This window comes from Pectobacterium sp. HCp5_1, from assembly GCF_032905925.1.
In the GTDB taxonomy this organism is placed as follows: Bacteria; Pseudomonadota; Gammaproteobacteria; order Enterobacterales; family Enterobacteriaceae; genus Pectobacterium; species Pectobacterium brasiliense_A.
Window position 1 is genome coordinate 11,853 of the sequence record NZ_JAUMIO010000009.1, and the last position, 57,671, is coordinate 69,523.

The 57,671-nt window shown below is 53.6% G+C and carries 52 protein-coding genes (1 of these 52 only partly in view); 27 read left to right on the plus strand and 25 right to left on the minus strand.

Annotation, left to right across the window (positions count from 1 at the left end):
* The 6 genes from Q3A88_RS08820 to Q3A88_RS08845 all read right to left on the minus strand — a co-directional run bounded on the left by Q3A88_RS08820 (position 1) and on the right by Q3A88_RS08845 (position 7,514).
* Positions 1–708 carry a DUF2931 family protein gene (locus tag Q3A88_RS08820; protein WP_317177749.1) on the minus strand — a complete coding sequence of 236 codons (708 nt, stop codon included), beginning with the start codon at positions 706–708 and terminating at the stop codon, positions 1–3.
* Complete coding sequence (locus tag Q3A88_RS08825; RefSeq protein WP_317177750.1) at positions 705–2,699, minus strand: DUF2235 domain-containing protein; 1,995 nt, start codon at positions 2,697–2,699, stop codon at positions 705–707. The genes Q3A88_RS08820 and Q3A88_RS08825 overlap by 4 nt, the downstream gene beginning before the upstream one ends.
* Positions 2,699–3,496, minus strand: a complete 798-nt coding sequence (locus Q3A88_RS08830; protein WP_317177751.1) for a DUF4123 domain-containing protein — start codon at positions 3,494–3,496, stop codon at positions 2,699–2,701. Before Q3A88_RS08830 ends, Q3A88_RS08825 begins: the two co-directional genes overlap by 1 nt.
* Positions 3,493–5,520, minus strand: coding sequence for a type VI secretion system tip protein VgrG (locus tag Q3A88_RS08835; protein WP_317177752.1), 2,028 nt, complete (start codon positions 5,518–5,520; stop codon positions 3,493–3,495). The genes Q3A88_RS08830 and Q3A88_RS08835 overlap by 4 nt, the downstream gene beginning before the upstream one ends.
* A 562-nt stretch (positions 5,521–6,082) precedes the next feature.
* Positions 6,083–6,649 carry a DcrB family lipoprotein gene (locus Q3A88_RS08840; protein ID WP_110163922.1) on the minus strand — a complete coding sequence of 189 codons (567 nt, stop codon included), beginning with the start codon at positions 6,647–6,649 and terminating at the stop codon, positions 6,083–6,085.
* Positions 6,650–6,836: 187 nt separating this feature from the next.
* Positions 6,837–7,514: a 7-cyano-7-deazaguanine/7-aminomethyl-7-deazaguanine transporter gene (locus tag Q3A88_RS08845; protein ID WP_317177753.1), complete on the minus strand. Its 678-nt coding sequence runs from the start codon at positions 7,512–7,514 to the stop codon at positions 6,837–6,839.
* Positions 7,515–7,730: 216 nt separating this feature from the next.
* Between Q3A88_RS08845 and tusA the strand changes: the two genes are divergently transcribed.
* Positions 7,731–7,973, plus strand: a complete 243-nt coding sequence (tusA, locus tag Q3A88_RS08850) for a sulfurtransferase TusA (protein ID WP_012772835.1) — start codon at positions 7,731–7,733, stop codon at positions 7,971–7,973.
* Positions 7,974–8,032: 59 nt separating this feature from the next.
* Here tusA and Q3A88_RS08855 read toward each other — a convergent pair whose 3' ends face one another.
* Together Q3A88_RS08855 and Q3A88_RS08860 are read right to left on the minus strand one after the other, a co-directional pair.
* Positions 8,033–10,396 (minus strand): zinc/cadmium/mercury/lead-transporting ATPase, encoded by a 2,364-nt coding sequence (locus Q3A88_RS08855; RefSeq protein ID WP_317177754.1) that lies wholly within the window; start codon positions 10,394–10,396, stop codon positions 8,033–8,035.
* A gap of 94 nt (positions 10,397–10,490) precedes the next feature.
* Entirely contained in the window at positions 10,491–11,120 is a 630-nt protein-coding gene (locus Q3A88_RS08860; protein WP_010306582.1) for a lysoplasmalogenase, read from the minus strand.
* A gap of 191 nt (positions 11,121–11,311) precedes the next feature.
* Here Q3A88_RS08860 and Q3A88_RS08865 point away from each other — a divergent pair, with 191 nt between their 5' ends.
* Positions 11,312–11,632: a DUF1820 family protein gene (locus Q3A88_RS08865; protein WP_010681394.1), complete on the plus strand. Its 321-nt coding sequence runs from the start codon at positions 11,312–11,314 to the stop codon at positions 11,630–11,632.
* Positions 11,633–11,720: 88 nt separating this feature from the next.
* Here Q3A88_RS08865 and Q3A88_RS08870 read toward each other — a convergent pair whose 3' ends face one another.
* Both Q3A88_RS08870 and rsmD read right to left on the minus strand, forming a co-directional pair.
* Positions 11,721–11,996, minus strand: coding sequence for a DUF1145 family protein (locus tag Q3A88_RS08870; protein ID WP_164671853.1), 276 nt, complete (start codon positions 11,994–11,996; stop codon positions 11,721–11,723).
* Between the two features lie 29 nt (positions 11,997–12,025).
* Positions 12,026–12,601, minus strand: coding sequence for a 16S rRNA (guanine(966)-N(2))-methyltransferase (gene rsmD, locus Q3A88_RS08875; protein ID WP_110163920.1), 576 nt, complete (start codon positions 12,599–12,601; stop codon positions 12,026–12,028).
* Between the two features lie 349 nt (positions 12,602–12,950).
* Between rsmD and ftsY the strand changes: the two genes are divergently transcribed.
* From ftsY to rpoH, 4 genes are all read left to right on the plus strand, one after another.
* The gene (gene ftsY, locus Q3A88_RS08880; RefSeq protein WP_317177755.1) at positions 12,951–14,426 is read left to right on the plus strand and encodes a signal recognition particle-docking protein FtsY; all 1,476 of its coding nucleotides are present in this window, start codon (positions 12,951–12,953) and stop codon (positions 14,424–14,426) included.
* 5 nt (positions 14,427–14,431) lie between these two features.
* Complete coding sequence (ftsE, locus tag Q3A88_RS08885) at positions 14,432–15,103, plus strand: cell division ATP-binding protein FtsE (protein ID WP_317177756.1); 672 nt, start codon at positions 14,432–14,434, stop codon at positions 15,101–15,103.
* Positions 15,093–16,061 carry a permease-like cell division protein FtsX gene (ftsX, locus tag Q3A88_RS08890; RefSeq protein WP_317177757.1) on the plus strand — a complete coding sequence of 323 codons (969 nt, stop codon included), beginning with the start codon at positions 15,093–15,095 and terminating at the stop codon, positions 16,059–16,061. Before ftsE ends, ftsX begins: the two co-directional genes overlap by 11 nt.
* 355 nt (positions 16,062–16,416) lie before the next feature.
* On the plus strand, positions 16,417–17,274 hold the full coding sequence (gene rpoH, locus Q3A88_RS08895; protein ID WP_010681389.1) for an RNA polymerase sigma factor RpoH: 858 nt from the start codon (positions 16,417–16,419) through the stop codon (positions 17,272–17,274).
* Positions 17,275–17,338: 64 nt separating this feature from the next.
* Here the strand turns inward: rpoH and panM are convergent, their stop codons facing one another.
* On the minus strand, positions 17,339–17,788 hold the full coding sequence (panM, locus tag Q3A88_RS08900; RefSeq protein ID WP_110163917.1) for an aspartate 1-decarboxylase autocleavage activator PanM: 450 nt from the start codon (positions 17,786–17,788) through the stop codon (positions 17,339–17,341).
* A gap of 404 nt (positions 17,789–18,192) precedes the next feature.
* On the opposite strand from panM, the gene Q3A88_RS08905 reads away from it, so the two are divergent.
* The 6 genes from Q3A88_RS08905 to Q3A88_RS08930 all read left to right on the plus strand — a co-directional run bounded on the left by Q3A88_RS08905 (position 18,193) and on the right by Q3A88_RS08930 (position 24,354).
* Positions 18,193–19,305: a branched-chain amino acid ABC transporter substrate-binding protein gene (locus Q3A88_RS08905; RefSeq protein ID WP_014917048.1), complete on the plus strand. Its 1,113-nt coding sequence runs from the start codon at positions 18,193–18,195 to the stop codon at positions 19,303–19,305.
* A 157-nt stretch (positions 19,306–19,462) separates the two neighbouring features.
* Positions 19,463–20,389: a high-affinity branched-chain amino acid ABC transporter permease LivH gene (gene livH / locus Q3A88_RS08910; protein ID WP_317177758.1), complete on the plus strand. Its 927-nt coding sequence runs from the start codon at positions 19,463–19,465 to the stop codon at positions 20,387–20,389.
* Positions 20,386–21,660 carry a high-affinity branched-chain amino acid ABC transporter permease LivM gene (locus Q3A88_RS08915; RefSeq protein ID WP_039281581.1) on the plus strand — a complete coding sequence of 425 codons (1,275 nt, stop codon included), beginning with the start codon at positions 20,386–20,388 and terminating at the stop codon, positions 21,658–21,660. The genes livH and Q3A88_RS08915 overlap by 4 nt, the downstream gene beginning before the upstream one ends.
* Entirely contained in the window at positions 21,657–22,427 is a 771-nt protein-coding gene (gene livG, locus Q3A88_RS08920; protein WP_014917046.1) for a high-affinity branched-chain amino acid ABC transporter ATP-binding protein LivG, read from the plus strand. Before Q3A88_RS08915 ends, livG begins: the two co-directional genes overlap by 4 nt.
* Positions 22,428–22,432: 5 nt before the next feature.
* Positions 22,433–23,134, plus strand: coding sequence for a high-affinity branched-chain amino acid ABC transporter ATP-binding protein LivF (gene livF, locus Q3A88_RS08925; protein WP_010306529.1), 702 nt, complete (start codon positions 22,433–22,435; stop codon positions 23,132–23,134).
* Between the two features lie 29 nt (positions 23,135–23,163).
* Entirely contained in the window at positions 23,164–24,354 is a 1,191-nt protein-coding gene (locus Q3A88_RS08930) for a PLP-dependent aminotransferase family protein (RefSeq protein WP_039516769.1), read from the plus strand.
* A gap of 90 nt (positions 24,355–24,444) precedes the next feature.
* Here the strand turns inward: Q3A88_RS08930 and Q3A88_RS08935 are convergent, their stop codons facing one another.
* The 9 genes from Q3A88_RS08935 to ltnD all read right to left on the minus strand — a co-directional run bounded on the left by Q3A88_RS08935 (position 24,445) and on the right by ltnD (position 38,245).
* The gene (locus Q3A88_RS08935) at positions 24,445–26,091 is read right to left on the minus strand and encodes a methyl-accepting chemotaxis protein (protein ID WP_317177759.1); all 1,647 of its coding nucleotides are present in this window, start codon (positions 26,089–26,091) and stop codon (positions 24,445–24,447) included.
* A 592-nt stretch (positions 26,092–26,683) separates the two neighbouring features.
* Positions 26,684–28,354 (minus strand): methyl-accepting chemotaxis protein, encoded by a 1,671-nt coding sequence (locus Q3A88_RS08940; RefSeq protein WP_317177760.1) that lies wholly within the window; start codon positions 28,352–28,354, stop codon positions 26,684–26,686.
* A 758-nt stretch (positions 28,355–29,112) separates the two neighbouring features.
* Positions 29,113–30,783, minus strand: coding sequence for a methyl-accepting chemotaxis protein (locus tag Q3A88_RS08945; RefSeq protein WP_317177761.1), 1,671 nt, complete (start codon positions 30,781–30,783; stop codon positions 29,113–29,115).
* Positions 30,784–31,061: 278 nt separating this feature from the next.
* Positions 31,062–32,741, minus strand: a complete 1,680-nt coding sequence (locus Q3A88_RS08950; protein ID WP_317177762.1) for a methyl-accepting chemotaxis protein — start codon at positions 32,739–32,741, stop codon at positions 31,062–31,064.
* A 312-nt stretch (positions 32,742–33,053) separates the two neighbouring features.
* Positions 33,054–34,412: a GntP family transporter gene (locus tag Q3A88_RS08955; RefSeq protein WP_317177763.1), complete on the minus strand. Its 1,359-nt coding sequence runs from the start codon at positions 34,410–34,412 to the stop codon at positions 33,054–33,056.
* Between the two features lie 187 nt (positions 34,413–34,599).
* Positions 34,600–35,388, minus strand: coding sequence for a 2-oxo-tetronate isomerase (gene otnI / locus Q3A88_RS08960; protein WP_317177764.1), 789 nt, complete (start codon positions 35,386–35,388; stop codon positions 34,600–34,602).
* An 18-nt stretch (positions 35,389–35,406) separates the two neighbouring features.
* Positions 35,407–36,063: a 3-oxo-tetronate 4-phosphate decarboxylase gene (gene otnC / locus Q3A88_RS08965; protein WP_317177765.1), complete on the minus strand. Its 657-nt coding sequence runs from the start codon at positions 36,061–36,063 to the stop codon at positions 35,407–35,409.
* Complete coding sequence (gene otnK / locus Q3A88_RS08970) at positions 36,060–37,334, minus strand: 3-oxo-tetronate kinase (RefSeq protein ID WP_317177766.1); 1,275 nt, start codon at positions 37,332–37,334, stop codon at positions 36,060–36,062. The genes otnC and otnK overlap by 4 nt, the downstream gene beginning before the upstream one ends.
* Positions 37,331–38,245 (minus strand): L-threonate dehydrogenase, encoded by a 915-nt coding sequence (gene ltnD / locus Q3A88_RS08975; protein WP_014917036.1) that lies wholly within the window; start codon positions 38,243–38,245, stop codon positions 37,331–37,333. The genes otnK and ltnD overlap by 4 nt, the downstream gene beginning before the upstream one ends.
* Positions 38,246–38,583: 338 nt before the next feature.
* Here ltnD and ygbI point away from each other — a divergent pair, with 338 nt between their 5' ends.
* The 10 genes from ygbI (at position 38,584) to Q3A88_RS09025 (ending at position 46,946) form a co-directional block, all read left to right on the plus strand.
* Positions 38,584–39,342 carry a DNA-binding transcriptional repressor YgbI gene (ygbI, locus tag Q3A88_RS08980; protein ID WP_110163907.1) on the plus strand — a complete coding sequence of 253 codons (759 nt, stop codon included), beginning with the start codon at positions 38,584–38,586 and terminating at the stop codon, positions 39,340–39,342.
* Between the two features lie 30 nt (positions 39,343–39,372).
* The gene (locus tag Q3A88_RS08985; RefSeq protein WP_110163906.1) at positions 39,373–39,789 is read left to right on the plus strand and encodes a hypothetical protein; all 417 of its coding nucleotides are present in this window, start codon (positions 39,373–39,375) and stop codon (positions 39,787–39,789) included.
* Between the two features lie 109 nt (positions 39,790–39,898).
* The gene (locus Q3A88_RS08990) at positions 39,899–40,177 is read left to right on the plus strand and encodes a DUF1778 domain-containing protein (RefSeq protein ID WP_146207460.1); all 279 of its coding nucleotides are present in this window, start codon (positions 39,899–39,901) and stop codon (positions 40,175–40,177) included.
* Positions 40,168–40,650 (plus strand): GNAT family N-acetyltransferase, encoded by a 483-nt coding sequence (locus tag Q3A88_RS08995; RefSeq protein ID WP_010281603.1) that lies wholly within the window; start codon positions 40,168–40,170, stop codon positions 40,648–40,650. Before Q3A88_RS08990 ends, Q3A88_RS08995 begins: the two co-directional genes overlap by 10 nt.
* Before the next feature lie 132 nt (positions 40,651–40,782).
* Positions 40,783–42,117: a sn-glycerol-3-phosphate ABC transporter substrate-binding protein UgpB gene (gene ugpB, locus Q3A88_RS09000; RefSeq protein ID WP_110163905.1), complete on the plus strand. Its 1,335-nt coding sequence runs from the start codon at positions 40,783–40,785 to the stop codon at positions 42,115–42,117.
* Positions 42,118–42,189: 72 nt separating this feature from the next.
* Positions 42,190–43,077, plus strand: coding sequence for a sn-glycerol-3-phosphate ABC transporter permease UgpA (gene ugpA, locus Q3A88_RS09005; RefSeq protein ID WP_010281599.1), 888 nt, complete (start codon positions 42,190–42,192; stop codon positions 43,075–43,077).
* A 25-nt stretch (positions 43,078–43,102) separates the two neighbouring features.
* Positions 43,103–43,948 carry a sn-glycerol-3-phosphate ABC transporter permease UgpE gene (gene ugpE, locus Q3A88_RS09010; RefSeq protein ID WP_010281598.1) on the plus strand — a complete coding sequence of 282 codons (846 nt, stop codon included), beginning with the start codon at positions 43,103–43,105 and terminating at the stop codon, positions 43,946–43,948.
* 25 nt (positions 43,949–43,973) lie between these two features.
* Positions 43,974–45,047, plus strand: coding sequence for a sn-glycerol-3-phosphate import ATP-binding protein UgpC (locus tag Q3A88_RS09015; RefSeq protein ID WP_010281596.1), 1,074 nt, complete (start codon positions 43,974–43,976; stop codon positions 45,045–45,047).
* A complete protein-coding gene (ugpQ, locus tag Q3A88_RS09020; protein ID WP_317177767.1) occupies positions 45,047–45,796 on the plus strand; it encodes a glycerophosphodiester phosphodiesterase in 750 nt (249 codons plus the stop codon). The genes Q3A88_RS09015 and ugpQ overlap by 1 nt, the downstream gene beginning before the upstream one ends.
* Positions 45,797–45,989: 193 nt before the next feature.
* Positions 45,990–46,946 (plus strand): AEC family transporter, encoded by a 957-nt coding sequence (locus tag Q3A88_RS09025; protein WP_110163901.1) that lies wholly within the window; start codon positions 45,990–45,992, stop codon positions 46,944–46,946.
* 13 nt (positions 46,947–46,959) lie between these two features.
* On the opposite strand, the gene Q3A88_RS09030 is transcribed toward Q3A88_RS09025, so the two are convergent.
* Complete coding sequence (locus Q3A88_RS09030) at positions 46,960–47,256, minus strand: hypothetical protein (RefSeq protein ID WP_110163900.1); 297 nt, start codon at positions 47,254–47,256, stop codon at positions 46,960–46,962.
* A gap of 386 nt (positions 47,257–47,642) precedes the next feature.
* Here Q3A88_RS09030 and Q3A88_RS09035 point away from each other — a divergent pair, with 386 nt between their 5' ends.
* Positions 47,643–48,107, plus strand: a complete 465-nt coding sequence (locus Q3A88_RS09035; RefSeq protein WP_110163899.1) for a tRNA (cytidine(34)-2'-O)-methyltransferase — start codon at positions 47,643–47,645, stop codon at positions 48,105–48,107.
* A 10-nt stretch (positions 48,108–48,117) separates the two neighbouring features.
* On the opposite strand, the gene Q3A88_RS09040 is transcribed toward Q3A88_RS09035, so the two are convergent.
* From Q3A88_RS09040 to cpxR, 4 genes are all read right to left on the minus strand, one after another.
* Positions 48,118–48,918 (minus strand): DUF3142 domain-containing protein, encoded by an 801-nt coding sequence (locus tag Q3A88_RS09040; protein WP_317177768.1) that lies wholly within the window; start codon positions 48,916–48,918, stop codon positions 48,118–48,120.
* Positions 48,888–51,062: a hypothetical protein gene (locus Q3A88_RS09045; RefSeq protein ID WP_317177769.1), complete on the minus strand. Its 2,175-nt coding sequence runs from the start codon at positions 51,060–51,062 to the stop codon at positions 48,888–48,890. The genes Q3A88_RS09040 and Q3A88_RS09045 overlap by 31 nt, the downstream gene beginning before the upstream one ends.
* A 193-nt stretch (positions 51,063–51,255) precedes the next feature.
* On the minus strand, positions 51,256–52,626 hold the full coding sequence (cpxA, locus tag Q3A88_RS09050; protein WP_010281575.1) for an envelope stress sensor histidine kinase CpxA: 1,371 nt from the start codon (positions 52,624–52,626) through the stop codon (positions 51,256–51,258).
* Positions 52,623–53,321: an envelope stress response regulator transcription factor CpxR gene (gene cpxR, locus Q3A88_RS09055; RefSeq protein WP_010308725.1), complete on the minus strand. Its 699-nt coding sequence runs from the start codon at positions 53,319–53,321 to the stop codon at positions 52,623–52,625. Before cpxR ends, cpxA begins: the two co-directional genes overlap by 4 nt.
* A gap of 153 nt (positions 53,322–53,474) precedes the next feature.
* Between cpxR and cpxP the strand changes: the two genes are divergently transcribed.
* From cpxP to pfkA, 4 genes are all read left to right on the plus strand, one after another.
* On the plus strand, positions 53,475–53,999 hold the full coding sequence (cpxP, locus tag Q3A88_RS09060) for a cell-envelope stress modulator CpxP (RefSeq protein WP_014917024.1): 525 nt from the start codon (positions 53,475–53,477) through the stop codon (positions 53,997–53,999).
* 399 nt (positions 54,000–54,398) lie between these two features.
* Complete coding sequence (locus Q3A88_RS09065; RefSeq protein ID WP_014917021.1) at positions 54,399–55,586, plus strand: sugar transporter; 1,188 nt, start codon at positions 54,399–54,401, stop codon at positions 55,584–55,586.
* 82 nt (positions 55,587–55,668) lie between these two features.
* Positions 55,669–56,571 (plus strand): CDF family cation-efflux transporter FieF, encoded by a 903-nt coding sequence (fieF, locus tag Q3A88_RS09070; RefSeq protein WP_233990805.1) that lies wholly within the window; start codon positions 55,669–55,671, stop codon positions 56,569–56,571.
* Positions 56,572–56,777: 206 nt separating this feature from the next.
* A protein-coding gene (gene pfkA, locus Q3A88_RS09075) for a 6-phosphofructokinase (RefSeq protein WP_180787161.1) crosses the window boundary here: on the plus strand, positions 56,778–57,671 show its 5' portion. 69 nt of this gene lie beyond the right edge of the window; 894 of the gene's 963 nt are visible here — the first part of the coding sequence; it begins with the start codon at positions 56,778–56,780; its stop codon lies off the right edge, out of view.

Genomic DNA, 57,671 nt, shown 5'->3' on the forward strand with positions numbered 1-57,671 from the left:
TTACTTCACAGGCTGTTGGTCTGTTTTAGGCTGGTTGGCGCGGTAGGCATCCATGATCGGTGCCCAGTCCATGCCTAATGGGATAGGGTGCTGTTTAAACAGTTCGCCGTACTCTTTGTCGAACTCAGCCCAACGCTTTTCATATTGTTTTTCCAAGGGTATGGTCTTATCTCTCCAATCATCGGTGACCTCTTCGGCAATACCCCGGGTAAGCAAGAGATCTGGACTGACGCCAAGTAAATCCCCCTGCAGTAACACCTCATAATAACCGCCGGGTGCCAGACCAAAATAGAGCCAGTTACGCTGGTCAGTGCGTTCGCCGACCTGATAGCGTTGCTGCATTTGCCGCGCTAAATTTTCAGGTAAATCAACAGTGATTCGGTACCGCTTACGATCGTAGAAGGACACCATTTCTATCGACGCTCTGTCAGGGACGGGAACATCCTCGGTAGGTAACCCGCCACCCCCAGCCCAGTAATATTTTCTATCAATGATATCTTTGTATGGTGCGCCAGCGTTACATCCTCCACCGGGATAACTGGATACGATTTTCCCGTTATGATAGAAAGTGGCTTTCGTCGTACAAAAACTGTCAATATTGCTGCCCGTACCATAACGCCAGTTAACCGGTGTTTTGACATGTGGACTTGAGCAGGCTGCCAACGAGACACAAAGCCCCACGACCATAATAAAAGATCTCAACATCATGCCTCCACATTGCCGATGATATGCCGCCGTTCCTTGCTCACGGTGGTTTCCTGTCTGTGGGTTCCTGCGGGACTGGATATACCCTGGTTACTGGCGCTGCGGTGCACGTAGTCACGACGCAACGCCCGATAAACCTCCGCAGAGAGCTGCTGACTCAGGTTCTTTATCACACCCTTTTCAGTTGCAGCTAAAGTCCAGAGCCCATCAAGTTTAGCCAAATTAACCGCCGGTAACTTAGCGGCCAGAGATTCCACGGTCATTAAAGGATCATTGGGATCCCACACCTTAAACGGCACCCCAGCAGCACGCCCAGCTTCCACCATCATATGTAACGGAATACGTGAGTATTCTCCTTCTACCACGCGGCTCATTACCACCTCTACATACACGGCTTTTTTCGGCCAGACATCATCCTTACCCCGCTTGCGGATAAAAGAATAGGGGATCAAACTGATTGCCCCCACGGGTGGCGTGGCCACACGCAGTAAATGCGGGTGAAGCCGATCCACCCAGCCCTGCGCAATTTTCTCCTCAGCATAGGCGCGTGCTTGGTGGTAGGCGCGGCTTTCTGTATCTGGCGTGGAAGTTTCCTCCTCGCTCATAAAGCGCTCCAGTTCGAGGCACTCGGTCAGCGCCGGGTCACTGTTCGGGTTAGGCAGGCTCCAGCGGCTGTAATACCCACCGCCGATATCCGAGTGCGCACCCGGCAGCGCCAGCTCGGTAAAATGCGGCGGGATGCTGGTGCCAATGGCCGTGGGTGTGACGCGTGTTAAGGGGAAGTGCTTTCGCACTTCATCCAGTGCGGTTAAATGCACCACCCGCTCGGCGCAGTCATCCTGCAAGCGGATATTGAGACTGGGATGGTACGATGAAGCCACCGTATCAAAAATCCCGACAAACGTGATACGTACATCGTCCCGACTGGCCCAGTCAAACCCCGCTTTCAGCCGGATAGTGGGCGTATTGGCGATTGCCTGCACCAGTGGATGATCGGTTTTCTGGTCGATGACATTGACAAAATGGCGTGCCGCTGCCGCCCCACGGCTAAAGCCAAACACATCAAAAACAATACGGTGGATGTATTCAATATTGGGCAGGGTTTCTCTTAAATCACGCTTAACTGCTGCCACAATTCCCTGCTCACAGGCCTGATTCACCTTGCCAACGATTGAAGTATTTTCACTGCCAAAATCCAGATCCAGCCCTTTTGTCAGCATATTGTCCGATCGGTATTCCAGCCCCTCTTTTCCTGCAACCGGATCGCGCGTACCAATGCCGCTGATATAGCTATGGGCGCTCAATGTCTTAGCCCCAAAGATATATTGATCGTAGAGTTTCCCCACATTAGTAATATCGTTCGCCGCACTGTCACTCACCGGAAGCCGACCCATCTGGCAGCCACGCAGCTCTTTCTCCCGCTGTGCCGGATCGGCGCAGGTTTCAGCCAGCCATTGTTCTACCTTTTTAAGGCCAGACTCGGCGTTATAGGTGTTATTCCCCGTGCCATCGAAGAACACGCCGATGCGCAGCACGTTGATCTGGTAGCCTTTGACTTCGATAACGTAGGAGTGTTTAGTAAAGAAACGGACGCTACTGGCTTTGCCTTCCTGATGCGCCTCTGGCAACGGTTGTTCTGGCGCAGTCAGGCACAGGTCACCGGTGGTCGCCTTAATATGTTCACGTGGCGTGTCATCGTATCCCGCTTTCTCTGCCACATAGGCAGGGACGGCACTTTGCCCGTCCTTCAATACTTCACGTGATTGCGCTGCCTTGAGCCAGGGCTGCGTCTCCAGCTTCACGGTGATGGGACCCACCGCAAAACCCTGTACGACGACAGGCCCTTCTTTAAGGGTGACCGTTTCGGACTTGCCGGTATCGTCGGTGAGTGTCGCTTTTAGCCCTTTAAACGAACGATTGTGTTCATCACGAACCTCAATTTCTATCCAGCAATCGTAATGTTCGCAGGGGATACAGTAGGGATCGGCTGCCATTAGTTAACTCCTATCAATGCATTATGCTGCACCATCCAGTGGTTGACCTGCGCGAATTCAGCTTCGGTCAGCATCAGCGGCGCTCGAATATTCCCCAGAGGAAGCCCGACCTGCAAGGTCAAGGCTCCAGCTACCACTCCATCGAGCACGTCTTCCTGAAGCTTCTCCGCATTGGCTTGCCTGAGAACGGACAAAATAGCCCCGGCCGGATCGGGATGACGCGCCATCATGCTCGTCATGGTCTGCCACAGACGCCGACGAAGAATATAGGCATGACGATCGTCGTCATACAACGCTGCCAGATGAGGCGGACGAATGTGAAACCAGGGGCTTTTTAACGGGGGATGAAATGGCGTCTCTGGATTCCGTGTAAAACCAGTGTCGTTGATCCAGATCCCACAACAGGGGCCCATAACGGCATCCCGCTCTTCTGGGCTCATCGCGCAGAACATCGGCAGAAAAATACGAGGATCTGAGAAACGAAACCAGACCGCCTCTCCTTCACGGATAGCCAATATCAGGCTTTGCCAATGGTGGCGAACGACGTCAAGAGACTGTTCACTGACCAGATAGAACCCACTCAGTGCCGGAGAATCCGACACGAATGCAGGTGAAGGGGTAGACAACAGCCAGGGGCCAAGTGCCACTTGTTTGTCAAATTCTGTCCCCGCAAAGAGGGGGAAAGCTTCACCCTGGCTGAGTTCATAAAAACGGGATACTGCCGCGCGATCTAACGCGCCGTCGACAATAGCAAAGAGGGTACCGCTATGTTGTGCTTGCCACGCATTCAGACTCATGCTTTGCCTCCCTTCGCAAGGGGGCAAGGTTTGACCAACGGTGACATCGATTCCATGCTTTTATGAATGGCGGGTGCAGGTAATGTCGCGGGTGGAGCAGGGGGAACGGCAACACCGCCCGGCAGAATGGGGCTCTGTCCGGCCCAACCCGAACCACTGCCCGCGCTGCCCCCTGAGTTAATATTGATCGCTGGACCAACGATGCTCACGCCACTGGGGTCAATCTTCACGAAGCTTCCTCCCACTTTGAGCGTCAGCTCCGCGCCCGCTTCAAGAACCACCTTAGCCCCCGCTTTTATATGCACTTCCTCACCCACCTCGACCAGCAAAGCCTGCCCCAGTTTCTGATGCATCGACGCATCAACGGTCAGCGAGAGAGCGCCTTTCACGTGGTCACGTTTCTCGTTCTCAACCGTCAGGTGATCGTTGGCTTTAACGCGGGTGACTCGCTCATTATCAATCTCCGTGTGGGCATCATGTTTGATGTGCCAGACCACGTCATTCTCAACGAGCGCCTTGAGATCTTTCTGCCCGTGAAGATAAATCTCCTCCTGACCGGCCTGATCCTCGAAGCGCAATTCATTAAACCCTTCTCCCTGATGCGTCTTCGTGCGCAGTACGGTTCGTGTCTTATTGGCAGGCAGCTGATACGGCGAGGGATTGGTGGCGTGGAAAGTACGCCCGGTGACAATCGGCTGGTCCGGATCGCCTTCAAGGAAACTGACGATCACTTCATGGCCGATACGCGGGATGGCAATCATGCCGTACTGGCCGCCCGCCCAGCCCTGACTGACGCGCACCCAGCAGGAACTCTGGTCATTGCTCGCACCGTAGCGATCCCACGGGAATTGCAGTTTTACCCGACCATACTGGTCGCAGTAGATTTCCTCCCCCGTTGGGCCGACGACGGTGGCGATTTGCGGGCCGTCCACCATCGGTTTGTAGGGCATGGCAGCACGCCACGTCGTTGTGCCTTTCACCACCGCAAAGCTGTTGCTCATGGTCGTCGGTTCGCCGCCGCTTTCCTCTTCCAGCGCCTGCGGCTGCTGCCCGACGTGCGTCACGCTCACCGTCTGCCACACCGCATTCAGCGTCGCATTCGGGTGCTCCGTCAGCGTGAAGGTGTTACCCGGCATCAGCCCCGCGCAGTTGGATTCCCCTTCGCTTGTCACCGCCCCTGAACGCAGCGCATCCAGCCGGTAGCCGCTGAACGCCTTGCCGCTCGGGTCTTGCTTATAGCGCCCCGGATAGTCGTAATGCTGATAGCTTTCGCGCTGGTGCGCCAGCTCGCCGCTCATTTTCTTGTGCGACAGCCCGTAAGCCGGTGTCTTGAAGCTGTAGTCTTTCAGCTCGACTTCGGCCGTACTCACCCGCTCCGCGTAGTGGAAACGTCGGACATATTCACCCTCACTCAGCCCCTGCGTCGCTAGGTTGAAGAACAGCTCAGGGCCTTTGGTCAGTGCGCCCGCATCGTCAGCAAACACCACCCTGTGTTTACCCTCTTCGTATTCGTGGAAGAAATACAGGCCCTCCTCGGCAGCCAGCCGGGTGATAAAGGCTAAATCGCTTTCCCGATACTGTACGCAGTATTCCCGCACCGCATGCTCGTTACGCAGCGCAAAGGCGTAGTCGGTGATGCCCGCTTCTTCCAGCAGCGCCCCGATAATCGCCTCCGGCTTCTGCGCCTGAAAGATGCGGGCGTTGGTGCGTAATCCCAGTCGCCACAGGGCAGGACGGACTTCTATCTGATAGCGCGTGCGCCGAAAACCGGTGTCACCCTGCGTGAAGCCACTGATAATCCCGCTGACCCGACGTTTCAGTTCGCCTTCATACCAAATCATCAGCTCGCACGGCTGGTCCAGCACCGCGCCGAAATCGACATCCGGCAACGCACTCGCCAGACTCAGCGACAGGCTGAAAGGCCGGTTCAGCCCTTCATCCAGCCTGAAATCCACCACCGCGAAAGTGCCTGCTTCCAGGGCACCGACCTTTACGGTGAACTGTAATCCTGTACTGTTTGCCATCGGCCTTCTCCTTATTTTTATGTTTGTACTGCTGCCACGGCGACCGCATGCGTCGATGCGTTCCGCCGCTCCCCTGATGAAAAGCAAAATGCTTAAACGGTGGTCTGAGTCTGCTCACACCACCGTTCATGTTGATAAAACACGACGCTGGCCAAACACCATGCGAGAAAAAACGCGGCTTCAGAGAAAAGCGCAGGAATTTAAGTTGAACAGCGATTCGGTGTGTTCACCACACGGTAAAAAGCAAACAGAGCGCAGGTTTTAGGCGGTAGGCAGAATACTAAAAACGTCCCCTGTCACATCCTTGGCGCAGGTCCTGTTGATAAATAACAGCGAGGGAAGGATAACAAGCGAAGTGAAAACCAATAGTATGAAGAAAGGACTGAAAACAGGTCAATCAATTGATTAATATTGAAATAATTTCATTTTTAAGTAAAAACATAGAGAGAGAGCGACTCTTTCTCCCACGTTGGTATAGGCAAGGTTCTCAGGTTAAATACTAAGCTGGCAGGAGCATAAATCCCCAGTGAACTGGGGATTTATTAAGAGACTGATGGGGGGATTATTTCAGCTTCAGGGTGTGGATGATGCCTTCTGCTTCGCTCTGTGCCTGCTGTTGATTGCTGGCTGGCAGTGTGATCTGTAAGGTCAGCAGTTGGTTTTCCACTTTGCCCAGCACGACAGAGGAATAAGCCTGTTGTCCGCTGCTGGTGATAATGCTGTCGAGCTGTTGCAGCTTCTTGCCGTCAACGTCGATGGTCTTGTTGGTGACGACCTGGAGGTTGGCGTCACGCGTGCGCTGTTGATCTTCCAGACGCTGCGTCAGCACGGTCAACTCTTCCGTGGTGTTGTCGCCCAGAATCACGATGACCGCTTTCTGCCCATTGTCATTGGCGTAAACGTGCATGTTGTTCGCCTGCGTTCCCACTTTACCACTCTGGTCACGCATGTCGGCCGGCAGAGTAAACGCAATCTTGCCTTCCATTAATTCAATATTCTGACCTGCGCTGGCTTCTGCGGCAGGTTTATCTTGTGCGCCCGCTTTTGTAGTGTCATCCGTTTTGCCATCACAGGCAGCAAGCAGGCCGACAAGCAAGCCGACACCGAGGTATTTGATTACATTCGACATGGGATCCCTTTCTCTCGTTTTTGAAACAGATAATCGTTTTAAACAGGTAATAACAGTATGGCACCCTATTCAGATAGCAAAAACAAGAATTTTGTTGTTGCAAACCGTTGTTAGTACCTGCGTTATTTTTACAAAACGATGAATGACTTGATGAGAAAAGGCGGCGCAAATGGCCGCCTGATTGGCATTAATGGGGGCTGCTGACGGAGTGATAGTCGGGTGTGCCTTTCTGCTCGCTCAGACGTTTGAGCACCATGTTCAGCATGACGCCGTACATCGGCAGGAAGAAGGCCAGGCTGATCAGTAACTTGAAGGCATAATCCACCATCGCGATTTCAACCCAGTTTGCCGCCATGAAGGCATCGGTGCTGCGGTAAAACGCAATGAAGAAAAAGGCCAGCGTATCGCTGAAATTACCAAACACGGTCGATACAGTCGGCGCTATCCACCACGCGCGTTTCTGACGCAGGCGGTTGAAGACGTGAACATCCAGAATCTGGCCGAGAACATAAGCCATGAAGCTGGCGCAGGCGATGCGCGCCACGACGATATTCACCTGACTTAATGCCTCGAACGACTGCCACGATCCCTGATAAAACAGGCTCGACACCAGATAGGAAATGACCAGAGCAGGCACCATCACGGTCAGAATGATACGACGCGCCAGCGGCGCACCGAAAACCCGTACCGTCAGGTCAGTTGCCAGAAAAATAAACGGGAAGGTAAACGCGCCCCAGGTGGTATGAAAACCGAAAATCAATACCGGGAGCTGGACCAGATAATTACTCGACGTAATGATCAGGACATGGAACAACGATAGCCAGATCAGCGCCGTAAGCCGCTGCTGGGGAGTAAAACGATACATAATGTGACCTTTTTGGTTATTGGGGTTAGGGAACCCAAGAGATAACGTGCAGATTTATGCTGCAACGCGGCGGCATAATACGCAATTGTTTCGCTAATGCAATGTGTTTTGCCAGGAAAAGATGGTTGTTTTCTGCGCAAACGTTGTCGTCGCTTGCGTCGGGAAATCCTCAGCGTAAACTAAGGCGGTTTTTTGATTCCTGTACTGAGAACGTTGATGACCGATCCCTTTACCAACCCGGATAAAACCCTTGATGCACAGGGACTGCGCTGCCCTGAACCTGTAATGATGGTGCGTAAGACGGTACGCCAGATGGAAACCGGGCAAACGCTGCTGATTATTGCCGACGATCCGGCCACCACCCGCGATATTCCCGGTTTTTGCGTGTTCATGGAGCATGAGCTTCTGGCACAGGAGACTGAACAGCTTCCCTATCGGTATCTGCTGCGCAAAGGGTAATACTCGTCATACTTCCAGCTGCGGGTGCGCGGCGTTGCACCGCGCACCGTAGACTACGATTAGTCCTGTTTTCTCAAGAGCCGCAACGCGTTAGCGGTGACCAGCGCGGTTGCGCCGGAATCCGCCAGCACGGCGAGCCACAGCCCGGTAATGCCCAGAATACTGGTGACCAGAAATACGGCTTTCAGCCCTAGTGCTATGGTAATGTTCTGGCGAATATTGCGCTGCGTCGCCCGCGACAGGCTAATCATCGCCGCCAGCCCGGTCAGGCGGCTGTGCGTTAAGGCTGCATCGGCCGTCTCCAGCGCCACATCCGTACCGCTTCCCATCGCAATCCCGATCGTTGCGGCTTTCATCGCCGGTGCGTCGTTGATGCCGTCGCCGACCATCGCCACGGGATGCTGCTGACTCAATTCGCTGACTGCCGTGACCTTATCGGCGGGGAGCAGGCTGGCGCGGTAATCGATCCCTAATGTCGCTGCAATCGCCGCCGCCGCGCGGGGATTATCGCCCGTAAGCATGACGCCACGAATCCCCAACTGCTGTAAGGCATCCAGCGCTTCACGCGCATCGTGACGTAGCGTATCGCTCAACGCCAGCACGCCGAGCAGGCTATCGTCCTCTTGCACCACCACGACGGTTTTTCCTTGGTTTTCCAGCGCCTCAACCCGCTGTAACCAGTCGGTATCAAGCAAGTCGGGTGCGACACGAGTCGGCGCGCTGACCTGAATCCGCTTGCCGCCAATCGTACCTTCCACGCCGACACCCGCCAGCGCTTTGCGGTTTTCCGCCATTGGCAGGAACGTGCTGCTGGATCGCGCATGCTGGACGATCGCTTTGGCAAGCGGATGGTGCGAACCGGACTCCACGGCGGCGGTGCGTGTCAGCAGCGCCGTTGCGCTCACGCCCGCGGCGGGCAATACGTCCGTTACCTGCGGTTTGCCTTCTGTCAGCGTGCCCGTTTTATCGAACGCGATAGTCTTTATGCTGCCCAGCGATTCCAGCGCCGCGCCGCCTTTAATCAGCGCTCCACGGCGCGTTGCAGCGGCCAGTCCAGACGTAATCGCCGCAGGCGTTGAGATCACCAGCGCACACGGACAGCCGATTAACAACAGCGTCAGGCCGCGATAAATCCACTCTTGCCACGGCTGCGCCAGCAACAACGGCGGCACCAGAATCACCAGCAGCGACAGCAGCATGATGGCTGGCGTGTAATAGCGGCTGAATTTATCGAGGAAGCGCTCTATCGGCGCACGGCGCTCTTCCGCTTCTTCTATCAGTTGCAGAATGCGGTCGATCGCGCTGTTACCCGGCTGTGACACCACGCGCAACTGCACAACCCGATCGACGCACAGGCTGCCTGCGGCAATTTTCTCACCGGGCGTACGTTCAACGGGAACCGATTCACCGGTCAGCGCGCTTTCATCAAAGCTGGCGTCGCTGTTCAAGAGTTCCGCATCGGCAGGGAGCCGTCCGCCGGGGGCGACTTCAATCACGTCACCGGGAACCAGACTGGCGACGGGAACGAGGCGGCGCTGCCCGTTGCCAACGACCGTGGCATCTTCGGGAAGCAGCGCCATCAGCGCCGTTACGCCCCGTCGCGCGCGGTTTGCCGCGTAAGATTCCAGATGTTCGCCCAGCATAAACAGCAGCAGGATGACGGTGGCTTCGGTGGTGGCGCCAATCAAGAGCGCCCCGATGGAAGCCACGCTCATCAGCGTTTCAATCGCGAAGGGTGTACCCGTACGAATGAGCTGCACCGTTTTCTTCAGTATCGGAATCAACCCGATAATGGTGGTCGCGATAAACGCGATCTGCCCGCCGCGCTCGCTTAGCAGGGAAAGTCCCCAGCTTGCAGCAGCCAGCAGAGTGAAAAGTATTAAGAAGCCATATTCATGCACGAAGCGACGTACGGTTGAGGTGTCGGGTGGCACGAGGGGGAGTGCGGTGTCCTGCAAGGTGAAGCCCGCTTGCTGAACGGCATGTTGAACCTGAAATCGAATATCGGTGTTGGCATCAACAACCAATTTTTCGGTGGCGAACAGCACTTTGGCCTGTTCAATTCCGGTGAGATTTTTTACTGCATTTTCGATTTTACGTGCGCAGCTGGGACAATCCATCCCGCTGATTTTCCAGCTGAAACGCTGGTGGGGTCGGGGCCTGTCGCTGTCTCCGCCGTCGGGGTCGTCTGAATCCGCGCTACCGCCGCTGTCTGACGACGACTGATCTGTGCCACATGCACTCTGCACTACAGCGTCAGATGTGTGCTTGGTTGAACAGCAGCTGTGGTCGGCGTGATTTGAATGCTGCGTGTGCTCGTTGCAGCAGCTTTTAGTACGGGATGGTGCACTGCGTGGTGCGTGATGAACGCTGTTATTGCAGCAGGCTGATTTCTCAGTGCTGTGGTGCTGATGAGAGTGCATGTCTTCCTCCTGGGTTATTAGTGATAGCCATTCTCATCAGGAACTTTACACCGCCGCTCAATGCTTAGCCAGATTTTCGTGAGCACCGCGAACGTCAGAAATAGAGGGAGCGAACGATCAGGAAATGGCCGCCAAAATAGCCCGCAGCCACAATCGCCTGATGGGCACGGAATGGGAAACGGTAATGGTGAATCAGCCAGGCTGCATGGGCGATAAACAGCAGCACAGTGCCCGTCAGCAGGGAGAAATTCGCGTTTGTCCCCAGCGCAAAATACCGCTCGCCAGCAATCCAGACCATTAACGTCGTCATGATGATGAATGCGCAGGCGGGCCAACGCTGTGCTTCTAGTCGTCCCCAGATAATGGCGATCAGGATCGCGGCCAGAATGACGAGCGTTAATGCCAGCGGCCAAAAGAACGTGAGTGAAATCTGTCCGGTAAAAAAGCTAATGGTGTACAGCAGATGGGAGAGGAAATAAGCACCAAACGCGTAGAGCAGGCGCTGAGTCGGCAGCAACAGCAGGGTGTCTGCGACCAGCGTTGCCAGTAGCCCCAGCACAATCAGATAGCCCGGCACGCCAAGCAGCGGCGTCTGCCAGGCCAGAGCCAGCAGCAGTAGCATCGTGACCGGTTTGAATAACCAACGTTGCCACGTTGGACCACGGTAGCTGGCGTCCACATACAACCAACCAGAAAAAAGCACAGCAATAAATGACCAAAGCATAGCGTGTCCTTTTTGTGTTTTTGTTTGTGTCAGGATAAAAATAAACCGTTCTTTATTCAGTGTAGGGGATTGTGGGGAAGTTAAACAACACGGGGCGAGACGGATGCGACTTCTGTGAGCTTCATGGTATGTTATCGCCTGTTTTTATTGTAAATGGGCGCCGTGAAGTCTCGAAGGGAGCATTGTGTTGAATGAGTAATGAATCCGCGCTTTATCGTATTCAATTTATAAATAACGGTAAGAATTACCAGCTTTACGTGCGTGAGTTGGTGCAGAGCAGCCTTTTCGGTTTTATTGAAATTGCCGACTTCGTGTTTGATAGCCAGTCTACGGTGCTGGTTGACCCGTCAACCGAGAAACTGAAAACGGAATTCTCCGGCGTTAGCCGCAGCTTCATTCCTCTACAGGCGATCATTCGCATTGATGCCGTGACGGAAAAAGGCAGCGCGCGCATTTCTGATTTAGGCGACAACGTTACCGCATTCCCCTATCTTCCCGGCAAGAAACCCTGATTTTGCGGCGCGTGTCCTTTGAGCGAAAGGGCACACGCTTTATTCGCATTGTGCCTCAATTCGGATTGTGCCCCAGCAGAGGTAGCGATTACGACTTCGGTGGCTTAGGCTGCTTTTTCTGCCACGCCAGCAGTTCAAACACGCCAAAAAGAAAAATGCGTGCCTGAAACGCGCGACTCAGCGCGGGGCTGTCTTTCGGCTGGCTGGATTTTAACAGCAGTAGTTGAAAACCATGCATCAGGATCATAAACACCATCGCCACGGTCATGAAAATATTCAACGGCTTGGGGAACGGCTGAATCAGGTTAAGCAACAAAAATCCCCACACGCCCAGCATCAATAGCCTGCCAAGGTTAATCAAAATCATCTCTTACCCTTACGTTGCTGCGAAGATTATTGACGAATGTATAAACGGTAGGCGACCTGACCCGCAATTTTCTCACGGTGCAGTTGCCAATTTTCCGGGATAGTCAGCTGCGCATTTTCCGCCTCGGTTTCTACGTAAATCCACGCATCGGGTGCCAGCCAACCCTGTTGTTCCAGCAGCGCGAGCGTGTTGTTCAGCAGTTCTTTGCGAAACGGTGGATCGAGAAACACGACGTCAAACGGCGTACCCGGCTTCGCCAGCCAGCTCAGGGCATCCGTATTGATTACCTCGGCGTTTTCCGCCCGAAGTAGTGCCAGATTTTGCGTTAACTGCTGCGCGACTGTACGCTCCATCTCCAATAATGTGGCATGTGCGGCATAACGGGATAAGGCCTCCAGCCCGAGTGCGCCGCTGCCGGCAAAGCAGTCCAAACAGCGTGCCTGTTGAATGACGGGAGCCAGCCAGTTAAACAGCGTTTCCCGCACGCGATCGGTGGTGGGACGTAAACCGGGGCTATCAGGAACCGGAAGTTTTCTGCCGCGCCATTGACCACCGATGATTCGGATTTGTCCGGCGGCTGACGATGCATTTTTTTTAGCCATAGCTCACAGGGTTATTGTTGTGCCGCATCATCGTGGTGTGGATACGGGCAGGAAATTTCTGGCGCTATTCTAGCGGCGGTTACGTGTAGAGGGAATGTTAAGATGGGTGTTAAAGCGCTTAACCCAAAATTTTGTGCTATCTACGGGCTTTCGATAACGCGCAGCGTTTGACACACTTCGTTACGGACATTGCCTTTCGTTACGAAGATTGTCGGCAGCGCCGAGAATTGTCCGTCATTGCCCCCGTTGGCTGCGTGTTGCTGTCGGCAGGAAAGTGTTAAACTTATTGTTTAAATATGATTTTCATTGATTGATTCGCTGCGGTGAGCAGCGTGGAGCGCGATCGCACATGTCAAAAGAAAAGAAGCGCGGTTTTTTTTCCTGGCTGGGATTAGGGAAACAGGAAGAGAAACAACAGGAACAGCCGCAAGAGACGACGGTTGTTGAAGAGAAGATTGTTGTTGAAGAACAGCCGTCAGCGGCGGAGTCGGATGCTGCTGCATCGGCTCACCAGACCGTTGAACACGCGCCGGAGCAGGTAGAGAAACCGCAGCCGGAAGCGCCTGTCGTTGAAGAAAAGATAAAGGTTGAAGCGGAAGAGCTGATCCAACCTGCCGCCGAGCGTGACGTTACCGCAGCGTCTGACGAACCGACCGCCGCTGTGTCTGAACCAGCCGTATCGGCCCCCATTATTTCTGAAACAGACGATCGTGACGCGATCGATCATGACGTTCTCGATCGGGATGTCGTCGATCCGATCGTACAGACCGAGATCGCCGACAGCGCGACGGTGGCTAATGCTGAGCCGGACGTCGCGCAGCAGGAAGAGCAAGAATACGAAGAACCAGAACCTGCGCAGCCAGACGATGTGCCTGCTGTGGCGCAAGAACAGGAACGTCCAACGAAAGAAGGTTTCTTCGCTCGCCTGAAACGCAGTCTGGTAAAAACGCGCCAGAACCTCGGTTCAGGATTTATCGGATTGTTTCGCGGTAAGAAAATCGACGACGATCTGTTTGATGAACTGGAAGAACAACTGCTGGTTGCGGATGTCGGGGTCGAGACGACCCGTAAGATCATCGGCAGCCTGACGGAGCACGCCAGCCGCCGCCAACTGAAAGATGCTGATACGCTTTTTGTGAAGCTGAAAGAAGAAATGGCGGAGATTCTTGCTAAGGTGGACGCCCCGCTGAATATCGAAGGCAAAACGCCGTATGTCATTCTGATGGTTGGCGTTAATGGCGTGGGTAAAACCACCACCATCGGCAAAATGGCACGTCAGTTCCAGGCGCAGGGCAAATCCGTGATGCTGGCGGCGGGGGACACCTTCCGTGCGGCGGCGGTCGAGCAGCTTCAGGTCTGGGGACAGCGCAATAACGTGGCGGTGGTCGCACAGCATACGGGTGCGGATTCGGCATCGGTGATTTTCGATGCGATTCAGGCAGCGAAAGCGCGTGGCGTTGATGTCTTGATCGCGGACACCGCCGGCCGCTTGCAGAACAAAGCGCACCTGATGGAAGAGCTGAAAAAGATTGTGCGCGTGATGAAGAAGCTGGACGAAGACGCGCCGCATGAAGTGATGCTGACGCTGGATGCAAGCACCGGGCAGAACGCAGTGAGTCAGGCCAAGTTGTTTAATGAAGCGGTTGGGCTGACGGGTATTACCTTAACTAAGCTGGACGGTACCGCGAAAGGCGGGGTGATTTTCGCCATTGCCGACCAGTTCGCTATTCCTATCCGCTATATTGGGGTAGGTGAAGGTATTGAAGATTTACGGCCATTCAAGGCCGACGATTTTATTGAGGCACTTTTTGCCCGAGAGGATTAAAACGGATGATTCGTTTTGAACAGGTCAGTAAAGCTTACCTCGGTGGGCGTCAGGCATTACAAGGGGTGGATTTCCATCTGCACCCCGCGGAAATGGCGTTCCTGACCGGCCATTCCGGCGCAGGGAAAAGTACCCTGCTGAAACTGATTTGTGGCATTGAACGTCCCAGCGCGGGTCAGATTTTTTTTGGCGGCCACAATATCAGCCGCCTGAAAAAACGCGAAGTTCCGTTCCTGCGGCGCCAGATCGGCATGATCTTTCAGGATCACCACCTGCTGATGGAACGCACGGTCTATGACAACGTCGCGATGCCGCTCATCATCGCGGGTGCCAGCAGTGAGGATATCCGTCGTCGGGTATCCGCCGCGCTGGACAAGGTTGGCCTGCTGGATAAAGCGAAAAACTATCCTATCCAGCTGTCCGGTGGTGAGCAGCAGCGCGTTGGCATTGCGCGCGCGGTGGTGAACAAACCCGCTGTGTTGCTGGCGGATGAACCGACCGGCAACCTGGACGAAGCGCTGTCAGAAGGCATTTTGCGCCTGTTTGAAGAATTCAATCGCGTTGGCGTTACCGTTCTGATGGCGACGCATGACACTGGGCTGATCGCCCGCCGTAATTACCGTGTGCTGACGCTGTCGGATGGCCGCATGGTGGGGGGAAACCACAATGGCGAATAACGTCCGTAACGCGAAAAAGCCTGTCGCAAAAGCGAAAGCGCTGCGCGGCGGCTGGCAGGAACAGTGGCGCTATGCCTGGACGAATACGCTGGCTGATATGCTGCGCCAGCCGCTGGCGACTTTCCTGACCGTGATGGTGATCGCCATTTCGCTGGCATTGCCCAGCATCTGCTATCTGGTGTGGAAAAACGTCAGTCAGGCTGCCACACAGTGGTATCCCTCGCCTCAGCTAACGGTCTATCTGGATAAATCACTGGATGACAATGCGGCGCAGGCGGTGGTCACGCAGCTTCAATCTGAAGACGGCGTTGATAAAGTCAATTACCTGTCGCGCAATGAAGCGATGGGCGAGTTCCGCAACTGGTCCGGTTTCGGCGGCGCGCTCGATATGCTGGAAGAGAATCCGTTGCCAGCCGTAGCGATTATCACACCGAAAATGAGTTTTCAGGATTCCACCACGCTGACGACGCTGCGCGACCGAGTGGCGGCGACGCAGGGCGTTGATGAAGTACGGATGGATGACAGCTGGTTTGCGCGGCTGGTGGCATTGACCAATCTCGTTGGGCAAATTTCCGTGACGATTGGCGTCCTGATGGTGGTTGCCGTCTTTTTGGTGATCGGCAACAGCGTGCGCCTGAGCATTTTCAGCCGCCGTGAAACCATTAACGTGATGAAGCTGATTGGAGCGACAGACGGCTTCATTCTGCGTCCGTTCCTGAATGGCGGGGCGGCAATGGGCGTAGGCGGCGCGGTGCTGTCACTGATTTTATCGCAGGCGCTGGTCTGGAAGCTGGGTGCCGTGGTGGCGCAGGTGGCTTCTGTCTTCGGTACGACGTTTGCCGTCAAAGGATTAAGCTGGGATGAGTCTTTGCTGCTGCTGTTAATCGCTGGCATGATTGGCTGGTTGGCCGCCTGGCTGGCAACGGTGCAACATTTACGCCGTTTTACACCACAGTAAGCGTTTTCTGGTATAATTATCCCCTGTAATTCAGACCGTATTGCAGGGGAAATCTCCTCAGCGACATCTCTTCTTTGTTCTTCTCGCTGTGTTTTCCCCTTGGTTTCTCGTGTGTGAGTGACGCATTTTCCTCCTGCTTGATCTCTGGCATGAGGTGAATAAAATGAGAGGAACTTGCGAGCGAAATCACAGTCTGAATAGACAGATTTTAGGATTTGATTAATCTGGTTTTAGGGTTTTTCATAAAATAAGCGTTAAGGTGCCGTGTTTTGCCATCTTCGCGCAAAACGATACGGTGAAGCAGTGCTAAGATAGCCAACTGCAATATGACGAGTAGAGCAACTGAGAGGGTTGAATGACCAAAGATATGCAAACTTTCACCTTAGTTCCCCAGGGCAGTCTGGAAGGGTATATTCGTGCCGCCAATGCCTATCCGATGCTGACGGCGGAGGAAGAGCGGGCGCTGGCTGAACGGCTGCATTATCAGGGTGATCTGGAGGCTGCTAAGCACCTGATTCTGTCACACCTGCGTTTTGTTATTCATGTTGCCCGTAACTATTCCGGCTACGGTCTGCCGCAGGCGGACCTGATTCAGGAAGGTAACATCGGCCTGATGAAAGCGGTACGTCGCTTTAACCCTGAAGTTGGCGTGCGCCTGGTTTCTTTCGCCGTGCATTGGATCAAAGCCGAAATTCATGAATACGTGCTGCGTAACTGGCGTATCGTGAAAGTCGCGACCACTAAAGCACAGCGTAAGCTGTTCTTTAACCTGCGTAAGTCTAAAACGCGTCTCGGCTGGTTTAATCAGGATGAAGTCGAACTTGTCGCCCGTGAGCTTGGCGTGACGAGCAAAGACGTGCGTGAGATGGAATCCCGCATGGCGGCGCAGGACATGACATTCGATCCAACGCCGGAAGAAGATTCGCACGACGGCAAGGCGATGTCGCCGATGCTTTACCTACAGGATAAATCGTCTGACTTTGCCGATGGCATTGAAGAAGATAACTGGGAAACGCATGCGGCCGATAAACTCACCTACGCGCTGGAAGGGCTGGATGAACGTAGCCAGCACATTATTCGCGCCCGCTGGTTGGATGATGACAACAAATCCACCTTGCAGGAGCTCGCCGATCAATACGGTGTTTCCGCCGAGCGTGTGCGTCAGTTAGAAAAGAATGCGATGAAAAAACTGCGAGCGGCGATAGAAGCCTAATCGCTCTCATCGTCTCTTTCTGTAGCGACCGGGTAATGCCCGGTCGTTTTGTTTTTGCCTGGGGTCAGTCCGGTTTATCTGGGTTGAGTTCGTCAAGAATTAGCGGCGTTTCTTTTCTACGAATGAAGCGCCAGCCGCCGGATACGGGTGAAAAGCCGCAAGACAACATAAATCGCGCCAGCACGTCCTCTTTGATCGCCGCATGATCGGCTGTTGCCAGCCACCACTCTTTCACTTCAGGAAGCTGACGACGTACTTCATCAATCAACAGTTTCCCTACGCCCCGCCTCCGCGTGACGTCTCTCACCATCAGATCGCTTAGCTCTGCATAGTCCCCTTCAATTTCGACCAGTACACCACCTAACAGCCGATCGTTAAAACGGGCAGCAAATAGTCGCCAATCGAGTGAGAGGTCTTCTTCTAATAAATCAATGTTCTGATGTGGCCAGATTTTTGCCAGATCAATTTTATCCTGAGGGCTGAATTGGGTGAGGCATTCAACGGTTAGTTTCATTTTTATCGGCACTCCATCATATGAGTGAAGAATAATGTAGTTGTTTTGTAGTGGATCAGTTGTGTAATTTGAGCGTTATGGTTAATAGGGCAAATGTTTTTCTCATTCTTTGTTTTTCGAGTAATCCATCAACAATTAATGCACAAAGTAGAATATCTGACTATATATAAATTGAATGATGGTTTTTGCATCTGGTGTTTTGTGCTGTTTGCTCCGCTTGTTTCTGATACTGTGAGTTGATTTGCAGCATAAAATTCCTGTTTAATAATATGAATAATAAAGCCTTATTAGAAAAGATTACTAATAATAACCTAAGCCTTTCTTACTTATAAGAAAATAGCAGGTTATGGCAGAAGGCGGTCAGGTTTTCGGCAATATCCATAATGACAGATGGGGTAAAAAGAATGAAATTCAGTAAAGGTAAAGTATTGCTGATGGGTTGTATGGCTGCGGCGTTGAGTCACGCGGTCAGCGCTGCTGATATTAAGGTTGCGGTTGTGGGTGCAATGTCTGGCCCAGTTGCACAGTATGGCGATATGGAGTTCATTGGCGCGCGTCAGGCCATTGAAGACATTAATGCAAAAGGCGGCGTAAACGGTAACAAACTGGTTGGCGTTGAATATGATGACGCGTGCGACCCTAAGCAGGCGGTTGCCGTTGCGAACAAAGTCATCAATGATGGTATCCGTTATGTGATTGGTCATCTGTGTTCCTCCTCCACGCAGCCTGCGTCTGATATCTATGAAGAAGAAGGCGTGATCATGATTACGCCTGCGGCAACCAACGCCGACTTGACCACGCGCGGCTACAAAATGGTGCTGCGCACGACGGGGCTGGATTCCGATCAGGGGCCAACCTCAGCAAAATACATTGTCGAAACCATCAAACCGCAGCGCATCGCCGTGGTTCATGACAAACAGCAATATGGTGAAGGCTTGGCCCGCTCTGTTCAGGATAGCCTGAAAAAAGCCGGTGCGAACGTTGTGCTGTTTGAAGGTGTGACGGCGGGTGATAAAGATTTCTCCACGCTGGTTGCGCGTCTGAAGAAAGAGAACGTCGATTTCGTCTATTTCGGCGGCTACTACCCAGAGATGGGGCAGATTCTGCGTCAGGCGCGTCAGGCTGGCATGACCACCAAATTCATGGGTCCAGAAGGCGTGGGTAACTCATCGCTGTCCAACATCGCGGGCGATGCCTCTGAAGGCATGCTGGTGACGTTGCCGAAGCGTTACGATCAGGTTCCTGCTAACCAGCCGATTGTTGATGCGCTGAAAGCCAAGAAACTGGATCCAACCGGTCCGTTCGTCTGGACGACCTACGCAGCACTGCAATCGCTGACCACCGCGATGGCACGTACCAATAGCGATGAACCGGAAAAACTGGTCGCAGATCTGAAAGCGAACCCTGTGGAGACGGTAATGGGACCATTAAGCTGGGATGCAAAAGGCGACCTGAAAGGGTTTGAATTTGGCGTATTTGAGTGGCACAAAGACGGTACTTCCAGCGCAGTGAAATAATCATCATGCCCGAGGCGGGGAGCGGTTGAAGACGCCGTTGTCTGCCTCTTCGGCGTGGAGAGCATTCTCGGCCCGCTGAGTGTGTACCAATAATAATCCCTCAATACCGAAGCCCCCGTTGCCGCAAGGCGCGGGGGCAGCATTTAAGGTTTAAGGTATGTCCGAGCAGTTCCTTTACTTTTTTCAGCAGATGTTCAACGGCCTGACGTTGGGCAGTACCTACGCGCTGATCGCCATTGGCTACACCATGGTTTACGGCATTATCGGCATGATTAACTTCGCACACGGCGAAGTGTATATGATCGGTAGCTACGTCTCCTTTATTGTGATTGCGGCCCTGATGATGATGGGCATCGATGCTGGCTGGCTCTTGATTAGTGCCGCCTTCATTGCCGCCGTGGTCATTTCCAGCGCCTACGGCTGGAGTATCGAACGGGTGGCCTACCGACCAGTTCGAACGTCAAAGCGTCTGATTGCGCTGATTTCTGCCATCGGGATGTCAATTTTCCTGCAAAACTATGTCAGCCTGAATCAGGGCTCGCGTGATGTTGCGCTGCCGAGTCTGGTGACCGGTCAGTGGGTGCTGGGCGAAAGCAATGGCTTTGCCGCGACGATTAGCACCATGCAGTTGACCATCTGGATCGTGACGTTCCTCGCCATGCTGGCGCTGACGCTATTTATTCGTTATTCCCGTATGGGACGCGCCTGTCGTGCCTGTGCAGAAGACCTGAAAATGGCTAGCCTGCTGGGTATCAGTACCGATCGCGTGATCTCCCTGACCTTCGTCATTGGCGCGCTCATGGCCGCTGTTGCTGGCGTGCTGTTGGGGCAATTCTACGGCGTCATCAACCCCTATATCGGTTTTATGGCCGGGATGAAAGCCTTTACGGCGGCGGTGCTGGGCGGAATCGGCAGCATCCCTGGTGCGATGATCGGTGGGCTGATTTTGGGCGTAGCCGAAGCGCTGACGTCCGCTTACCTGAGCACGGAATACAAAGATGCGGTGTCGTTTGCGCTGCTGATTGTGGTGCTGTTGGTGATGCCAACCGGTATTCTGGGTCGCCCGGAGGTTGAGAAAGTATGAAACAGCTCAACCTGTTTAATGCGTTGGTTTCCGCGTTCATGCTGCTGGTGCTGGCCTCGTTCTTAATGGGCATGCAGCTGGCGCTGGATGGCACCAAATTGGTGGTGCGCGGTGCTGATGAAGTCCGTTGGTACTGGATTGGTGCGGGCTGCATCGTGGTGTTTTTCTTCCAGTTGATTCGCCCGTTCTTCCAGCAAAGCATCAAGAAATTCTCTGCACCGTCGCTGGTGCTGCCGAGCTTTGATGGCAGTACGCCACGGCAGAAGATAGTAGCGGCGGCATTGATTATCGCCGCTATTGCCTGGCCGTTTCTGGTATCGCGCGGGACGGTGGATATCGCCACCCTCACGCTGATTTACGTGATGCTGGGTCTGGGCTTGAACGTCGTGGTTGGCTTGTCCGGTCTGCTGGTATTGGGCTACGGCGGGTTTTACGCCATTGGTGCGTATACCTATGCGCTGCTGAATCACTATTACGGATTGGGCTTCTGGGAAAGTCTGCCGCTGGCGGGCATGGCGGCGGCACTGTCCGGCTTCCTGCTGGGGTTCCCGGTGCTGCGTTTGCGCGGTGATTATCTGGCGATTGTGACGCTCGGATTCGGCGAAATTGTCCGTATCCTGCTGCTGAACAACACTGAAATTACCGGTGGCCCGAACGGCATCAGCCAGATCCCTAAACCGACCTTCTTTGGTCTGGAATTTGGCCGCAGCGCGCGCGATGGCGGTTGGGATACGTTCCACAATTTCTTCGGTCTGCAATACGACCCGAGTGACCGTATTATCTTCCTGTATCTGGTCGCGCTGCTGCTGGTCGTGTTGACCCTGTTTGTGATTAATCGTCTGCTGCGGATGCCGTTAGGACGTGCCTGGGAAGCGCTGCGCGATGATGAAATCGCCTGTCGATCTCTGGGGCTGAGCCCAACGCGCATTAAGTTGACTGCGTTTACCATCAGCGCCGCATTTGCGGGTTTTGCCGGTACGCTGTTTGCCGCGCGTCAGGGCTTCGTCAGTCCGGAATCATTCACGTTCGCTGAGTCTGCCTTTGTACTGGCCATCGTCGTACTGGGCGGAATGGGCTCGCAGTTTGCGGTCATTCTTGCGGCAATCTTGCTGGTGGTGTCCCGCGAGCTGATGCGCGATCTGAATGAATACAGCATGCTGCTGCTGGGTGCGTTGATGGTTCTGATGATGATTTGGCGTCCGCAAGGCCTGCTGCCGATGAAGCGTCCTGAGATGAAGTTGAAAGTCGCGAAGAAGGAAGAGCAAGCATGAGCACGCAGCCACTATTATCAGTCAGAGGTCTGATGATGCGTTTTGGCGGCCTGCTGGCGGTCAACAACGTTGAAATGGATATTCATGCGGGCGAAATTGTCTCGCTGATCGGCCCGAACGGGGCGGGGAAAACCACCGTCTTTAACTGCCTGACCGGTTTTTATCGCCCAAGCGGCGGCACCATCATGCTGCGCGATCGTCATCTGGAAGGGTTACCCGGACAGGCCATTGCCCGTATGGGCGTGGTGCGCACATTCCAGCACGTTCGCCTGTTCCGTGAAATGACGGTGATCGAGAACCTGCTGGTCGCACAGCATCAGCACCTGAAAAGCGGCGTGTTTGCTGGGCTGTTGAAAACGCCGGGCTTTCGTCGTGCGGAAGCCGATGCGCAAGAGCGCGCTGCGGTGTGGCTGGAGCGTATCGGTCTGTTAGATTTAGCGAACCGTCAGGCGGGGAATCTGGCTTACGGCCAGCAGCGCCGTCTGGAAATTGCCCGCTGCATGGTGACGCGCCCTGAGCTGCTGATGCTGGATGAGCCTGCGGCTGGTCTGAACCCGAAAGAAACTGACGAGTTAAATCAGCTGATTGCGGAACTGCGCGATAGCCATCAGGTGTCCGTGTTGTTGATTGAACATGATATGAAGCTGGTCATGGGAATTTCCGACCGGATTTATGTCGTCAATCAGGGAACGCCGCTGGCACAAGGCACCCCAGCTGAAATTCGTAACAACCCGGATGTCATCCGTGCCTATCTGGGTGAAGGATAACGTTTATGCTGTCATTACATCAGGTTTCGGCCCATTACGGAAAAATTCAGGCACTGCATCAGGTGAGCCTGCATATTAATCAGGGCGAGATTGTTACGCTGATCGGCGCGAACGGTGCCGGTAAAACCACGCTGCTGGGCACGCTATGCGGTGACCCACGCGCGACCGAAGGCACCATCACGTTTGACGGTAAGGACATCACAAACTGGCAGACCGCGCAGATTATGCGTGAAGCTATCGCGATTGTGCCGGAAGGGCGTCGCGTCTTTTCCCGCATGACGGTAGAAGAAAATCTGGCGATGGGCGGGTTCTTTGCCGAACGCGATCAGTATCAGGAACGCATTGCGCGTGTCTACGATCTGTTCCCGCGTCTGTATGAGCGACGCGCCCAGCGTTCCGGCACAATGTCCGGCGGTGAGCAGCAGATGCTGGCGATTGGCCGTGCGCTGATGAGCCAGCCGCGTTTACTACTGCTAGACGAACCGTCGCTGGGTCTGGCACCGATCATCATCCTGCAAATTTTCGACACGATCCAGCAACTGCGTGAAGAGGGCATGACCATCTTCCTGGTGGAGCAAAACGCCAATCAGGCGCTGAAATTGGCAGACCGGGGTTATGTACTTGAAAACGGCCATGTCGTGTTGGAAGATACCGGTGCGGCATTGTTAGCTAATGAAGCGGTACGTTCAGCCTATCTGGGCGGATAATTAAAGTTTCGTAGAAGGGTTAAGAAGAGATGGCCATTGAAGGGTTGTTAGCGCACCGCATCGCTCAGTTAAAAAGTTCCGCCATCCGTGAACTGCTGAAACACAGCAAGATGGAAAATATTATCTCGCTGGCTGGCGGGATTCCGTCAGATGCATTATTTGATTTCGAAGGGTTAAGTCAGGCCACGCAGTTAGCGATTACCGAACAGCCGAAAACGGCATTCCAGTATGGCTTGACCGAAGGCAGCGGCGTGCTGCGCGATCGCATTGCTGAGCTGTGTGCTGTGCGCGGCGTCAAAACGCGCGGTGACGATATTGTCGTAACGGCGGGTTCGCAGCAGGCGCTGGACTTGATCATGCGCTCGATGGTCGATCCGGGCGACGTGTTCGTCGTTGAACGCCCGACCTATCTGGCGGCGCTGCAAACGCTGGAACTGGCGCAGGCGCAGGTGATGTCTGTGTCATCCGATGCCGACGGCATGGTCGTCGACGAGCTGGAAGAACTGCTGACGAAACAGCGTATCAAAGGCGTTTATATCGTTCCGAACTTCGGTAACCCGAGCGGCGTGACGCTGAGCTATGAACGTCGCCTGAAATTGATTCAGCTGGCAGAACGCTACGGTTTTGTCATTATCGAAGACGATCCCTATGGCGAGCTGCGCTTCACCGAAGAGCGCAACCCGACGCTGTTCCAACTGGCGCAAGAGCAACTGGGTAGCACGGAATACGTGCTGTATACCTCTACGTTTTCGAAGGTGCTGGCTCCGGGATTACGTCTCGGCTGGGCGATTCTGCCGGATTGGCTGTTGCACAAAGTAGCGATTATCAAACAGGCCGCTGACCTGCATGCCAGCGCATTGTCGCAGACCGTCGCGGAATGCTATCTGGGGCTGGGACGTCTGGATACGCAGATCGAGAAAATTCGCCACGCGTATAAGCACAAAGGCGAACTGCTGGCACAGCTGGTCGAGAAGGAACTGGGTGATGTCATCACCTTCAACCAGCCGAAAGGTGGGATGTTCCTGTGGGCGAAGTTCCGTCAGGACGATTTCAATACGACGGAATGGCTGAAGAAGACGCTGGATCAGGGCGTGGTCTTCGTGCCGGGCGAGTTCTTCTTCCCAGACAATCTCGATTACTCAACGCTGCGTCTGTCCTTTGCGACAGCAACGGATGAGCAAATGCATGAAGCGGTGGCTCGCCTGCGTCGGGCGCTGTAATCGCCGATAACGGATTACCCGTTAATGTGAAAAAACCGCTGATATCTCAGCGGTTTTTCTTTTTTAACGTCGCGTTAATCGCTTGTGTGTTTAAAAGGTTTCCCAGTTTGTGTGACTCGAACTACCGGCCAGCGCCAGTTTGGGTCTGGACAGTTTCGCCACGGGTTGTGCAGCACGCTGTGGCTGGATGCCGTCGATTTTGAACACGCTCATCAACTCAACCAGATGTTTGGCCTGTTGACTCAGGCTGTCTGCGGCGGAAGCCGACTCTTCAACCAGTGCCGCGTTCTGCTGGGTGACCTGATCGAGCTGATTGACCGCATCGTTCACCTGAGAAACCCCCTGTTCCTGTTCGTGGGTGGTCAGGCCGATCTCATTGATAAGATTGGCGACACGCTGCGACTGCTCCACGACTTCCTCGATGGTTACGCCCGCTTCGTTAACCAGCAGTTCTCCGGCTTCCACTTTTCCGACACTGATGCTAATCAGATCTTTGATTTCACGTGCTGCGGAAGCGGAACGTTGAGCCAGTGAGCGAACTTCTCCGGCTACTACCGCGAACCCGCGTCCTTGTTCTCCCGCGCGGGCGGCTTCGACAGCGGCGTTGAGCGCCAAAATGTTGGTCTGGAAGGCAATACCGTCAATCACGCCAATAATATCGCCAATTTTACGCGAACTTGCGGTGATCTCTTCCATTGTCCGCACGACGTTGTTAACGACATCTCCGCCTTTGCGGGCCGCCGCGCTGGCCGAGTTGGCAAGCTGTGCCGCGCTACGCACGGTATCGGCGTTCTGTTTCACCGTGATATTCATCTCTTCCATGGAGGCGGCGGTTTCCTGCAGGTTCGCGGCCTGTTCTTCCGTGCGCTGGCTCAGATCGGTATTGCCGATGGCAATCTGGCTGGCACCAGTGGCGATAGACTCGCTACTTTGATGCACTTGCCCGACGATATTGCTCAGGCTTTGGCGCATCTCTTCCATCGCAGCCAGAATGCTGGTGGTGTCTCCGGCGCGCCGTTCAATGGCGATGGCAAGATTCCCCTGGGCAACCTGACGCGTGATTTCCAGCGTATAGGCTGGTTCTCCACCAAGCTGGCGCTTAATTTTCCGGGTGATCCACCACGCGACAATACCTCCCAGTAGCGAGGCACACAGCGTGAGAATCAGCATTAAGCTGCCAGAATGGAATGCGTCTTTCTCGGACTGGTTGGCGATATCTATCGTGAGGGATTTCTGTCTCTCAGCCATTTTATCCAGCGCGGTGAAGACGTTTGCCTGCGCGGTGCGTACCTCCGTCAGCAGAAAGTTGCGAAACGCGTCGTGCTGGCTGGTCATCGCCAGTTCAGTGGCTTTTCTCATGTTGCTGATATAGGCGGGGAGGGCCTGTTCCAGAGCGGCAACCAGCGCTTTAGTCTCGTTGCTCACCGCGTTGTTACGTATTTGCGCCAGCAACTCGTTATTACGTACGATGGATTTCTCAATGCGATCCTTTTCCGTCTTCATCTGCTGTTGATCGTTTAGGAGTGCAATATTTCTGATGGCGCGTGCGGTGTCGTTAACGTTGTCTTTAAATTCCTGCATTAATAGAAGATTGGTAATACGGACCTGTGACAGAATCTGAATGTTTCCCCCGAGTTTTTCTAACTGGGTGCGACCCAGTATGGCGACTAAAAACCCAATGACGATAATTAGCGTAAAACCCGTTCCTAACATTTTTCCCAAGCTTATATTCTTCATGATGTGCCTTTTTTAATTATTGAAACTTGACACTGCAGGTGTCGTTATTTTAAGGGTGATGGTACAGATGCGATTCACCCCGCAAGTTTTATGGCTTTCATCATTCCATTTATCCCATAGTGCACTTTCTCATACGGGTGTGTTGGCGACGCTGATACTCCAACCGCTGTGTTGGTGGAGGAATAAGAGCATCACTTTCATGCACGTAGGGAATGCCTGTTGGGAATATTTACAGGCCAAAAGAATGACAAATAAAGTGTAGACAAGAATGTGACAGATTGATGGCAGAATAAACGTAACAAAAACCCCTGATTTATTCGGCGGTCAGGAAATTAATATTATTTTCTTATCGCGGTCAGAATAGATAATAAATATTAATGAATGGTAATCTAACTAATAAGAGTAAGATTTTTTTCTTATCGATGTTTATTTTGTAACTTTTAACTTTCAATTGTGATAATTATTAATTAGCGCGGTTTTTTTAACCGTATTACTTATTCTTGTTATCGTGGAAAATAAAAAGCCGCTGAAGAGTCAGCGGCTTTATGTTGTGTGCTACGTGGCCGGGGAATCCATCGCCTGGCCGCGTTCGTTAAAAGGTTTCCCAGTTATCGCGGCCTGTGCTGCCTGACTGACCAGCCAGAGCCAGCCTCGGTGCAGCCGGCTGCTTCACTTTTGACGTCAGCCGTGGTGCTGGCGTTTGAACGCCGCTGATTTTAAACACGCCCATTAATTCCAGCAGCGTTCTGGCCTGCTCACTCAGGCTGTCGGCGGCGGAGGCGGATTCTTCAACCAGTGCGGCGTTCTGCTGGGTCACCTGATCGAGCTGATTCACCGCATCATTCACCTGAGAAACGCCCTGTTCCTGTTCGTGTGTGGTCAGGCCGATCTCATTGAGCAGGTTGGCAACCTGCTGAGATTTCTCGACAATGTCTTTGATGGTGATGCCCGCATCGTTAACCTGCTTCTCACCCATTTCCACGTTAGCCACGCTTACGCTAATCAGATCTTTGATTTCACGCGCGGCGGAAGCGGAACGCTGCGCCAGAGAACGCACTTCACCGGCGACTACGGCGAAGCCACGGCCTTGTTCACCGGCTCTGGCGGCTTCAACGGCAGCATTGAGCGCCAGAATGTTGGTCTGGAAGGCAATGCCGTCAATCACACCAATAATATCGCCGATCTTACGTGAACTGGCGATAATATCTTCCATGGTACGCACAACATTATTGACCGCATCGCCACCTTTTTGCGCCGTTGTGCTGGCGGAATGGGCTAGTTCTGTTGCGGTGCGCACGGTCGCAGCGTTCTGCTTCACCGTGGTATTCATTTGTTCCATTGAGGCAGCAGTTTCCTGAAGATTCGCGGCCTGTTCTTCCGTGCGCTGGCTCAGATCGGTGTTGCCCATCGCAATCTGCGTCGCGCCCGTAGCGATAGATTCGCTACTCTGATGCACCTGACCGACGAGGTTGCTCAGGTTTTGACGCATATCTTCCATCGCGGCCAGTACACTGGTGGTATCGCCGTCGCGCAGTTCAATCGCGACAGCCAGATTCCCCTGCGCCACCTGACGTGTGACTTCTAACGTGTAGGCTGGCTCTCCCCCGAGCTGACGTTTAATGGCTCGAGTAATCCACCATGAAATCATTGCTCCCAGCACAACAGAAAGCAGGGCGATAATAACCATCAGCGTACCTGCTCGAGTGGCATTCTTTAAGGACTGGTCGGCGATTTCCACCGTAAGCTTCTCTTGCCAGTTAACCATGTCATTCAGCGCCTGGAAGAGAGCATCCTGTTTGACCCGCACATCGGTTAATAACAGATGTTGAGCCTCGCTGTTCTTGTTCGCCATTGCCAATGCGACGGCGTCCGTATAGCTACGGCTATAGGCCGGGCGCACGCGCTCCAGTACCGCGACCAGTTCCTGAGCATGTTTATCGACGGCGCTGTCGTGTATTTTCGAGAGTAACGCGTTATTGCGGGAGATCATCGCCTCAATACGCGCTTTCTCTTCCTGCAGCTGCCGACTGTCTTCCAGCATCGTCAGGTTTCTGATGGCAAGGGCATTCGTGTTTATGTTGTCTTTGAACTCCTGCATTATCAGGAGATTGGTAATGCGGACCTGCGACAGCAGCTGGATGTTTTCCCCGAGCTTGTCGAGCTGGATGCGGCCAAATATCGCCACCAGAAATCCGATAGCGATGACCAGGGTAAAGCTGGTCCCTAGCATTTTACCCAGGCTACTATTTTTGATGAGATTCATTGTGTCCCTTATTATAGATTGAGAACGAATATGGTTGGTGCCGGCGTGCTTTAAATGTGAAGTAGGCGTTGCGCAAATGTATTTATTTTGCCAATACCATCACGTTGATACCCTAAAGACTCGTGTCGCAGAAAGATGAATAAACATGCGGCTTGAAGAATGACAGGTATATCCTTTCCCGTAATCGTTGCCTGTTTTCCTTGGCTAATAAACTTATCCTAAGTTTACTTTTTCCTGTCACGCTTTCCGGTAAACGGTCGTCGTGTCTGGTGCGGTGGAACATATACAAATAAGGGTAAATGATGGCGCAGGAGTATAAAAGGTGGCGGTAAAAGCCGCAATATCTCTATGGGTTAGAGAAAAAATAAACTGGAGTCATGCTGTAATGCTAAATTGACAATCATGTTAATAAACGTTGCGGTTATGATTCTTTTGCTTATTTATTCAACGCTAAAAGAGGCTTATTTTTCATTCCTTCTTTTTTTTCGAACGATATGATGTTTTTAGCATCATATATTTGATGTTTTTATCATCGAGAATAACTATTCCTCGTTTTATTGATGTTATTCCCTCGTGCTTAATATAAAACGCCTTGCTAGTTTTTCTCTTTATTCATTGTTTTTCCCTATTGAAAAATTTCGCTCGTTTCTTGATGTGTGGTGGATAGGGGAGGCGTGGCAACGTGAGACGTTCAGGTCATAAAGGGATAAGAAAAACCGCCGATCGCTCAGCGGTTTTGGGGGACTTTTGGCTGGCTGTTAAAAGGTTTCCCAGTTTTGCTTATCGCTTCCCGCGTTGCTTTTAGGATTGGCGAGAGAGAGTTTGGCGCTGGTCGGTCTTTTCAGCTGTGGTACAATGCGCAGTGACGACCCGCCCTCTACGGTGAAGGTTTTCATCAGCTCGACCAGATGGGCCGCTTGATCGCTCAGGCTATCGGCAGCGGAAGCGGATTGCTCAACGAGCGCGGCATTCTGCTGCGTCACCTTATCAAGCTGGTTAATCGCATCATGAATCTGCGAGACGCCGGATTCTTGTTCCTGCGTCGTCACGCCAATTTCGTTAATCAGATCGGCAACGTGGCGCGCCTGACGCACCAGTTCTTCGATTGTCATTCCCGCATCGCTGACCAGTCTGGAGCCTACCTCGACTTTCTCGACGCTGTGGCCGATCAGCTCTTTAATCTCTTTGGCTGCCGTTGCAGAACGCTGTGCCAGCGAGCGCACTTCGCCTGCTACGACCGCAAAGCCACGACCTTGCTCACCTGCGCGTGCGGCTTCTACCGCGGCGTTAAGCGCCAGAATGTTGGTCTGGAAGGCAATGCCGTCAATGACGCTAATGATGTCGCCAATTTTGTGCGAGCTGTCGGTAATCTCTTTCATGGTGATAACGATATTGCCGACGGCTTCACCGCCTTTCGCCGCGGTATTGCTGGCTGCCTGCGCCAACTGCGCGGCATTGCGCACCGTATCGGCATTCTGACGCACGGTCTGGCTCATTTCTTCCGTGGAGGCAGCGGTTTGTTGCAGATTCGCCGCCTGCTCTTCCGTACGCTGGCTGAGATCGGTGCTGCCTGCGGCAATCTGGCTGGCACCGGTTGCGATCGATTCGCTGCTCTCACGCACTTGCTCAACAATGCTGCTTAAGCTTTTGCGCATGTTATTCATTGCGAACAGCAGGCTGGTATTGTCGCCTGACGCCAGATCGACCGGCATCGCGAGATTACCTTGTGCGATTTCCTGTGTGACCTGCGTGGCATAGGCGGGTTCACCCCCCAGTTGCTTCTTGATATGGCGGGTAATCAGCCAGGCGATGCCTGCACCAAACAGTGAAGCGATGACGGCCAGAACCAGCAGTGAGTTGCCATCATAGTAGGACTCTTCTATCGCGTTGGTTGCCGTTTGCGTGGTGTAGTCTTTCTGCAACTGAATCATGTTGTTCAGATTGTTAAAAAGCCGGGTTTGTATGGGTTCAAGCTGAGTTTTCACCAGCTCGATAGATTCGGCCTGCCTGTTGCTGAGTGACAGCGCGACGGCCTGACGGCCCACGGTGGCAAATTCAGTGCGATTTTGCTGCAGCTCACCCAGAATATTGCGGACTTCGGTTGCCCGTAAATTTTCTTCCAACTGAGTGACGAGTTTCGTGTTTTTTGCGCTCGTGGCTTCAATCAGTTTTTGATTATCTTCCAGAACCTTTTGTTCGGTTGCGATAAGCATACGCAACGTGGCTTTGATCGTGACGTTAAGATTATCTTTCAATTCTTGTAGCACGATGAGGTTGGCGAGGTGGTGTTTGGCCAGCCTGTCCGTAGTATTACCGAGGCCAACCAGATGCATTCTGCCGAAAATGGCCACTAATAGGCCGATAACAATAACAATGGCAAAACCTGAACCGACCTGAGTACCCAGTTTCATTTTTCTTTTATTCTGCATGTTATCCTCATGACTTATTGACACTGTTTATTGTTATTAAGCGGATTTTCTTTTGCACGACGGGAGCGATGTACGACTGCAGTTTCTAAATCCTTCTGATGAATAACTGAGCAGTCCACTCTAGAATATCGGCATGACCAGCGAAAACATTGATTTTAATTGTCGATATTGCCGCATGGGGATGAGGAAAAAACAGGAAACGCAGGAAATGGATGCTGCTGGCGGTGAAGGGATGTAAAAGTAGAGTGGGGGATGCGCGATCCATCCCCCGCGTAGAATTAGAACTGCTCCCAGTTTTGGCTATCGCTTCCCGTGCTGCTTTTAGGATTAGCGAGAGAGAGTTTGGCGCTGTCAGGCCGTTTCAACGGCGGTGCAATACGCTGTGACGATCCGCCTTCAACGATGAACACTTTCATCAGCTCGACCAGACGGGCAGCCTGATCGCTCAGGCTATCGGCGGCGGAAGCGGATTGCTCAACGAGTGCGGCGTTCTGCTGCGTGACCTGATCAAGCTGGTTAACGGCATCATGAATCTGCGAGACACCGGATTCTTGTTCCTGCGTGGTGACGCCAATTTCGTTAAGCAGACCAGCAACATTGTGTGCCTGACGCACCAGCTCTTCAATCGTCGCGCCAGCGCTGTCTACCATGGCGGAACCGGCTTCCACCTTCTCGACGCTGTGGCCGATCAGCTCTTTGATTTCTTTCGCCGCAGAAGCGGAGCGTTGCGCGAGAGAACGCACTTCACCCGCAACCACCGCAAAACCACGGCCTTGTTCGCCAGCCCGTGCGGCTTCCACCGCGGCGTTGAGCGCCAGGATGTTGGTCTGGAAGGCAATGCCGTCAATGACGCTAATGATATCGCCAATTTTGTGCGAGCTGTCGGTAATCTCTTTCATGGTGACAACGATATTGTTGACGGCTTCGCCTCCTTTGGCGGCGGTATCGCTGGTGGCCTGTGCCAGCTGTGTGGCATTACGTACCGTCTCGGTGTTTTGGCGCACGGTCTGGCTTATTTCTTCCATTGAGGCGGCGGTTTGTTGCAGATTAGCCGCCTGCTCTTCCGTGCGCTGGCTGAGATCGGTACTGCCTGCGGCAATCTCGCTGGCACCGGTTGCGATAGATTCGCTGCTCTCACGCACCTGTTCAACAATCCCACTCAGGCTTTTGCGCATACCGTTCATGGCAGCCAGCACGCTGTGGTTGTCGCCGGGGCGCAGATCGACGCTGACGGCCAGATTTCCCTGTGCAACCTCTTGCGCGATGTATGCCGCGTAAGCGACTTCGCCACCCAGCAGATTTTTTATCGTGCGGGTGATCAGGATGGAGATAACAATCCCGATGAAGACTGCAAACCCAGCGAACAGCAGCAGCGTATTGCCATCGTCCCTGGCTTTAAGCATGGCGCTGGTCGTCATTTCCATCGTTTGCTTTTTCTGCAACGCCGTCAGCCCGTCCAGCGCCGCAAAAACCGATGCCTGTGCAGGGGGTAATTCATTGACCATGACTAATGCCGCCTGCACTTTTTCTTCCGGCACCCCAGAAAGGCTTAATGCAATAGCCTTATTCACCGCTTTCAGATAAACCGGCCTAGCCTGCGCGAGCTGTTCCAGCAAGGCGCGCGCCTCCGGTTCGGCAAGCTGTTTATAGACTTTTTCCAGCGCTTCACTATTGCGGGTAATTTGCTGATCGAACAGGCGTTTCTCTTCCTGAATACGGGTGCTGTCCTGTGAGAGCCCGATATTACGGACAACGCGGGCGACAACCTCAAAACCGCTCTTGGTATCCTGAATCAGAAGCAGGTTGGCCAGATTTTTTTCAGAGAGTGATTCAATATCTTTACCCAGATTGGCGAGATGGACGCGTCCCAGAGTGGCAACCATCAGACCGATAATGATGACAGAGGCGAAACCTGCGCCCAGCATGGCACCCAGTTTCATTTTTGATAGAAAATTCATAATGTTCCTTTATTATTTTTCATTGATTGATGCAGGCTTTGCCTTATAGATTGGGCATCCTTTGCGACAGGTCAGGAATTGGGTGCACTTCTGATTACATTAATGTGTGCGGTATGCCAATTTGCGAGAGTAGGCAGGAAAACGCGTTGTTTCTTACCCAAGCGATATTATAAAGGCAGAATAAAAACGGGTAGATGTGGAGTATAGGAGTAAAAAGGGCGCATTTTTCAGCATAAAAGAGGTATGTAGATGGAGAATTTCATTGATACCAATGGGGAAGCTGCAGCCTCCCCATTGTGAAATTTCACGTGGTTACAGAACCAGCCACAGCGCCCAGGTGAAGAGGAAACCGGCCAGCCCGAGGATCGTCGTCAGCACCGTCCAGGTGCGCAGGCCGTCGGCGACGGACAGCCCCAGATATTTGGTGACAATCCAGAAGCCGGAGTCATTGACGTGCGACAGGCCCAGTCCACCAAAGCAGGCAGAGAGCGTCACCAGCACCAGTTGCATCTGGTTCAGACCGCTGACAGCTTCGCTCAACAGGCCGCAGGTGGTGAGAATGGCGACGGTAGCCGAACCTTGCGAGGCACGCAGCGCCAGTGACAAAAGAAACGCAGCAGGCACCAGCGGCAGGTTAATGCTGGTCAGCGTATCCGCCAGCGCCTTACCGACACCGGATTCCACCAGCACTTTACCGAACACGCCGCCCGCACCGGTCACCATGATGACGACCGCAGCGGCAGGCATGGCATCACCCATAATGTTGCCGGTATTTTCAAGCGACCAGCCTCTACGCATAGCGATAAAGTAAAAGGCGAGTGCCAGGGCAATCAGTAGCGCAACCGCAGGGGAACCGACCAACGTGGTGATATTACGCAGCGGGTGGCCTGCTGGGAACAGCGTCGCCGCCACGGTGCCGAGCATAATAATGGCGATAGGAATGACGATCAGCGCCGTAACCAGACTGGCGGAAGGCGCATTCTTATGTGGCGTCACCTCATTTTTTTCTTCAGTTTTTGCTAGTTGCAGTTGCTCCAGCACATCAACAGATAGCGCGTACTGCCGACGGTTAATATATTTTGCAACCCAGAAACCGATGATGCCGACAGGAATAGAGATCGCCAGTCCTAATATAGTTAACCAGCCCACATCGGCTTTTAACAAACTGGCTGCCGCAACCGGTCCAGGATGAGGGGGCAGGGCGACGTGAACCGTCAACATCACACCCGCGACGGGCAGACCGAATTTAAGTGGAGAGACCTTGGCGACTTTTGCGAAACCATAAATAATAGGTGCCAAAATAATAAAGCCGACATCAAAAAATACCGGAATACCGAGAATAAATGCCGCCATGGTCAATGCGGCAATGACGCGTTTTTCTCCCAGTGTTTGCGTGAATTTCTTTGCCAAAGACTCAGCACCACCAGACACTTCGATCATTCTGCCCAGCATGGCACCTAGCCCAATGATCATGGTGATCGAACCGAGTACCCCGCCCATTCCACTGGACATCACTTTCATTATTTCTTCTGTGGGTATTCCGGTTGCTAATGCAACCAATAGACTGACAACCAGCAGGGCGACAAAGGGCTGAATTTTAAATTTAATGACCATCAGCAACAGGAGTAATACCCCGGCGATAGCGATGCAGAGTAAGAGCGAGGTGGCCATGTTCTTATCCTCATTGACCCATTTTTCAATTCAGAGGCTGAAAAGGTAGTGGGTATCTGTTTGTTATTTGAATAAAGGGATGCCTCGACTCCTGCAATATATACAGGAGTCTGACTTATTCTTTTTTATTTATTCGCGTCTAACGACGATGTCTCTGGTGTTGACATTATTATCCTGGATAAGTGAATTAGTGTTTTTTCTCCAGCCAAGGTTTAGCCCATCCCAATCCGTCTTCCGTTTTACCGCGTGGGTTATATTCACAGCCAACCCAGCCGGAATAATTCACGCGATCCAATTCAGCAAAGATGAACGGATAATTAATTTCCCCTTCATCGGGTTCATGTCGCGCAGGAACTGAAGCAATTTGAATATGTCCGATACGGCCAGCCAAATCGTGAATAATTTGCGTCAGGTTGCCATCGACAATCTGCGCGTGGAAGAAATCCAACTGGATATACACATTCGGTCGGTCGATCAGATTGGCTAATTCCAGCGCCTGATACTGACTGGCGAACAGATAATTCGGTTTCACCTTCGCACTCAGCGCCTCAATCATGATATTGATGCCGTGCGGTGCAAACTTATCGGCGGCGTAGCGCAGGTTATCGATAAAGGTTTGCTGATAGGCGGCACGGTCTTCACCGGGCGGCACGACGCCCCCCATCACCAACACCGAAGGGCAGTTGAGTGCCAGCGCATATTCCAGCGCGTTATCGATATCCCGGCGGGCATCTTCAATGCGGTCGGGCAGCGCAGCAACACCCCATTCACCTGCCGCAATATTGCCGGGCGCGGTATTGAATAACACCTGCTTCAGGCCATTTTCCCGCAGCTTTTCCGCCAGCAGCGGTGCTGGATAGTCATAAGGAAACAGATACTCAACCGAGGTGAAACCCGCATCGGCAGCGGCTTTAAAACGGTCGAGAAACGGCACATCGGTAAACAGCATAGAAAGATTGGCAGCAAACTTAGGCATGGTTAACTCCTCGGCTCATCAAGAGAGCTCTGCAATATCGTCAGCGGTGAGATAGCGAATTTTTCGATCGCCGAGAATAAAAATCAGCTTGGCGGTTTCTTCCAGCTCTTCCATGTTGTCCGCCGCCGCGCGTAGATCCTTGCCGGTGACGACCGGGCCGTGGTTAGCCAATAAGAATGCCTTGTAGCGCGAAGCCAGCTTCGCCAGATCTTCACCGAGTCGGGCATCGCCGGGGCGGTAATAAGGCACAACGGGCACTTTACCGACGCGCATGACCACATAGGGTGTGAACGGCCTGATGGCATCCTGCGTGTCCAACCCTTCCAGACACGAGAGCGCCGTCAGGTAAGTGCTGTGCAGGTGGACAATCGCCTTACAGTCGGGGTCGTTACGGTAAATCGACAGGTGAAAGCTGACCTCTTTCGACGGCTTATCCCCGGAGATCCACTCGCCGCTCAGGCTGACTTTGGACAGCCGCTCGGCATCCAGTTCGCCAAGGCAGGAGCCGGTCGGCGTTGCCAACAGCGTGCCGTCATCCAATAGCAGTGAGAGGTTGCCCGCTGAGCCGGTGGCATAGCCGCGCTGGAAAAAGGATGCGCCCAGCTTGACCATTTCCGCGCGTGCGCGTTGTTCGCTGTTTAGCGCAGCCTCGGTGCTGTGGTGTGTTTCACTCATGCAGCAAACTCCTTTTGGGCGCGGGCAAAAAAGTCTTCATCACCGAAATTGCCGGATTTCAACGCCAGCGAGAGTGGATGATTGGTCGAACGCACCCACGGTACGCCGGGAGAAATGGACGGTCCGATATGGAACGCGTGAATACCCAGCGTTTGCACCACGATGCTGGAGGTTTCACCGCCCGCGATGATGAAGCGCTGGAAGCCGTCCTGCTGAAGCTGGCGGGCGACGGCGGCAAACAGCTTCTCCACCGCCTGGCTGCTGGCTTCTGCGCCCCAGCGCTGCTGAATCTGCGCCAGTTCGTCGGGGGACGACGTGGCGTACAGCAGCGGAGCGAGTGCGTCACCACGATGTGCCTTCACCCAGTCAGCCAGTTCCTGCACGTAGACTTGCTGAGCATCATCGCTTTCCAGACAGCGAGCGACGTCAATCGCGCGACCCGCCGCCTGTTTCAGGTAGTGAGCGACCTGCTTGTTGGTCATCACCGAACAGGAGCCGGATAGCACAACGCCTGCGCCGGATTGTGGCTTACCTGCCTCGGTGGCGGAACCGGTTTGTTTTGTTGAGTCTGCCAGCTGGCGTGCCAGGCCAATCGCCAGGCCGGAACCACCGGTGACCAGCTTCATATCGCGCAGCGCCTCGCCCTGCGTTAACAGGTGCTGTTCGTTCAGCGTATCCAGCACCACATAGCGTATGCCTTGTTCTTTCAACTGCGTCAGCCGCTGCTTAACGGCTCCTGCGCCTTGATCCATCACGGCATAGGGCACCAGCCCGCAGCGTCCGGCTGCCTGCTGTTCCATGACGCGCATCAGGTTGCTGTCCGTCATCGGCGTGACGGGATGGTGGCGCATCCCGGATTCAGACAGCAGTTGATCCATCACGAATAAATGGCCCTGATAGACGGTTCTGCCGTTCACCGGCAGCGCCGGAGAGATGATGGTCTGCGTTTCGCCAAGCTGCTCTAACAGCGCATCGGTCACCGGACCGATGTTGCCTTTCGCGGTACTGTCGAAGGTGGAGCAATATTTAAAGTAGAACTGCTGGCAGCCCTGCTGTTGCAGCCACGCCAGCGCCTTGAGTGAATCCGCCACAGCCTGTTCCGCCGGGCAGGAACGCGACTTCAGGCTAATCACCACGGCTTGCGTGTCGACCTTAAAATCGGACGGCGGTACGCCGTTGAGCTGCACGGTCGGCAGCCCGTTGTTCACCAGAAAGCTGGCGATATCTGTGGCACCGGTAAAATCGTCGGCAATCACACCTAGCTTGATCATGGCGCCTCCTTCTTTTCCGGCAGCGTAATGCCGTTAAAAATCTTGATGACCGCGCTGTCGTCTTCTTTACCGAATCCGGCGTTACTGGCGGCGGTAAACATATTGAATGCGGTGGAGGCCAGCGGAAGCGGGAAATGGAGCGATTTGGCGGTGTCGGTAACCAGCCCCAGATCTTTCACGAAAATATCAACGGCGGATTTCGGCGTGTAGTCACCGTCTACCACGTGGCGCATACGGTTCTCAAACATCCAGGAATTCCCGGCGGCGTTAGTCACCACGTCGTACATGATATCCAGCGGGATATCGGCACGGGCGGCCAGTGCCATTGCTTCTGCGCCGGCGGCGATGTGCACGCCTGCCAGCAACTGGTGGATAATTTTAACGGTCGCACCCAACCCGATCTCTTCACCGATGCGATAGACCTTGCCTGCGACGGCGTCGAGCACGGGTTTCAGTTTCTCAAAAGCCAGATCGGAACCGGATGCCATCACCGTCATATCGCCTGCGGCGGCTTTCACCGCACCGCCGGATACCGGTGCATCCAGCATGATGAGCTGATGCTCAGCCAGACGCTGTTCAATGTTTTTGGCATCCTGCGCGGAGATCGTTGAGGACACCATAACCACAGTGCCGGGCTTGAGTTTCGCTGCGACCTGCGGCTCACCGAATAGAATCCCATTCACCTGCGCGGCGTTCACCACCAGCAGCACGACCGCATCCAGCTTGTCAGCGAAGGCATCAATACGCGTGTCAGCCTGCGCCGCACCCGCCTGACGTAAGCGTTCCAGTGCCTGCGGATTGATATCGACACCGTATGTCGTCAGGCCAGCGTTGATGCAGGACGCCGCAGCGCCAAAGCCCATGGAACCCAGACCGATAACGGCGACAGCATAATCAGAAGTCTTTTTCATCGTGGTTGCCTTGTTAAAATTAGTGATTTTTTGTTCTCTGGTGTTAAATATAAGGACTATCAGAACAAATTGTGGTGATTTTTATCACATAAATTAACATTGAATTCGTGATGATTCAGTGTAGTTGAACCCCGTCGAGAAGGTGATTTCCTTTATTGTCTTTATATATCAGCAGATTATTTCTATTTTGGCATTGAGCGATGAGAAAGGTTGTTATGTCTGGCGTGGTTTATGACGTGAATTTATGATAATTATCGTCTTCAAACGGGGTGTTTCTCACAATATTTATCAGCCCCCCTATTTATCAGACCAGCACAATCAAACAGGGAACGGATAGCGTGATTCCAGTAGAACGTCATCAACAGATTCTGGCGCTGATCGCCGAGCGCGGCGCGGTAAGCATTAACGAGCTGACTGAACGGCTGGGTGTATCGCATATGACGGTACGGCGCGATGTGCAAAAGCTGGAGCAGGATGGCCTGCTACTGAGCGTCTCCGGCGGCGTGCGTTCGCCTGAACGGCTGGCGATTGAGCCGTCGCATCAGGATAAATCGGTGATGTTCAGCCAGCAGAAAGAGGCAATTGGCAAACTGGCGGCGCAGCATATCCCGTTCAATAGCTGCATTTATCTGGATGCGGGCACTACCACGCTATCGCTGGCGCGCGAACTGGCCGATCGTGACGATCTGCTGATTGTCACCAACGATTTTGTGATTGCAGCTTTTCTGATTGAGTCCAGCCAGTGCCGCATGATCCATACGGGCGGCACACTGTGTCGGGAAAACCGCTCTTGCATTGGGGAAGGGGTGGCGCAGGCGCTGCGCCACCTGTTTATCGATATTGCGTTTATTTCCGCGTCTTCATGGAGCCTGCGCGGGCTGTCCACGCCGAATGAAGACAAAGTGGTCGTGAAACGCGCGGCGGTGGATGCCAGCAGCAAATGTGTCCTGCTGTGCGACACCTCAAAATACGGCCGCATCGCCACCCATCTCGCCACGCCGCTCAGCGTCTTCGACAGCATCATCACCGACGATGGCCTGCCCGCCGCCGCCAAAGACGCGCTGGCCAAAATGGGGGTGGAGGTGCTGGTGGCGTGAGGATGTTATTTAGGCGAATGTTTTAGAGATATGAAAAGAATAATAAGCATACTGCTAAGTATATCGATCCTAATTTCCTTGCCGCTTATATATTATTGGCCTGCCATGGTTATTATGACGGAGGGGAGTTCTCGCTACACGGAACAGGATACCCGACGATATGAAATGCTGACGGATGAGATCATTAAAAATTGCCCGCGCATTTCCTCTATCTATGATTTTGGCTATGCCACGGTTGATGGCCCTGCATTGGACGTCAGCAATATTACGTTTCAAAACACCAATGACGCGACAAACATACGCGGTTATTTAGTGTCGCTTGGTTTTACGCTGAGCTACACAGACACGACGGGTGAGTATTGGAAGTCTACGGATTCAGATAAAACGATACATATAGGAATCATCAACGATCCTAAAACCGTTATCGTTGATGTCATACGAAAATAGCCCTGAATAAAGCAGCAAGCGCGTTTGAATGTATGGTGATGTTCCGGTGTGTAGCATTTTTGTACACGTCATGTATAGTTGTATAGAGATTCACTACACGGGCATGATGATGAAACCTGAAACTAAAGAAGCGCCAATCAATATTCGGGCCAAAGCCTCCCAACGGGACTTGATCGATATGGCTGCAAACCTTGTGTCAAAATCTCGTACCGATTTTATGCTTGAAGCAGCCTGCCGCGAGGCGCAGGACATTTTGTTGGATCAACGTTTGTTTATTTTGGATAACGAACAGTTTGACGAATTTTTGGCCGAGTTGGATGCGCCTATCACCGGAGAGCGTCAGGCTCGCATTAACAATCTAATGAGCCGCAAATCGCCATGGGAATAACTGCGCCAGAGCCATTATCTTCCAGCCATAATCTTGCTGAATTTTGCAGCCAGGAACCGAGCTTGAATGAATGGCTAAAAAAGAAAGCGCTAAAAAATCATAGTGCAGGGATTTCTCGTGTATATGTGATTTGTGCTGAAGGCACACATCAGGTGATTGGATATTATTGTTTATCAACAGGTAGCGTTCAGAGAAATACAGCGCCTGGTGCATATAGACGTAATGCCCCCGAATCACTACCAGTCATTGTCCTTGGGCGGCTTGCCATTGATCAGGCGTATTCTGGTAAAGGTTTGGGTGTGGCTTTATTAAAAGACGCGATATTTCGGACTGAGAATATTGCTTTGCAAGTGGGTGTGAGGGCATTAGTCGTTCACGCGCTGGATGAGAACGTGCGCAATTTCTACCTTAAATTCGCTTTTGATCCCTCGCCAGTGCAGCCTCTGATGCTACTCTATCCAATTAAAATTTAGAGCTTTCCCTTCTTCTTCTGTCACTTTCCCGTCATCTTCCAGTTATTTTTCTGTCATGCGCTCATGTCATGTTTACCTTCGCATAAAAAACGCCGTGATGATGGCGCATTTAATTGATTGCAGGAGACAGGCATGTTCAACAACACAATTCGTAAAACACATGCTATTCGCACCGCCGCGGCGTGTGTGGCATTAGCGCTGATGAGCGCCAGTGCGCAAGCCGCGACAGAAATTCCTTTCTGGCACTCCATGGAAGGCGAATTAGGGAAAGAAGTGAATTCTCTGGCTGACCGTTTTAACAAAGCGCACAGCGATGTAAAAATTGTGCCGGTCTATAAAGGCAACTACGAACAAAACCTGGCTGCCGGGATTGCGGCCTATCGCGCTGGGAATGCGCCCGCCATTTTGCAGGTCTATGAAGTCGGTACGGCAACCATGATGGCAAGTAAAGCCATCAAGCCTGTCTATGAAGTCTTCAAAGAGTCAGGCATTAATTTCGATGAGTCGGTGTTTGTGCCGACTGTCTCCGGTTATTACACCGATGCGAAGAGCGGCCACCTGCTGTCACAGCCGTTTAACAGCTCCACGCCGGTGCTGTACTACAACAAAGATGCCTTCAGGAAGGCCGGTTTAGATCCAGAACAGCCACCGAAAACCTGGCAGCAGATGGCTGAGTACACCGCCAAACTGCGTGCAGCCGGGATGAAGTGCGGTTACGCCAGCGGCTGGCAGGGCTGGATTCAGATTGAAAACTTCAGCGCCTGGCACGGTCTGCCAGTTGCGAGCAAAAACAACGGCTTTGACGGCACCGATGCCGTGTTGGAATTCAACAAACCAACGCAGGTTAAGCATATTCAGCTGTTGCAGGACATGAACAAGAAGGGTGACTTCACCTACTTTGGGCGTAAGGATGAGCCGACCGAGAAATTCTATAACGGCGACTGCGCTATTACGACCGCCTCTTCCGGTTCGCTGGCGAACATTCGGGAACACGCCAAGTTCAATTACGGTGTTGGCATGATGCCGTATGACGCCGATGCGAAAGGTGCACCGCAGAATGCCATTATCGGTGGTGCCAGCCTGTGGGTGATGGGTGGAAAAGATGCCGCGACCTACAAAGGCGTCGCTGAGTTTATGAAGTTCCTGGCCGAGCCGGAAAATGCCGCTGAATGGCACCAGAAAACCGGTTACCTGCCAATCACGACTGCGGCGTACGAACTGACGCAGAAGCAGGGCTTCTACGAGAAAAATCCTGGTGCGGATATCGCCACGCGTCAGATGTTGAACAAGCCACCGTTGCCGTTCACCAAAGGTCTGCGTTTGGGCAACATGCCGCAAATTCGTACCGTTGTGGACGAAGAATTAGAAAGCGTATGGACCAATAAGAAGACGCCACAACAGGCGTTGGATAGCGCAGTAGAACGCGGTAACGCGCTGCTGCGTCGCTTTGAACAATCGACGAAGTAATACGCTTCTGTTGAGCAATATCGGGCCGAAGGGAATCGGCCTGTTTCTTTTCTGTTTGCAATGAGTTACCGCATGACATCATCCCGCCCCGTTTTTCGCAGCAGCTGGTTGCCCTACGTGCTGGTGTTGCCCCAACTGCTGATTACCGTGATTTTCTTTATCTGGCCTGCCGGTCAGGCGCTGTGGTATTCGGTGCAGAACCTGGATCCATTTGGGCTATCCAGCGAATTTGTCGGCATGGAAAACTTCAGACAGCTGTTCAATAACCCTTACTACCTTGATTCGTTTTACACCACGCTGATATTCAGCTTTCTGGTGGCAGGGTTTGGCATGCTGATTTCACTCTTTCTGGCCGCGCTGGTGGACTACGTGATCCGCGCCAGCCGCCTGTACCAGACGTTGATCATCCTGCCGTATGCCGTGGCACCCGCCGTTGCTGCCGTGCTGTGGATGTTCTTGTTTAACCCCGGTCTGGGGCTGATCACCCACTTTCTCGGGCTGCTGGGCTATACGTGGAACCACGCACAGAACAGCGGTCAGGCGATGTTTTTAGTCGTACTGGCGTCGGTCTGGAAACAGATTAGCTATAACTTCCTGTTCTTCCTTGCTGCGCTGCAATCGATCCCCCGTTCGCTGGTGGAAGCGGGCGCGATTGATGGTGCTGGCCCCGTTCGGCGCTTCTTCAATCTGGTGCTGCCGATGATTTCTCCGGTGAGTTTCTTCCTGCTGGTGGTCAATCTGGTGTACGCCTTTTTCGATACCTTCCCGATTATCGATGCCGCAACGGCCGGTGGACCGGTGCAGTCGACGACCACGCTGATCTACAAAATTTATCGTGAAGGCTTCGCAGGGCTGGATTTGTCCAGTTCGGCAGCGCAGTCGGTGGTACTGATGATACTGGTTATCGGGCTGACCGTGATTCAGTTCCGTTTCGTTGAGCGGAAGGTGAATTACCAATGAAGATAAATCTACAAGGTCAATGCCAATGATTGAGAATCGTCGCGGGTTAGATATTTTCAGTCACGTCATGCTGATCGTCGGCATTCTCGCCGTACTGTTTCCGCTGTACGTGGGGTTTGTGGCCGCCACGCTGGATAATCAGGAAGTCTTTCAGGCTCCGATGACGCTCATCCCCGGTTCTCACCTGTGGGAAAACCTGCGTTATATCTGGCTGCACGGTGCGGGCAACAACACCACGCCGTTCGGACTGATGCTGCTCAACAGCTTCGTGATGGCGCTGGCGATTACGATAGGCAAAATCACCGTATCGATCCTGTCCGCTTACGCCATCGTCTATTTCCGTTTTCCGCTGCGCAACCTGTTCTTCTGGATGATTTTTCTGACGCTGATGCTGCCGGTGGAAGTGCGTATTTTCCCGACGGTGGAAGTGATCGCGCGGCTGGACATGATGGACAGCTACACCGGTTTAACGCTGCCGCTGATGGCTTCGGCGACCGCGACCTTCCTGTTCCGCCAGTTCTTTATGACGCTGCCGGATGAATTGATGGAAGCGGCGCGTATCGACGGTGCCAGCCCGATGCGTTTCTTCTTCGACATGGTGTTACCGCTGTCGAAGACCAATCTGGCGGCGCTGTTTGTGATCACGTTCATCTACGGCTGGAACCAATACCTGTGGCCGCTGCTGATTGTCAGCGATGCCGATCTGGGCACCGCAGTCGCCGGGATTAAAAGCATGATTGCCTCCGGCGATGGGGCCACGCAGTGGAATCAGGTGATGGCGGCCATGCTGCTGACCATGTTGCCCCCGCTGCTGGTCGTGCTACTGATGCAGCGCTGGTTCGTTCGCGGTCTGGTCGACAGCGAAAAATAAATCAAGACGAATTTCGGAAACGCTTATGGCATGTTTAAAACTTCAGGCCGTCACCAAGTCTTACGATGGCAAAACACAGATTATCCAACCCATCGATCTGGACGTCGCGGACGGCGAATTCGTCGTGATGGTCGGGCCGTCAGGCTGTGGTAAATCGACGCTGCTGCGCATGGTAGCAGGCCTCGAACGCACCACCAGCGGTGATATCTACATTGATAACCAGCGGGTCACCGATCTGGAACCAAAAGATCGCGGTATTGCGATGGTGTTCCAGAACTACGCGCTTTATCCCCATATGAACGTGTTCGACAATATGGCTTACGGCCTGAAAATTCGTGGCTTCGGCAAGGCGCAGATCCGCGAGCGCGTGGAAGATGCGGCGCGAATTCTGGAACTGATGCCGCTGCTGCAACGCAAACCGCGTGAGCTATCGGGCGGCCAGCGTCAGCGCGTGGCGATGGGACGGGCGATTGTGCGTGAACCGGCGGTGTTCCTGTTCGACGAACCGTTGTCGAATCTGGATGCCAAATTGCGCGTACAGATGCGGCTCGAGTTACAGCAACTGCACCAGCGCCTGAAAACCACCAGCCTGTACGTCACGCACGATCAGGTTGAAGCCATGACACTGGCACAGCGCGTTATCGTCATGAACAAAGGGATCGCCGAACAAATCGGTGCGCCGGCTGAGATTTATCGCCGCCCGGCATCGTTGTTTGTGGCCAGCTTTATTGGTTCACCGGCCATGAACCTGTGGTCAGGTCGCATTAGCGATGACGGCTGCCGCTTTGAAATCGATGGTGACATCGCGCTGGCGCTGCCTGAACCGAAGCCGCAATGGCGCGGTAAAGCATTGACGCTGGGGGTTCGACCAGAGCATATTCAGCTGGCGACGAGCGAAACCGGCGGTATCCCGTTGCAGATTTCAACACTCGAACTGCTGGGCGCAGACAATTTAGCGCACGGCAAGTGGGGTGGGCAGAACGTGATCGCGCGGCTCTCTTATGAGCACTGCCCCGCGATCGGCTCGACGCTTTGGTTACACTTACCGACATCATCATGGCACCTGTTTGATTCGCAAAGCGGATTACGGATGGAATAATGGAAACAATCTGGCCTTACCCGAGCATTGTCGCCCACCGCGGCGGCGGTTCACTGGCACCTGAAAACACGCTGGCGGCGATTGATGTTGGTGCCAGCCTCGGTCACAAGATGATCGAATTTGACGCCAAGCTGTCGCAGGACGGCCAGATTTTCCTCCTACACGACGACACGCTTGAACGCACCAGCAACGGCTGGGGCATTGCAGGTGAACTGCCGTGGGACAAGCTGGTCGGGCTGGACGTCGGCGGCTGGTACGGTCATAAATTTGTCGGTGAACGCCTGCCGCTGCTATCGGAAGTGGCAAAACGCTGCGCGCAGTACGGTATGGCGGCCAACATCGAAATTAAACCCACAACCGGATATGAAACAGAAACCGGACGGGTGATTGCGCTGGCGGCGCGCCAGCTGTGGGCCGATCATCCGGTCGCACCGCTGCTGTCATCGTTCTCTATCGAAGCCCTGGAAGCGGCGCAGCAGGCGGTGCCAGAACTGCCGCGTGGGTTGCTGCTGGATGAGTGGGAAGAGGACTGGCTGGCGTTAACACAGCGTCTGGATTGTGTGTCCATCCACCTGAATCACAAACTGCTGACGGCAGAACGCGTCGCGTCGCTGAAAGCTGCGGGTTTGCGCATTCTGGTTTATACCGTCAACCAACCTGATCGCGCGCAAACTTTGCTGGATTGGGGCGTTGACTGTATCTGTACTGACCGGATAGATTTAATCGGGGCACACTTCGCGACCGGCTGAGGTCTGCCTTATACCCGTCATACTTCAAGCTGCTTGTGCGTTGGCTGCCTTTGCTCACCCCAGTCACTTACCTGAGTAAGCTCCTGGGGATTCTCGCAGTTGCCGCCTTCACGCAACTCGAATTATTTAGGGTATATCTCCGTAATAACGGATCCCCTTTCTGACTCGGTGCCGGTAATAAGGAAGTGGCGTCATGCCCGCATTTATTGTTTCGCTTTGGCACCAGATTTTTCTGTCGTTACCCCTCTTTGTTCTTATCGCACTCGGCTATAGCCTGATTCGCTATGGTAAATGGCCGACCACCGTGACCGACGGCATGACACGCTTTGTCTTCTCCGTCGCCATGCCCGCGATGCTGTTCCGCCTGATGTCGGATTTTTCCAAACGTCCGGTGGTAGATGCCCGACTGCTGATCGCCTTTTTTGGCGGTTGCCTGCTGGTGTTTGTCTTAGGCCGCATCGTGGCGCGCAAGGTCTTTCATCTTGATGGTGTCTCCGGTTCGCTGTTTGCGCTGAGTGGTATCTTCTCCAACAACGTGATGCTGGGGCTGCCGATTGCCACGCTGATGCTGGGCGAAGAGGCGATTCCGTCTGTCGCGCTGGTCGTGGTGTTTAACGGGCTTATTTTGTGGACGCTGGTAACGGTGTCGGTGGAATGGGCGCGTAACGGGGCGCTGTCGCTACAGGGTTTTACCAAAACTGCGTTGGGCGTGCTGAAGAACCCGCTGATTATCGGCATTCTGTCCGGGACCTTATTCAGCCTGACGGGCCTGTCGCTGCCGTCGTATGTCGATCAGCCGCTTGCCATGCTGGGACAGATTGCCGCGCCGCTGTCGCTGGTGGCACTGGGAATGGGGCTGGCGGAATACCGCGTGCGTGATGGCTGGCAGATCAGCACGGCGATTTGCGTGATCAAGCTGCTGGTTCAGCCACTGGTGATCTGGGGGATTGCTATCGCGCTCGGCCTGCCGGAAATGGAAACGCGTGCGGTCGTGCTGCTGGGGTCGATGGCAGTGGGCGTCAACGTCTATCTGATGTCGCGCCAGTTCGATGTATTGGGCGGCCCGGTGGCCTCCAGCCTGTTGCTATCAACGGCGATGGCGGCATTAACCACGCCGCTGATTCTGACGCTGATGGGTGTGCGGCTATAAGGCCGCAGTAGCCTCAGGGGTTCTGTTTAATCGGCGGCGGTGGTGTGGTTTTCTGCGAGCGATCTAAATCCTTCTGTAGCTGCTGCTGGCGCTGTTGCTGCAACTGCTGATTGCGCTGCTGGAGCTGCTGATTCAACTGCTGTTGCTGCAATTTCTGGCTCTGCTGCATATTTTGCTGCAACTGTTTCTGGCTGCTGATACCACTCTCAAACTGCTGCTGAGGCGTGGGCGCTTGCGTCGTGTTAGCGCTTGCCAGAAGCGGCAGGCTTAGCAGGGCGGCACAGACCAATAATGTCTTAGGGTGTTTCATTAAACCTCCACACAAGCCTTCGGCCTGTCGATAAGCCATTTGCGAAACGAAAACGGCAATAATGGGATAGAAGAGTAAAGCGTTTGCGCCATGGACAAAAACGTCAGGAACGTTTTTGAACGTCGCTTGCGACGGCCCTGAAAGGGTGAATCTCAGGGATGAGATTCATATCTGCGCAATCCGAGCGTACAGGGATGTATTTACAGCGTCTTTACGATCTATCCATTATCGCCGCTCGAATGCCTTTATCTGTAAGATCAAGTGTAATCGCTGTGGATGAAAACGTCGTGCAGAGTAATCCGCAATCCAGTGTGCGCAGGTTTTGGGCACGTGATGTGAATGCGCTATACTGCGGCGGAATTTTTCTTCGTGGTTGATGCTATCTTATGTTCCATATCGCGCTCTATGAGCCTCAAATTGCACCGAACACCGGCAATATTATCCGACTGGCGGCCAACAACGGCTGTATGCTTCATTTGATTGAACCGCTGGGGTTTGATTTTGAAGAGAAAAAGCTGCGCCGCGCGGGGCTGGATTATCACGATCTGGCGAACGTCAGCCGTCATAAAAACTATCAGGACTTTCTGGATGCGGTTCCCGGTAAACGCATCTTCGCGTGTACCACCAAAGGCAGCCGTCCCTACGATCAGCCGACCTACCAGCCAGATGATGTGCTGCTGTTTGGATCGGAAACGTCTGGCCTGCCAGACGAGATTCGCAACGGCTTTGCGTCGGATTTCCGTATCCGCATCCCCATGCAGTCTAATAACCGCAGCCTGAATCTGTCGAATGCCGTGGCGATCATCAGCTATGAAGCCTGGCGGCAAAATGGTTTCGGCGGTTGCCTGTAGCTATGGTTTGTTACAGCCTGCCGTTGGCGGATTTTTTCAGTGGCGGATTCACCAGAAATACCACTTCCCCGCGATAATACGGTGAAGTGGCAAGGCGCTGCTGCCACTGCGGTTCCCACTTGCCGTGTTGTACCAGTCCCACCCGGAAAGGCAGAGTCAGCTTCATCAGCGCGGGCAAGTATTCGGCGTAATTGGTAATGGTGCTGCGACCCTGATAAGTCTGTACCACCACTTCATCCAGCTTGCCCTGTAAGCGGTTCAACGCCGACACATCACCGGTTTTCGACCAGTCGAGCAGCCCCGTAATACTGAGCTGACAATCTTCGGGTAAACGCGCGCGCAGCTGCGTCAGAAAAGCGACATAGCCTGCTAACTGATAACTTTTCGCGTCAAAATCGATCTGAATCCCAATCACTTGATTGCCCTGACGCCGCCACTTTTCCCGTAACTTTAGTATCCGGTTCAGATGGCGATCGGAAAGCTCCAGCGTAGTCATGCGGAAAGCCAGCCAGACGCGGTTAACGCGCAATTGGCTGGGCGGAATCCCCTGACGCAGGAACACGACTTTACCCTGACGGCGCGCCACTTCGCCTTGATGCAGGTATAGCGTCTGCGCCTGATGCAGAATCGGCTGGGGCCGCACCGCCGCCCATAGCCAGAAGTCCTGATAGCGTGTCGCGTCGACGATGGCGGGCACCGCGTTGATGGCTGAAGGTACAACGTTAACGGAAGCGGCCTGCGTACAGAACGCGAGCAGGCCAGCCAACATGATTAACGGCGTTACCAGTAATAATCGAGCTTGTCTGCCCACACGCTGCCTTTGTACTTGGTTTTTAGTTGGGTAAACCAGGCTTTGCGGGTTGCCTTGCTGATATCCTGTGGGCCGCAGTCGTTATAGCCACTCGGTGCGTAGCAGTAGACCGCGCGATACAAGGCATAGGTTTTGTCTTCCGGTGGCGCTTTCGGATCGGCAATCACCCGCATATAACCATCCAGACGATTATATTCGGTGCCGACGAACTGCGTTGGCGCGTTGGTGAGTCCGCTCAACATGCTGCCTTCACCCCAGTCGAAGCCCACGCTGTTATTGGTGCGCAGGAAAAATTCGCCGAGACAGTTAATCGAGCGGGCGTCATTAGGGCGTTGGTTCAGCGTCGTGACCACGTCATTCAGCGCCGGACATTGGTAGTCTTCTTCGGTATCGCTGCCGTCCCAGTCAAATGCCGTCAAATCTTCCTGATTCCAGCTTTGATTTTCGCTGCTGACCAGCGGCGCGATATCTTTCCTCAACTGGACATCTTTGAGATAGCTGGCGTAATCACCGTGGGTCAGCGACTTGGTTAACAGCGTATGCAGCGCGATAGCCCGCTCTTCATGGGTTTGCTGTGGGCCCGTTTGCTGACGCAGCAGATCGGCGTTGGCGCTAACTTTCAGCACGGCGGAACGGAAACGCAGGTTTTTTACCGGGCTGTCGACGGCAAAGATCCGCTCCGGATGACCGGCCTTGACCAGCGTTTCCGCCAGCGCCAGTTGCAGGAACTGATTTTGCGTGTACCCCATATTGCGCGTTAACAGCTGACGCCAGTGCGCTTCCGCCTCATCCCAGCGCTCCAGACGCACCAGCGCCCGACCGCGTAAGACTTGCAGGCTGAAACGTACGGTATCGGTCAGATCCTTCGCCTGTGTCGCGGGAACGCTGTTAACCACGGCGGCGTAATCTTTTTGACCATAAAACAGCTGCGCGGCCTGAAGGTAGCTAAACGCCTCCTGCATGTTGTCTTTCTCGAACAGCGGCTTCTGCGCGGTCAGTTCGTCAACAGATAAGGCGGGTAATGCCAGCCAGCCTTCATCTGAGCGCAAGCGCTTGAGATCTTGCACCATCGTCAACGGTGGGCTGCCCAGTGTGCTGGTGAACTGCCGATTTTCCAGCAGCTTGTTGTCGATCTCGTCGCTCAATTCAAGGAGTGCTTCGACGTCAGTGGTGTTGTCCAGCTCGTGTTGGTACGTTGTCGCTAAGGCATTCACATCGTCCATAATCCAGTAAGCGCGGCGGTATAGCCCGTTAGCGGACTCGATGTAGTGCCCGTCTGGATACTGTTTCAGATAGTCGCCAATCTGCTGAACAGCCAGCTGTGCAGCCGCTTTGTCGGCTTTACTGGCATCAAACATGTTGTATTCATCAAGCGCGTTTTCCATCGCTTTATTGATCGCTACGCGAATCAACATATAACGCGAGGTTTCCGCGACCCACGGCTGTGGTGAAGACGTTAGCGCCTGAAAGCCGCTTTCCGCCTCATCAAAATGACCCTGATAGAACGCCAGCGCCGCGAACAGATATTGCATGAGAGCGCCGGCATGTCCTTCGTCCGGCAGGGTTATAAGACCTTCGTTCAGCGCCTCTTTGGTGTACAGCGGGTTGAGGAGATTTACCCGCTGATGTGCCAGCACCGTGCGCTGTTCTTCGGTGAGCTGTTTGTCTGCCAACAGGACGTCAAAAAACGCTTCCAGCGTGGAAAGCTCATTGGAAATATGGCGTCCTTCGTTATCGTCAGGCGAAAACGTGGAGATCGTGCCCTGAATGGCTAAAGGGAGGTTAAGCTGCTTCGCTTTATTCAGCGTTGAAAGGTAGGGCGCATCTGCCGTGACATCCTCTTCTGAGTCAGAAGTCGGAGCCCCTTCCGTGGCGGCAATCCCCATGACCCGGTAGGCGGTAAAAGGGTCGATACGTGAACGTGTTTGATCGGGTAAAGGATGGGGTAACGGAAGCGACATGCTGTGGAGACGGCTTTGCAGCAGCATCAAATTAGCACGTGTGTCGTTTCCCGGCTGCAAATAGGGCAGGGCAGACATGCCACATTCCGAGTCGGAAAAGCCGCACACTCCATCGCTGGAACTGAATGCCTGACTGCTCATTAACGCGGTCAGTACGCCAGCCAGCAGCGTTACTCCTTTCATGGTTTGTATCCTTCATTCAACACGGGTCTTGCCTGTTTTCGGCATGAGTGGCGATCACTCTACGCAATCGCCTAAAAAACTCAATGCAGTATAACCTTGAGAAGATAAACAGAAAGTGACAGGTGCCCATGTCGGGCACCTGAGAGCGTGTTATAGAAGGGAATGTCGGTGGTGGGGAAAGTGCCTGCCTGATTTACCGCTGATGTAACGGCAGCCAGATGATCAGACGCAAGCCGCCCAGTGGACTGTCTTCCGCTTTTACCCAGCCTTTGTGCTGCGTAATGGCAGTTTCCACGATGGCGAGCCCTAAACCGCTGCCGCCGGATTCGCGGTCACGCGCTTCATCCGTACGGTAGAAGGGGCGGAAAATCTGTTCGCGATCTTCTGGACTCACTCCGGGACCATCGTCATCCACTTTGATGGTGATGCCCTGATTATCCACCGAGAAGGCCACTTCGATGTGGTTGTGGGAATAACGGAGCGCGTTGCGCACGATATTTTCCAGCGCACTGTCGAGCGAGGCAGGGTTGCCAAAGAGCGTCCACGGCCCCGGAGGATAGGGTACTTCCAGCGTTTTCCCCATCTGCTCGGCTTCAAAGGCGGCATCGTCTAGCACATTGCCCCACAGTTCATCGGCACGCAGGAACTCACGGGTCAGTTCGTTCTTGTGCTGATTGCGTGAGAGCACCAGCAGATCGTTAATCATGCTGTCGAGCCGCTGCGTTTCTGTCTCGATGCGGTTCAGCTCATTGCCTTCACCCTGACGCCGACGCAGTAGCGCTGTCGCCAGTTGCAAGCGTGTCAGCGGCGTACGCAGTTCATGGGAGATATCCGACAGCAGGCGTTGCTGTGCGGTAACCATTCGTTCCAGCGCGCTGACCATCTGGTTAAAGCTGACACCCGTCGCCTGAAACTCCTGCGGACCGGATTCCAGCTCCGGGTGCTGGCGTAAGTTGCCTTTGGCGACTTCGTCGGCAGCATGTTTTAGCTTACGTGCGGGTTTCGCCAGACTCCAGGCAAGCCAAAGTAGCAGCGGTGAACTGATCAACATGGTGAAGATCAGCAGCAGCAAAGGACGGTCAAACAGCAGACTAATGAAATCGGACTGCGGACTGCTGGCAGGGCGAATCAGATAAAGCTGGTAGTTGTCATCACCATCGCGGATCGCAAAAGGACCGAGAAGCTCAATGCGGCCATAATTTTTCTTTTGCGGATGATCGGCGTTATCCGACAGCCCGATAAAATTACGCACAATCGGGGTTTCATGCTTCTCTACGCCGAAGATCCGGCCTTCACTGGTGACCAGAAAAAGGCGCTGTCCCGGCGGAGCCCACTTCTCCAGTACCCAGAACAGCCGTAGCCACCAGCGCAGATCGTTGGCTGGCGTGTTGGCGAGGTCTGCTTCAATGTGCTGTTCCAGCATGATGCCCTGCCGCTGCTCGTTTTCCAGCAAGGCGGTAAGCTGGCGCGAGTCCAGCTTGGGCACCATCAGAACCAGCATGAGTACCAGCGCCAGCGTTAACCAAAAAATGGCAAAAATACGAGCGGTCAAACTATTGATCATGCAGCCGATACCATCAAATAGCCTCGTCCACGCAGCGTTTTAAACCAAGGCAGACCGTCCTTGCGTTCTGGCAATTTACGTCGCAGGTTCGAGATATGCATATCGATCGCGCGGTCAAACGGCGTCAGCCGTTTCCCAAGCACTTCCTGGCTTAAATGTTCGCGTGAAACCACCTGTCCCAGCCGCTGTGCCAGCAGATAGAGCAGCGTAAATTCGGTGCCCGTCAAATCCAGCACGATATCGTCAAAGCTGGCTTCCTGCCGTCCGGGGTTCAGACGCAAGCCGTCGACTTCCAGCGTCGGGGCGCTGTTATCACCCGCCTGCTGTTGATCGGTCCAGTTGGAACGGCGGAGAATCGCGCGAATTCGCGCCACCAGCTCTCGGTCGTTAAAGGGCTTCGGCAGATAATCATCCGCACCCAGTTCCAGACCAAGAACGCGGTCTAATTCGCTGCCGCGGGCGGTCAGCATAATGACCGGTGTTTGATGCTGCTGTCGTAGTTCTTTTAATGTATCGATACCGTTTTTCTTCGGCATCATCACATCCAGTAATAATAGGTCAATGGTGTTATCTAATATCTGTAACGCCTGCTCGCCGTCGTAGGCGACAACGACGTTAAAACCTTCCATTTCGAGCAATTCTTTCAGTAAAGCGGTCAGCTCTCTATCGTCATCAACCAGCAGAATTTTATTCATGTTTTCTCTACCTCCAAGGGCAAAATACGACATAGATTAGCGCTATTCCATGACTTTACGTAGTTTTACATCCTCTGACGCATGTTTGCAGCAAGATGCGTAGACTCCTGTTCATTGATTCACAAAATGACGTACCGCTCTGGAGAGTTATTGATGCAACAGTTCGCAACCTTATCTCTTGCTTCACTGCTTATGTTAGGCACTTTTACCGCCTTTGCAGCAGAAAGTGGAGACGCCCCGGCGAGCGGCTGGCATATCGATGATTCCGTCACAAAAGGCGCATCCGGCCAGCAAGGTATGTTCGATGGCGTGAGGCTGACTGAGCAACAGCGTCAGCAAATGCGTGATTTGATGCACCAGAGTCGTCAGGACAAACCGGCGTTTAATGCCGAAGATGTTAAAGCCATGCATAAGCTGGTGACGGCAGAAACGTTTGATGAAGCGGCGGTGCGAGCGCAGATAACCCGAATGATGAGTGTGCAGCTTGAGCGTCAGATCCAGATGACCCGAGTGCGCAACCAAATGTATAACCTGCTGACGCCAGCGCAGAAAGAGATATTAGAGCTGAAGCATAAGCAACGCATGAAAGAGATGCAGCAGCAGATATCCCTGTTTAACCAGATGGCTGCGCCGGCACCAGGTATGACAAGCCATGCCGAGACAGAGAATCCCGAGTAGTAGTGCGAGTGTAGTAAGTAGCTTGTAGTAAGCGTAGTGCAGTCCGAGTAGTAATGTGTAGTAGGTACACACCCTGTTTTTCCTTGCCATAGACACCATCCCTGTCTTTTTGCCCTCCATGATGGAGGGCTTTTTTTTGCCTAAAATTCGGCACGAAAAAAGACAGCGTAAGGGAGCGGTAAAGCGTAGAATGTGAGCACCAAAAATGATGCTCATGAATGTTCCCTTACCTGTCTTCAGGCTTTTGGCTGACATCCTCATAAAAGCACGCTGAAATACCCTTGGCCGCTCGCCGATTACACGGCGATGTCATTCTTTCCCTGTACCATTGCTCCATCGCGTTAGCCTCTGCCACGACAGGGGGCGCATTCTTTTATTTTAACTTTTGATATCAATATCATGACCCGTTCTTCCCGTTCGACCGCCTGGTTACGCGTCGTCAGCCTTTCTCTGGCGGCCTTCATTTTTAACACCGCTGAATTTGCCCCCGTTGCGCTCCTGTCAGACATCGCCGCCAGCTTTTCCATGAGCGCCGCGCAGGTCGGGTTGATCATTACGATCTATGCCTGGGTGGTCGGGCTGATGTCGCTGCCCTGCATGCTGATGTCCAGTGATATGGAGCGACGCAGCCTGCTGATCAAAATCTTTATCCTGTTCGCCGTCAGCAATGTGTTGTCCGGTCTGGCCTGGAACTATTGGGTGCTGGTGATCGCTCGTATCGGCGTGGCGCTGGCTCACGCGGTGTTCTGGTCGATTACGGCATCTCTGGTGGTACGTCTGGCTCCCGCGGACAAAAAAGCACAGGCGTTAAGTTTGCTGGCGACCGGCACGGCGTTGGCGCTGGTGCTGGGGTTACCGCTGGGGCGTGTGGTTGGGCAGTATCTGGGCTGGCGTGTGACATTTGTCCTTATTGGCCTGCTCGCTGCGGGGATTATGGTTGGTCTGATGAAACTGCTGCCTGTGCTGCCGAGCAGTAATTCCGGTTCGTTGAAGAGTTTGCCTCTCCTGCTTAAACGTCCGGCACTGCTGTGTGTGTACGGCCTGACCGTGATGATCGTAACCGCGCACTTTACCGCCTACAGTTATATCGAGCCTTTTATCCAGAAAGTGGCGTTGTTGAGTGAAAACTTCACCACCATCTTGCTGCTGATTTTTGGCGGTGCTGGCATCATTGGCAGCATGTTGTTTAGCCGCTACAGCAGCAAATATCCGGCAGGCTTCCTGATTGTCTCGTTCGCGTTTCTGGCGGTGTGTTTACTACTCCTGCTGCCTTTGTCATTCAGCGGCTGGAGCCTGTCGACGCTGTGTGTCGTCTGGGGGATCGCTATTATGGCGCTGAGTCTGGGAATGCAGGTCAAAGTGCTGACGCTGGCATCGGATGCTACCGACGTGGCGATGGCGCTCTACTCAGGGATTTATAACATTGGGATCGGCGGCGGTGCGCTGCTTGGCAATCAGGTGATTGTCCATTTGGGCCTGCCCGACATCGGTTTCATGGGGGCGGCGATGGCGATACTGGCAACCGTGTGCTGTATTTTTACGTTTGTCCGCTATTCCCGTGTGTTAAAAACGTCATTGGCAAACTGAATACGGGTAATGACCTAAGCGACCCTTTTTTCCGTCAAGGTCTCCGTTTTCTGTAAGGGCATCCGTTTTACGTGAGGGTATGATGAGTCCACACTATGCGCGTTTGGTGACGCTGGCAGCCGTAAGCGCAACGGCCGTGGCGCTGGTGCTGTTCGTAATGAAAGTATTTGCCTGGTGGCATACTGGTTCGGTGAGCCTGCTAGCATCACTGGTTGATTCGTTGATGGATATCGCCGCGTCGCTGGTGAATCTGCTGGTAGTGCGCTACTCGTTGCAGCCGGCAGATAACGAACACGCATTCGGCCACGGCAAAGCGGAATCACTGGCTGCACTGGCGCAAAGCATGTTTATCTCTGGCTCGGCGCTGTTCCTGATCCTGACAGGGCTGCAACATTCGCTGGAACCGCAGACGCTGCACGCGCCGGAAGTGGGCATGTGGGTGACGTCCATTGCGCTGGTGGCTACGCTGCTGCTGGTGTCGTTCCAGCGCTGGGTGGTGAAGCGCACGCATAGTCAGGCGGTGCGTGCGGACATGCTGCATTATCAGTCCGACCTGTTGATGAACGGCACGATTCTGGTGGCGTTGGTGCTCAGTTGGAAAGGCATTACGCGCGCTGACTCCCTGTTTGCATTGGGTATTGGCGGCTATATTTTATATAGCGCGTTACGCATGGGGTATGACGCCGTGCAGTCGCTGTTGGATCGCGCGCTGCCGGAGGACGAGCATCGCGCTATTGCTGAGATGATTGTGAACTGGCCGGGCATTCGCGGCGCACATGCGTTGCGTACCCGACGTTCTGGCCCAACGCGCTTTATTCAACTGCATCTGGAAATGGATGACACGCTGCCGCTGGTTCAGGCGCATCAAATCGCAGACGATCTAGAGCAGGCATTGCGTGAACAGTTTCCAGGTGCTGATATTATTATCCATCAGGATCCGGTTTCTGCTGTGCCGGAAAATCAGCGTGGCAGATTGACGGCGTAGTCGGCCAGGTTTCAGCATTTTATGTTAAAAACGTGATACGCCATGAAAATTTATGCACAATTTAGCCTGACCTGAATCAATTCAGCTTCGGGTGTTTGTTATAATATGCTAATAAAAGAATAAGGCGTTGCTGCCTGTTTCACGGCGGCGGTGAATTTACGATAGAAGAATCCTGCAAAATTACATCTACAAGTCCAGAGGTTGTCATGATTAGAAGAATCGGAGTGTTGACGAGCGGTGGCGATGCACCAGGTATGAATGCCGCAATTCGTGGTGTGGTTCGCGCTGCACTAACGGAAGGGTTGGAAATTTACGGCATTTATGATGGTTATCAGGGCTTGTACGAAGATCGCATGGAGCAGTTGGATCGCTACAGCGTATCGGATGTGATTAACCGTGGCGGTACATTTCTGGGTTCCGCGCGTTTCCCGCAGTTCCGTGATGAAGCGGTGCGCCAGGTCTGCGTAGAAAACATGAAGAAACGCGGTCTGGATGCGCTGGTCGTCATCGGTGGTGACGGTTCCTATATGGGTGCCAAGCGTCTGACCGAAATGGGTTTCCCTTGTATCGGCTTGCCCGGCACGATCGATAACGACGTCGCGGGTACGGACTACACTATCGGTTACTTCACCGCGCTGGAAACCGTGCTGGAAGCGATTGACCGCCTGCGTGATACCTCCTCTTCACACCAGCGTATTTCCATTGTTGAAGTCATGGGACGCCACTGCGGCGACCTGACGCTGGCGGCGGCGATTGCCGGCGGCTGTGAGTTCATCGTTCTGCCAGAAGTGCCGTTCAGCCCGGAAGATCTGGTCTGTGAAATTAAAGCGGGCATCGAGAAAGGCAAGAAACACGCGATTGTGGCGATCACCGAACTGGTGTGCGATGTCGATGAACTCGCGAAATACATTGAGAAAGAAACGGGACGCGAAACCCGTGCGACCGTACTGGGTCACATTCAACGCGGCGGCTCACCGGTTGCCTACGACCGTATTCTGGCTTCACGCATGGGGGCCTACTCTATTGAGCTGTTACAGCAGGGCTACGGCGGCCGCTGTGTCGGTATCCAGAATGAAAAAATGGTGCACCACGACATCGTT

Bases quoted from the DNA above. Each gene is read 5' to 3' on its own strand.
- cpxP (WP_014917024.1), top strand. From the start codon at position 53,475: ATGCAACAGTTCGCAACCTTATCTCTTGCTTCACTGCTTATGTTAGGC.
- tusA (WP_012772835.1), top strand. From the start codon at position 7,731: ATGACCGATCCCTTTACCAACCCGGATAAAACCCTTGATGCACAGGGA.
- rpoH (WP_010681389.1), top strand. From the start codon at position 16,417: ATGACCAAAGATATGCAAACTTTCACCTTAGTTCCCCAGGGCAGTCTG.
- Q3A88_RS08830 (WP_317177751.1), bottom strand. From the start codon at position 3,496: ATGAGTCTGAATGCGTGGCAAGCACAACATAGCGGTACCCTCTTTGCT.
- otnK (WP_317177766.1), bottom strand. From the start codon at position 37,334: ATGATCAAGCTAGGTGTGATTGCCGACGATTTTACCGGTGCCACAGAT.
- Q3A88_RS08905 (WP_014917048.1), top strand. From the start codon at position 18,193: ATGAAATTCAGTAAAGGTAAAGTATTGCTGATGGGTTGTATGGCTGCG.
- Q3A88_RS08835 (WP_317177752.1), bottom strand. From the start codon at position 5,520: ATGGCAAACAGTACAGGATTACAGTTCACCGTAAAGGTCGGTGCCCTG.
- Q3A88_RS08985 (WP_110163906.1), top strand. From the start codon at position 39,373: ATGAAAAGAATAATAAGCATACTGCTAAGTATATCGATCCTAATTTCC.
- Q3A88_RS08840 (WP_110163922.1), bottom strand. From the start codon at position 6,649: ATGTCGAATGTAATCAAATACCTCGGTGTCGGCTTGCTTGTCGGCCTG.
- Q3A88_RS08865 (WP_010681394.1), top strand. From the start codon at position 11,312: ATGAGTAATGAATCCGCGCTTTATCGTATTCAATTTATAAATAACGGT.
- Q3A88_RS08855 (WP_317177754.1), bottom strand. From the start codon at position 10,396: ATGCACTCTCATCAGCACCACAGCACTGAGAAATCAGCCTGCTGCAAT.
- Q3A88_RS09015 (WP_010281596.1), top strand. From the start codon at position 43,974: ATGGCATGTTTAAAACTTCAGGCCGTCACCAAGTCTTACGATGGCAAA.
- ftsX (WP_317177757.1), top strand. From the start codon at position 15,093: ATGGCGAATAACGTCCGTAACGCGAAAAAGCCTGTCGCAAAAGCGAAA.
- Q3A88_RS08945 (WP_317177761.1), bottom strand. From the start codon at position 30,783: ATGCAGAATAAAAGAAAAATGAAACTGGGTACTCAGGTCGGTTCAGGT.
- Q3A88_RS08915 (WP_039281581.1), top strand. From the start codon at position 20,386: ATGAAACAGCTCAACCTGTTTAATGCGTTGGTTTCCGCGTTCATGCTG.
- Q3A88_RS08955 (WP_317177763.1), bottom strand. From the start codon at position 34,412: ATGGCCACCTCGCTCTTACTCTGCATCGCTATCGCCGGGGTATTACTC.
- Q3A88_RS08860 (WP_010306582.1), bottom strand. From the start codon at position 11,120: ATGCTTTGGTCATTTATTGCTGTGCTTTTTTCTGGTTGGTTGTATGTG.
- Q3A88_RS09045 (WP_317177769.1), bottom strand. From the start codon at position 51,062: ATGAAAGGAGTAACGCTGCTGGCTGGCGTACTGACCGCGTTAATGAGC.
- otnI (WP_317177764.1), bottom strand. From the start codon at position 35,388: ATGCCTAAGTTTGCTGCCAATCTTTCTATGCTGTTTACCGATGTGCCG.
- Q3A88_RS08820 (WP_317177749.1), bottom strand. From the start codon at position 708: ATGATGTTGAGATCTTTTATTATGGTCGTGGGGCTTTGTGTCTCGTTG.
- livF (WP_010306529.1), top strand. From the start codon at position 22,433: ATGCTGTCATTACATCAGGTTTCGGCCCATTACGGAAAAATTCAGGCA.
- panM (WP_110163917.1), bottom strand. From the start codon at position 17,788: ATGAAACTAACCGTTGAATGCCTCACCCAATTCAGCCCTCAGGATAAA.
- Q3A88_RS08990 (WP_146207460.1), top strand. From the start codon at position 39,899: ATGAAACCTGAAACTAAAGAAGCGCCAATCAATATTCGGGCCAAAGCC.
- Q3A88_RS09030 (WP_110163900.1), bottom strand. From the start codon at position 47,256: ATGAAACACCCTAAGACATTATTGGTCTGTGCCGCCCTGCTAAGCCTG.
- ugpE (WP_010281598.1), top strand. From the start codon at position 43,103: ATGATTGAGAATCGTCGCGGGTTAGATATTTTCAGTCACGTCATGCTG.
- Q3A88_RS09035 (WP_110163899.1), top strand. From the start codon at position 47,643: ATGTTCCATATCGCGCTCTATGAGCCTCAAATTGCACCGAACACCGGC.
- fieF (WP_233990805.1), top strand. From the start codon at position 55,669: ATGAGTCCACACTATGCGCGTTTGGTGACGCTGGCAGCCGTAAGCGCA.
- rsmD (WP_110163920.1), bottom strand. From the start codon at position 12,601: ATGGCTAAAAAAAATGCATCGTCAGCCGCCGGACAAATCCGAATCATC.
- Q3A88_RS09065 (WP_014917021.1), top strand. From the start codon at position 54,399: ATGACCCGTTCTTCCCGTTCGACCGCCTGGTTACGCGTCGTCAGCCTT.
- ftsY (WP_317177755.1), top strand. From the start codon at position 12,951: ATGTCAAAAGAAAAGAAGCGCGGTTTTTTTTCCTGGCTGGGATTAGGG.
- ugpA (WP_010281599.1), top strand. From the start codon at position 42,190: ATGACATCATCCCGCCCCGTTTTTCGCAGCAGCTGGTTGCCCTACGTG.
- Q3A88_RS09025 (WP_110163901.1), top strand. From the start codon at position 45,990: ATGCCCGCATTTATTGTTTCGCTTTGGCACCAGATTTTTCTGTCGTTA.
- Q3A88_RS08950 (WP_317177762.1), bottom strand. From the start codon at position 32,741: ATGAATTTTCTATCAAAAATGAAACTGGGTGCCATGCTGGGCGCAGGT.
- Q3A88_RS08845 (WP_317177753.1), bottom strand. From the start codon at position 7,514: ATGTATCGTTTTACTCCCCAGCAGCGGCTTACGGCGCTGATCTGGCTA.
- livG (WP_014917046.1), top strand. From the start codon at position 21,657: ATGAGCACGCAGCCACTATTATCAGTCAGAGGTCTGATGATGCGTTTT.
- Q3A88_RS08825 (WP_317177750.1), bottom strand. From the start codon at position 2,699: ATGGCAGCCGATCCCTACTGTATCCCCTGCGAACATTACGATTGCTGG.
- otnC (WP_317177765.1), bottom strand. From the start codon at position 36,063: ATGAGTGAAACACACCACAGCACCGAGGCTGCGCTAAACAGCGAACAA.
- cpxR (WP_010308725.1), bottom strand. From the start codon at position 53,321: ATGAATAAAATTCTGCTGGTTGATGACGATAGAGAGCTGACCGCTTTA.
- Q3A88_RS08995 (WP_010281603.1), top strand. From the start codon at position 40,168: ATGGGAATAACTGCGCCAGAGCCATTATCTTCCAGCCATAATCTTGCT.
- ugpQ (WP_317177767.1), top strand. From the start codon at position 45,047: ATGGAAACAATCTGGCCTTACCCGAGCATTGTCGCCCACCGCGGCGGC.
- Q3A88_RS08940 (WP_317177760.1), bottom strand. From the start codon at position 28,354: ATGAATCTCATCAAAAATAGTAGCCTGGGTAAAATGCTAGGGACCAGC.
- livH (WP_317177758.1), top strand. From the start codon at position 19,463: ATGTCCGAGCAGTTCCTTTACTTTTTTCAGCAGATGTTCAACGGCCTG.
- ugpB (WP_110163905.1), top strand. From the start codon at position 40,783: ATGTTCAACAACACAATTCGTAAAACACATGCTATTCGCACCGCCGCG.
- ltnD (WP_014917036.1), bottom strand. From the start codon at position 38,245: ATGAAAAAGACTTCTGATTATGCTGTCGCCGTTATCGGTCTGGGTTCC.
- ftsE (WP_317177756.1), top strand. From the start codon at position 14,432: ATGATTCGTTTTGAACAGGTCAGTAAAGCTTACCTCGGTGGGCGTCAG.
- Q3A88_RS08935 (WP_317177759.1), bottom strand. From the start codon at position 26,091: ATGAAGAATATAAGCTTGGGAAAAATGTTAGGAACGGGTTTTACGCTA.
- cpxA (WP_010281575.1), bottom strand. From the start codon at position 52,626: ATGATCAATAGTTTGACCGCTCGTATTTTTGCCATTTTTTGGTTAACG.
- Q3A88_RS08930 (WP_039516769.1), top strand. From the start codon at position 23,164: ATGGCCATTGAAGGGTTGTTAGCGCACCGCATCGCTCAGTTAAAAAGT.